Genomic DNA, 57,671 nt, shown 5'->3' on the forward strand with positions numbered 1-57,671 from the left:
TCCGATGAAACTTATTGCTGGGTAGTTGACCCCTTGGATGGTACGACAAATTTCATTCATGGAAATGCTCCTTATTGTGTCAGCATCGCTTTACGGAATAAGGAGGAATTATTGGTCGGAGTCGTTTATGAAGTGTGCCGCGATGAATGTTACTGGGCATGGAAAGGAGCAGCGGCGCGTTTGAACGGGAAGGAGATACACGTATCGGATGTTTCTGCTCTGGATGATGCCTTCATTCAACTGGGATTCCCCTATGAATCGGAACGTAGCCGTAATTTCATGGCGGAACTGGTTCATAACCTTTATGGACATGTGGGAGGGCTGCGTGTGCAAGGCTCGGCTGCAGCGGAACTATGTTACGTCGCATCCGGACGTTTTGAAGCACGCCTGGAGGCCTTTCTTGGTCCGTGGGACATAGCTGCCGGTGCACTGATTTTATTACAGGCAGGCGGCAGATTATCGACTTTTACCGGTGGAAATGACTTTTATTCAGGCCGGGAAGTTCTTGCCACAAATGGAAAAATACATGAAAAGATGCTGCAAGTTGTACAAAAATCTCTATATTTGTGCGACTGAATAACATAACTATACTAAAAATCTAACGAATTATGATTATTGACACACTTGAAAACCTGGAACAATATGCTTCAGTAAATCCGCGCTTTGCCAAGGCTATCGAATACTTGAAGTCTACAGACCTCAATGCACAAGAACCCGGTAAAGTGGAATTGGACGGCAAGGACTTGGTTGTCAACTTCTCTATTGCCAAAGGAAAAACCAAAGAACAGGCTCAACTCGAAACTCACAAGAATTTCATTGATATACAAATACCTCTCTCCTGTACGGAGGTGATGGGCTATACTCCTGCTTGTAATTTGCCTGAAGGCGAATACAATGCAGAAAAAGATATTACCAAATTTGCGATGCCTTCTGAGGCATACATCCCTGTACATCCGGGCATGTTTGCCATTTTCTTTCCGCAGGACGGGCATGCTCCCTGCATCTCCGAGGAAGAAAGCATACGGAAGGTGATTGTAAAGGTTCGCGTCTAATTCATTTTTCATGGCTCTATGGAACTGAAGCTGAGACTCGTAAAGAATGATCCTTGGTTGGATCCTTTTGAAAAGGCAATCAATGGACGGCATCAGCATGCGCTGGACAAGATGAAGGAACTGACCAACAATGGACGCAAGACACTGTCAGAATTTGCATCGGGTCATCTTTACTTTGGATTGCATCGTACGGACAAGGGCTGGGTGTTCCGTGAATGGGCACCTAACGCTACCGAGATTTACTTGGTGGGCGACTTTAATGGATGGCAAGAGAAGCCGGAATTCAGATTGAAGCGGGTGCGTAACACCGGCAATTGGGAAATCAAATTGAAACCCGATGTCTTGAAACACGGCGACTTGTATAAGTTAAAAGTTTATTGGAACGGCGGTTGTGGCGAACGCATTCCTGCGTGGACACGTCGTGTAGTCCAGGACGAACAGACTAAGATTTTCAGTGCACAGGTTTGGGAGCCTGCAAAACCTTATAAATTCCGTAAACGGGTTTTTCGTGCCAATACTTCTCCTTTACTTATCTATGAATGCCACGTGGGTATGGCACAGGAGGAAGAGAAAGTCGGGACCTATACGGAATTCCGCGAAAAAGTATTGCCCCGTGTGATTGCCGATGGATATAATTGTATTCAGATTATGGCCATACAGGAGCATCCTTACTATGGTAGCTTTGGCTATCATGTATCGAGCTTTTTCGCTCCTTCTTCCCGTTTCGGTACTCCTGAGGAATTGAAACAGCTCATCGATGAGGCACACCAGAATGGCATTGCGGTCATTATGGATATTGTACACTCACATGCGGTCAAGAATGAAGTGGAGGGACTGGGTAATTTTGCCGGTGATCCCAACCAGTATTTCTATCCGGGTGAGCGCCATGAGCATCCGGCGTGGGATTCGTTGTGCTTTGATTATGGAAAGAATGAGGTGCTTCATTTCCTGTTGTCGAACTGTCGCTATTGGCTGGAAGAGTTCAAGTTTGACGGGTTCCGGTTTGACGGAGTCACGTCCATGCTATATTACAGTCATGGTCTGGGAGAAGCCTTCTGCAACTATGATGACTACTACAACGGACACCAGGATGATAATGCGATTTGCTACCTGACTCTTGCCAATCTGCTGATTCATGAAGTCAATTCAAAGGCGATTACGATTGCCGAAGAGGTGTCCGGTATGCCGGGATTGGCACTGCCTTTCCATGACGGAGGTTACGGCTTTGACTATCGGATGGCAATGAACATCCCTGATTATTGGATTAAGATTATCAAGGAGAAGGTGGATGAGGACTGGAAGCCGTCCAGCATGTTCTGGGAGGTGACCAACCGTCGCAAGGACGAAAAGACCATCTCTTATGCCGAAAGTCATGATCAAGCACTGGTGGGCGATAAGACGATTATATTCCGCCTTATTGATTCCGACATGTATTGGCATTTCAAGAAGGGCGATGAGAACGAACGGGTTCACCGTGGCATTGCACTCCACAAGATGATACGTTTGCTGACATCCTCCACGATCAATGGTGGATACCTGAACTTCATGGGCAATGAGTTCGGGCATCCGGAGTGGATTGACTTCCCCCGTGAAGGCAACGGATGGAGTTACAAGTATGCCCGCCGCCAGTGGGGATTGGTTGACAACAAGGACTTATGCTATCATTACTTGGGCGATTTCGACCGGGCAATGCTGGAGGTTGTGAAGTCCGTTCGGAATATCCAGAAGACGGATGTGGTGGAAATATGGCACAACGATGGAGACCAGGTGCTCGCCTATATGCGCCGTGACCATATCTTTGTGTTCAATTTCAGTCCCACACGTTCCTTTACGGACTATGGCTTCCTGGTTCCGCAGGGTGCTTATGATGTCGTGCTCAATACCGATGCTCCGGAGTTTGGAGGCAACGGATTGGCTGACGACAGCGTACGCCACCTGACCAACTTTGACCCGGTTTATGCCAAGGACAAGAAGGGATGGCTGAAGCTCTACATCCCTGCACGCTCGGCTGTAGTTCTGAAAAAGGTAAAAGATTGAAAATTGTTTATGTTGAAAGCACGACACGAAGATAGCAAGTTTCTTACACACTTCTATCCCAGTGCTCCTGCATTCGTTCACAGCTTAATGAAATCATGACAGAAAGCTCCTCGACACGATATAAGACCGCACGCAGTATCCGTATTGCATGCGGTCTTTTGTTCATTCTCTTCAGTGTATGTTACTTGTGCTTCCAAAGTCCCTTGCTTGAGATGTTGCAGAAGGTGCTCTCGGAAGGACAGACGACCTATTCGCCTCAGTGGGGCACATGGATCATCACGCTCATCCTCTGCCTGCTACAATGGGGCATCAGTGCGTGGATGCGCTTGCCGGAACGCTGGCATGCACTGACCTACATACCTTCGTTCCTGCTGCTTTCTTTCGTGACCGATGTGCATAAAGACATTTACGAAGCCGTTACATTGGGGCGGTGGATATGGCTTCTGCCCCTGAGCTTGTTGCTGTTCTGGCTTCTGTCATGGGGCGTGCGCAGGCTGGAGATGCTGTTGGGGGACTATCGGAACCAGAAGGGCTGGAGCACGCTGATGCCCAATCTCCTGACCATGTATCTGCTCTCCGTCGGATGTGTGTCATTGGGCAACACCGACGAACTGTTCCACAACGAAGCCGCTGCTGACGCTGCCTTGTTGCATGGTGACTATCGCAAAGTGACGGAGATTGGTGCCGGTTCCGGACGGACGTCACGTGAACTGACGGTCATGAGGGTATACGCCTTGAGCCGGATGGATTCGTTGCCGGACCGTCTGTTTGACTATCCGTTGCATGACGGGACACGCGGACTGCTGTTGGATGCAGGGGTGGCTACGACTTGGCTGCGCGCAGACTCGTTGTATGCCTACCTGGGTGGAACTCCCCGACAGGGAGAATCCATCACCGGCTATCTGCGTCGGCTTTGTTATACGGATACCGGGAATCATCCGGTGCTCGACTACTATCTCTGTGCACTCCTGTTGCGCAAGGAACTGGAGGTGTTTGTCAAGGAGCTGGATTACTTCTGTTACGTGGAGGAGGGACTGCCCAAGGCATACGCGGAGGCACTTTACCTTTACTACCGCCAGCGTCCGTCTCTGAAGCCGCCTTATGACTTTGCGGACCTGGAGCAGGCTTATGAGCACTACCGGAAAGTCTCTCCCGAAGACCGCAGGCATTACTGGTACTATTATGACCACACGACCATCCGTTATGAAAAATGAACAATCTGCAAGGGCTGAAAACGTACAGGGTGTCCGATATCGGACACCTTTCTTTTTATATATACATTGAAAATCAGTGCTATGTATTTTTGGCACGCGCTTTGCCTTTCTGTAGCTGTACGAATGAAATAAATAAATTAAACTATACAACTATGGATCGAACAATACCAGAAGAAGTACAACGGAAGAAGCGTCGCCGCCGGATGATGATGTGGAGCGGGGGAGGCGTAGGGTTCTTTGCACTCGTCATTGTGGGTGCCATGGCTTTACAGCCGTCGGTGTCGCGCAGCAGCCTTTCTGTGTCAACGGCCGATGTGGGAACGCTCCAAATCTCCATCAATGCCGCAGGCACCGTAGCCCCGGCCTATGAGGAGATAATCAATTCGCCACTGGATACCCGTGTCGTGGAAGTTTACAAGAAGCCGGGAGACTCGGTGAAGGCGGGGCAGCCCCTGCTGAAGCTTGACTTGCAGACGGCAAGTACTGACTACAACAAGTTGCTCGATGAGGAACAGATGCGCCAGCATCAGATGAAGCAGCTGGAAATCAACAATGAGACCAAGCTGAAGGACCTTGCCATGCAGATACGCGTGTCGGAGATGAAGCTCAACCGCATGGCGGTGGAACTGCGCAACGAACAGTTCCTTGACAGCCTGGGTGCTGGCACCCCCGACAAGGTGCGTCAGGTGGAACTGAATTACAAGGTCAGCAAGCTGGAACACGAGCAGCTGTGTCAGCAATATGCCAATGAACAGAAGGTGATGGCTGCCGAAGAGCAGGTGAAGGCATTGGACTTGAGTATCTTCCGGAAAGGAGTGGCAGAGATGAAACGGACGCTGGAGGAAGCGCAGGTCTTTGCACCGCGCGATGGAGTCCTGACGTTTCTGAACGACCAGATTGGCGTCCGTGTGGCAAAAGGTGAACAGCTTGCCACGGTGGCGGACCTGAGCCGGTTCCAGGTGAAAGGAACCATTGCGGACTCCTACATTGACCGGGTGTCGCAAGGAGCAGAAGCCATTGTCAAGGTGGGAGATGCCTTGTGCAAGGGAGTGGTAAACCATGTGGTTCCTACGTCTGAGGACGGCACCATCGACTTTACCGTGCAGCTGGAAAAGACGGACAACGGGAATCTCCGTTCCGGTCTGAAGGTCGATGTACACGTGATTTATGGTGTGAAGGACAATGTGTTGCGCATTGCCAACGATACCTATTACCTGGGAGCCGGCAAGTATGAACTGTTCGTCATGACCGATGACAACCACCTGGAAAGGCGGGAAGTGGAGTTGGGGGAGAGCAACTGGGATTTCGTGGAGGTCATTTCCGGCCTGAAGCCCGGCGACCGGGTGGTGGTAAGCGATATGAATGCTTATAAAGGAAAATCCGATTTGAAGATTAAATAAGGTGCAGCTCGTTCGCATTGAAGGCAGGGACAGACGCGCATGAACCGCCACTTAGACGGACCAAAGTATAATACTTAGCCTACCTAAGTATAATACTTAGACCCCCTAAGTATTATACTTAGCTCTGTATAAGCCCGGCTTGTTGCGTGTCCTTCCCTGCACTTGAGGAGGGCAAACCCTGGGGTGGACTTCGTCCCGGCAACGGACGCAGTGACCACCGACTATTCAAACAGACGCACCAAGGTGCGTCCCTGTCTATTGAACTATCTAAAAACTAGAAATCTATGATAACCGTAAGAGACTTATCGAAGGTGTACCGCACCGAAGAAATTGAAACACAGGCATTGGAAAACGTGAACTTGCATATCGATGAAGGGGAGTTTGTCAGCATCATGGGGCCCTCGGGATGTGGCAAGTCTACCTTGCTCAACCTGATTGGGCTGCTGGATGCTCCGACCACGGGCAGTATCGAGATAGACGGACGTCGCGTGGACGGCATGAAGGACAGCCACCTGGCTGAATTTCGCAACCGTACGCTGGGGTTCGTGTTCCAAAGTTTCCACCTGATTCCCTCGCTGAACGTACTCGACAATGTGGAACTTCCGCTATTCTATCGCCACGTCCCCTCGAAGGAACGACGCCGGCTGGCTGAAGAGGTACTCGCACGCGTCGGGCTGAGCCACCGCATGAAACACCATCCGGGGCAGCTCTCCGGCGGACAGTGCCAGCGTGTCGCCATAGCCCGTGCCATCATCGGTAATCCGAAGATTATTCTTGCCGACGAGCCTACCGGTAACCTGGACTCCAACATGGGAGCCGAGGTGATGAACATCCTCCATTCACTCAATCAGGAGGACCACCGCACCATCGTCATGGTGACACACAACGAGGAACAGGCACGGCAGACGTCGCGCATCATCCGCTTCTTTGACGGACACCAAATCAATTGAGGGAGGAAGGCTTATGTGGAAAACCTATTTACGACAGATACGCTACCTGCTGAAGGAAAACAAGTTCTTCAGTCTGGTCTATATTCTCGGAACTGCCTTGAGCATCACGATGGTCATGCTCATCCTGATTACCTACTACATCAACACGGCAAACATCGGCGTGGAGGACAAGCGCGACCGCATGTTCTTCTTCACCCGCGCCTATGTCGTGAAGCCCGGAACTGACGCGACGGGTGACAAGTTCTATGATGGCTTCCAGAGCAGTTCGCCGGTGGGGCACAAGTTGATTGAGAGGTACATGTATCCCCTGAAGACACCTGAAGCCAAGTCGTTGGTGGTCAACATGCAGAGTGTGGTCTACAACAAGACGAAGCAGGTTAATGAAGAGATGTCGGCAATCTCTACCGATGCCGATTTCTGGAAGATGTTCTCCATGCGTTTTCTGGCCGGAGGCCCGTTCTCCGATGTGGATGTGAAGAGCAATGCCCGCAAGGTGGTCATCGACGAGTCCACCGCCCGTGCACTCTTCGGGAAGACGGATGTGGTGAACTATCCCATCGACATCGACTGGAAGGAGTACCGCGTCTGTGGCGTGGTGGAGGATGTGCCTTCCTACCTGAGCGATGCCTATGCCCACCTCTGGTTCCCTTATACGACGGCTACCAGCCGCTTCTTCCGGGGAGGTACTAATGATTTGAAGGACATCCAGGGACCTGCCAAGATGTATCTTTTGGGTTACGAACGCAGTGACCAGGAACTGATCCGACAAGAGATGGAGCACCAGATCCAGAAGCTCAATGCGCCGGCAAAGAAGAGCCATTTCACGCTCAACCACCAGCCCGACACGGCGCTGGAATCACTCTTCCGCATGTCCAGTGACCCTTATGACAAGATTTATACCCGCATGCAGGTGGTACTGGTCGTCATCATTGTGCTGCTGATTCTCCCGGCACTGAACCTGTCGGGACTGATTGTGGCACGGATGAAGAAGCGCGGTGAGGAGATTGGCGTCCGCAAGGCTTTCGGGGCGTCCGTGTGGAACATCATGGGGCAGCTGTTCCTGGAGAACTTTGTGCAGATGCTGATTGGGGGAATCATCGGTCTGTGTCTGTCCTGCGGACTGTTCCAGCTGGTACGCAACACGTTGCTGGTATCTTATCGGACGGCAGGGAATGACCTGTCGGTCAAAGGAGTTGATGTGCTGAACTTCTTCCACATCATCAACTTCTCCACCATCTGTTATGTCATACTCATTTGCTTTTTGTTAAACCTCATTTCCACCCTGTTGCCTGCTTGGCGCTATGCCCGCATCTCCATCGTGGAAGCACTAAATAGAAGATAATCATGTTTTCGCATATCCTCAAACTCATCATTAACCAGTGGCGTGGAAACCTTTGGATTCTGGCAGAGCTGTTTATATCCTTCATCTGTATCTGGCAGGTGGGCAATGTGTTCTCGTCATTGCTCAGTCACAAGCTGAGAGACACAGGCTTTGACCTGGAACATGTCTACCGGGTCACAACTGCCATCCGTGAGAAAGACTCCCCATCGTATGACCCCGACAGTCCGTTGACGGACAACTGGAAGGAGCTGGTCGAGCGTGTCCGTCGTTGTCCCGGAGTGGAAAGCGTCGGTCTGACATCCTACACGGCTTTCCCTTATACCGGTTCGACCAACGAACGGTCTTACTTTGGCGACACGACCCGGACGACTGCCCTGCGCGGACAGCTGACTCCGGACGTGATACGGGTGTTGCACATCACGTCCCCCTCGCCGGAGGTTGACCTGGTGAAAGAGACTTCCACGGGTCAGACCTGCTTCCTGGTGTCACCGCAAGCCATGGAGCAGCTGTACGACAAGAACACGGTCCGTTGCCGCATCTATACGAAGGACGAACGGGACAAGGCGTATCCAGGCATTCTCTGCAGTTACCTGACGAATGAATACGCGGACAATAATGATAACCGTGCCCTTTGGGAAATATGGAGCGAGGGACGGATGATCGAGAAGAATGCCAACAAGGACTTGACGATGCTTATCCGGGTGCATCCTGATGCCGACCACGACTTTCGCGAGACCTTCCTTTCAACGATGCGGGCGCAGCTGACGGCGGGAAACCTTTCCATTGTCAACCTGACCAGGATGGAGGACTACCGTACCTATACCCTCAACCTGAGCAGTATCAACCTGATGTATGGTGCCGGTTATTTCCTGGCGGCGTTCTTCTTCATCTGTGCTTTCCTCGGTATCATCGGTACATTCTGGTTCCGCACGGAATCACGTACGTCGGAAATCGGCTTGCGCATGGCGTTGGGTGCTACGCGTCGGCAGGTGCGCTGGCAGATGATTGGCGAAGGACTGATGCTGCTTGGCATCGTATGGCTCCCGGCAGTGATTGTCTCCTATGTGTTGCGTACGGCGGTCTGGGACAATGAAACGCTTTTGTCAGATACGGTGCTGTTCATCACGTTGACAGCCGTTACCACGGTGCTTCTGATGTTGCTCATCGTGGCTGGTATCTGGATTCCTGCCCGGCAAGCGTCGCGCATCAATCCGGTCGATGCCTTGCACTACGAATAGGCATGGACTCTGAGACGTTCACTTTTCATTTCTGATTTGATCATGATAAAATCGTATGCTATGAAGATTCTATTTCTTGCGGCTTTTGCTTGTCTGCCGGTGTTGGCAGCCACGGCACAGCGCCAACTGTCCCTGTCGGAAGCCATCGCCCTGGCGCGTCGGCAGAGCGTGGATGCGGCCGTGGCGCTCAATGAGCTGAAGGCGGCTTATTGGGAGTATCGGACCTACCGTGCCGACCTCCTGCCTGAAGTCAACTTTACCGCTACTTTACCTTCATTCAACAAGAGCTATAACCGCTACCAGCAGAACGACGGTTCCTATACTTTTGTCAAGAATAATAACCTGGGGATGGACGGCGAGCTCTCCATTGACCAGAACGTCTGGCTCACCGGCGGCAAGCTGTCGCTCACCACTTCGCTGTCGTACATCAAGCAGCTTAACGGCTCGAAGCAGGAACAATACATGAATGTGCCCTTGTCGCTCACGTTCACACAGCCCATCTTCGGGGTGAACAGCCTGAAGTGGCAGCGCCGCATCGCTCCGGTGCGCTATCGGGAGGCGAAGGCCGACTTCCTTTCCGCTACTGAGGAAGTGACCCGGAAGGCATTGACGTACTTCTTCGAACTTCTGCTTGCCCGGGAGCAGCTGAACATCGCCCATCAGAACCTGGAGAATTCCGAGAAACTGTACAAGATAGCCGAAGCCAAACGCAGCATCGGACAGATATCGGAGAACGACCGTCTGCAACTCCGCCTGTCGATGCTGAAGGCAAGGGCGGCACTGACGGACAGTGAGAGCGAGTTGAACGCCAAGATGTTTCAGCTCCGTGCCTTTCTGGGGCTGAGCGAGCAGGAGGAGATTGAACCTGTGCTGCCCGAGTCGGTTCCCGATGTGGAAATCCGTTATGCCGATGCCCTGGAGAAGGCTCTGCAGAACAACTCCTTTGCCCAGAACATCCACCGCCGGAAGCTGGAAGCCGACTATGCTGTGGCCGAAGCAAAAGGAAACCTGAGGAGCATTGACCTCTATGCTTCCGTCGGGCTGACGGGGCAGGATGACGGGCTGCGGCGTGTCTACCACTCGTCCGCATGGGGAAACAACCAAGTGGTCGAGGTAGGGGTGAAGATACCCATTCTTGACTGGGGCAAACGTCGGGGAAAGGTCAAGGTGGCAGAGAGCCAGCGGGAGACGGTGCGTGCACAGATACGCCAGGAGGAGATGGACTTCAACCAGGACATGTTCCTGCTCGTGGAGCATTTCAACAACCAGGCCATGCAGGTGCGTATCGCAAATGAGGCGGATTCCGTAGCCCAACAGCGTTACAATGCCAACGTACAGGCTTTCATGATTGGCCAGATCAGTACGCTCGACCTCAACGATTCGCAATCGTCAAAAGATGATGCCCGTCAGACGCGCATCTCCGAACTGTACAATTACTGGAACTACTTCTACCAGCTCCGCAGCCTGACCCTTTGGGATTATGAGCGGAATCAGGAGTTGACCGAGGACTTCGAGCAGGTGATAAAGAATTGACAGGAATCTTGCAGGCTTAAGCTGTAGTTGGCAAGCGACTTATCCCTCTTTTTTTGCCTACTGAAGCCTTGCCGGCTACAGCCCAGGCTTGCAAAGTTGAAGATTTGGCTTTATTTTTGTTAACAGGTTGCCGACCTTCTTTCCCGATGCAGGGACCAGGAAGGGACGCTGACGCACAGTCCGTGCGTCTTCACACCAATTTAAGAACTAGACTATAATGATACTGATAATAGACGATGACAGCTCCATCCGCACTTCACTCAGCTTCCTGCTCAAGCGGGCAGGCTATCAGGTGACGGCTGTTCCCGGTCCGAAAGAGGCCTTGCAGGCTGTGCGCTCGGAAGCCTTTGAACTGATATTGATGGATATGAACTTCACCTTGTCCACCACCGGTGAGGAAGGGCTGGTGCTCCTGCGTCAGGTGAAAATATTCCAGCCGCATGTCCCGGTCATCCTGATGACAGCTTGGGGAAGCATCCAGCTAGCCGTCAAGGGGATGCAGGCCGGTGCCTTCGACTTTGTCACCAAGCCGTGGGACAACCGTGCCTTGCTGAAGATTGTCAAGACGGCTCTTGAGCTGAATGCACCTCCGGCAGAAATCGGGAAGGCGCGATTCGACAAAATCATCGGACGCTCGAAAGCGTTACAGGAAGTGCTCGGACTGGTGGAGCGCATTGCGCCGACGAATGCTCCGGTACTGATTATGGGAGAAAGCGGGACCGGAAAAGAGCTGATTGCTGAAGCCATCCATACGAACAGCCCGCGGAGTGCGGCACCCTTTGTCAAGGTCAATCTGGGTGGTGTGTCGCAGAGCCTGTTTGAGAGTGAAATGTTCGGACACAAGAAAGGGGCTTTCACCGATGCCTATACGGACCGTACGGGACGTTTCGAGATGGCGGACCACGGCACCATCTTTCTGGATGAAATCGGGGAACTTGACCTCGCATGTCAGGTGAAGCTGTTGCGCGTCCTCCAGGATCAGACATTCGAGGTGCTGGGAGACAGCCGTCCGCGGAAAGTGGACGTCCGCGTGGTGAGTGCTACCAATCGCAACCTGGCACAGATGGTTGCCGGACATACCTTCCGTGAAGACCTTTTCTATCGCATCAACCTCATCACCATCCACCTTCCGGCACTGCGTGAACGTCGGGAAGACATTCCTCTCCTGGTCAATCACTTCATTCTCCGTCAGGTCGAAGCAAACGGACTACAGCCGGTCGAGGTGGAAGCCGAAGCCATGGAGTTCCTGCAACGCCTTCCTTACAGCGGGAACATCCGTGAACTGAAGAATCTGGTGGAGCGCACGCTCCTGGTGTCAGGACACCGTGTGTTGCGTGCTGCCGACTTTGAGGCGAACTATCATCCGACGCAGGCTCCCGAGATTCCGGCAGTTGCCGCATCAGGGCTGACACTGGAAGAGATGGAACGGCAGACGATAGTGCAGGCCTTGCACCAGCATGACGGCAATGTGTCGCAGGCAGCGTTGCAGCTGGGACTGAGCCGGGCGTCACTGTACCGCCGGATGGAGAAGTACGGCATTGAAGGTTAGGAGGAACAGCTATGCGTGTACGGACTTTCTTTTTGATTTTTGCCCTGCTGCTGGTGACGACGGGAGCGTTGTGGGTGATTCGTCTGTCAGGAGTCGCCTGGGTGGCAGATGCGGTCTTTGGGGGGATAAGCCTGGTAACCCTGGTCTTCCTGTGGTTGTTCTACCGCCGCATCATGAAGCCTTTCCACTCCATTGAGAATGGCATGTTACTGCTGAAGGAACAGGATTTCAGCTCAAGGTTGCGTACGGTCGGGCAATATGATGCCGATCGCATCGTCCAGGTATTCAACCGTATGATGGAACGCCTGAAGACCGAGCGTCTGCATGTGAGGGAGCAGAACCAGCTGTTCGACCTGATAGCCCATTCGTCGCCGATGGGTATCCTCATCCTGGACTTGGACCGGCGAATCTCCTCCATGAATCCTGCGGCAGAACGTTTCTTGGGCATTCCCTTTCAGTCTGCGGGCGGCAAGACACTGGACGAATGCGATTTTGACTTGAAAGATGCCTTGCTGGGACTGACGATGAACGAGGTAAGGACCGTGCGTCTGGACGATTCGAACATTTACCGGTGCAGCTGCCTGTCGTTCCTGAACAATGGTTTCCGCCATACCTTTTATCTGATAGAACTGCTGACGGAGGAGGTGAACGAAGCCGAGCGGAAGGCATACGAGAAAGTGATCCGCATGATTGCTCATGAGGTGAACAACACGGTGGCAGGGGTGACTTCCACGCTGGATACTCTGGATGCTGCCTGCGAGGGCATGCAGGACAGTGAAGAGATGCGGGAGGTGATACGTATCTGTATCGAGCGTAGCTACAACATGGCACACTTCATCACCAACTTTGCCAATGTAGTCAAGATACCCGATGCCATCCTGGTCCGTACCGATCTCAACGAAGTGGTGCGTGTGAACATGCAGTTCATGGAGAATCTTTGCAATCAGCATGCCATCACGCTGCGAACATCGCTCTCCGAGACTCCCGTATGGGTACAGATGGATGTCGTACTCTTCCAGCAAGTGCTGATAAACATCTTCAAGAATGCGGTGGAGAGCATCGGATGTGGAGGAACGATTTATATCCGTACACAAAAAACTTTGCCGTTGCTGGAAGTGACCGACAACGGCAAAGGTATCGATAAAGAAACGGCGTCGAAGCTGTTCTCACCCTTCTTCTCCACCAAACCCAACGGACAGGGCATCGGTCTGATGCTGGTGCGTGATGTCCTGCTTAAGCATCATTGCACTTTCTCCTTGCGAACGGACACAGACGGACTGACACGCTTCCGTATCCAGTTCCCCGAATGAAGTCAAGGTAGAGTGGGATTGAGGTTAGAATACATGCGGGACAAACTCGGAAAGGTTGTCAGTGATTTCGCTGGTATTCTCGCGGATACCGATTCCGGCAGGTTCGCCGCCAATAACCCATGAGCCAATGATGGGGTAGCGTCCCTGATAGGAAGTCGGGCGGATGTAGGACTGGTAGACATAGCCTTCTTCTCCGTAGTCGCCCTTCGTCTCGGCGATGCGGACCTCCTCGTTCCAGTCATGGATATCGACGATGCTTACGTTGTGACCTTCGCGGGAGTAGATAGGCTTCTTGCAGAAAATGCCGAATTGCGGACGTGAGAGGAATGCCGGAAGTACGTAAGGCGAGTTGGGAAACAGTTCATAGAGGATAGTGAGAATTGCCTTGTTTGACATGACTGCTTTCCAGATGGGCTCAATCCAACGGATGTCGGCCAGACAGCCTACTTCGCTCTCGTTTATCATCCATTCCCACGGATAAAGCTTGAAGCAGTCGGTAATGCGTTCGCCACTGGGGTCGAAGAACCGGCCTTCGTTCAGGTTCATATCGGCGATGTCCATCACCCGTGTGGAGATGCCGGCTTCCATGGCGGTGCTTGCCAGGTATTGCAGGGTCCCGGTGTCTTCACTGTTTTCCAACGAACCTACAAAGTGTACGCTGCTGTGGGGCTTGTACATATCTTTCCACGATTGGACCAGGGCTTCGTGGATGCCGTTATACTGGTCACGGTAGGAAAACAAATCCTCCTTCCATTGCCACTGAATGAGTGAGGCTTCCAGCAGGGAGGTCGGCGTGTCGGCATTGAACTCCAGGATTTTGGGCGTTCCATCCGGAGCAATCAGAAAATCAAAACGTCCGTACAGGCTGGGCTCGTCTTCATCCCAGGCATATTTGATGCGTCTGCAGACGTGTGGCGGAATCTTCAGGACCTGTTCCATCCATTGTGGACGTTCCTCGATAATATGTCGTGCAGCCTCACACATCATCTGGTAAGCCTGGCGGGTAGCCTGTTCCAGTTTCTCCACTTCGTCTGCGCGGAGGAGATAGTAGGCTTCTTCTTTCCAGTATGCCGCGTGGAAATCAAATCCAAGTTGCTCAATCTTTTCTTGGTAATTTGGGCGGGGTGTTACAGATATTCTGTCCATGGTGCATCAGGTCATTTAAGCGTAAATACTACGTGAACGTCCGGTCGAGCCAAACACCGAACCTTTGGTCTTGGCTGATGGAGTACTCATCTTCACACCTGAAGGGGCATCGACGGTAGCTCCTTGTGCATTACGCCATGTTCCGCTGCCCGGATAATAATAATGAGTGGTGGAAAGTCCGTTGGCAATGGATGGCATCAGTGCCCAACGCATCAGCATGGCATTGTAAATCCATTGGTTGCCTTGTGAGTCACGGTATTCTTCTTTGTCTTTCGGATTCTCGGGGAGTTCTGTCTTCTGTGTGCATCCGGACAACGCCATCATGCACACGGCAGCAATCAGATAAGTCTTTCTGTTCATCTTATTTTTGTACTAAACAAATCGTGGTAAAAATACAAACAAACTTCCGATAAGCTTTTCTCCCGGAACACAAAAAAGCTAAATGATGGGGAACTTTGACTGAAGTACAGGAGTCATTGCGTTCGGATAACCAATCCATAAGTCCAGTATCTGTCCGGATGTAATGCTCATCTTTCTTATATTAAAGGAAGGAGAGGAAAGGCTTTTCCAGTCGAAAAGAATTACAGAAGTCGGTGCAACCGATGGATAGGCATTCCGCCACGTCCCTCTTCCGGAACTATGTGCCAGATGTAGGGGCCCGCAGGGGAGAACATTGCAGCAAATAAGGTCTCGAAGGGAGCAGGCAATTGAAGAGTAAGCGTTGGCTGTGCTGACAAAAAAGCAATACCTCCCAGCCATTCGGTAGATGCCATCTCTTCACGAAGCGGGAAGGAGCGTACGTATCGTCCGCCTTCCACAACCACTACTTGCAGACTTTCCGCAGTTGTGGCGTTGCGCCATAACTGATGCACTGCATATTGTCTGACGGGACCGGACATTAGCGTTGGCGTTGTTGCTGACGACGCAGCTCGGCAGGAGAGAGGCGTTGCGGTGTTTTTGTAACTGACGTAGTGTCAGGAGTCTCCGGTTGCTTCTCCTTTTTGGAGTTCAAGGTATCTGTCGTTGATTGGGCGATGGAATCGGCTTTCTCTGCTGCTTTTCGCCGCATTGCTTCCAGATGTTTCAGCTCGACGGAAGTCGGATGGATGCGTGTCAGTGATACATTGCCGAGTACCACCGGGCGCAGGGCTGACTTAACCGAGTCCGACAGATAGATAAAGCCTTGTATGCTTCTGAGCTGCAAGGTATCAGCCTTGATGTTGAGAACGAGACGTCCGTTTCTCGTAACAGTACGCATGACTGCCTGTGTGGAGTCATTGCGGTAGCTCAACGTGAGACCGGCATAGAGGTTTATGGGGAGCGAATCGGGACGTAACACATCCATTTCCCATGTGAATCGGTCAAGCTGGTGATAGGTTGTATCGGCGGTAAGATTGAATGTCAGTCTGTTGGTAAGTGCTGCCGGAGTAAGTACATACATCTTCTTTCCTTGCCACAGCGATACGGTATCACCTGAAACCGTTGTCTGCTGTTTCCGTTCCTGGTACAAGGTGGCGAGGTTCTTGTTGGCATCCTCATACCGCTTGCTGAGATTCTGGTAGATGTCATCCAACTTCTCCATGTTGCGTGTGTACCACACCATGGAACTGTCGAACTGCGCTTCAGTGATGTGATGTTTCTCAAAGACATAGTCGGTGAGTAACTCACGCTTGTAACGTTCTTCTCCATTGAACTCCGTTCCCACAGCTTGCGCCAGGTGATAATCATAGAGAATGTCTTCCATACGGTCGGGTGGAATGACATCGGAGGGCATCCGTTTCTTGCATGAAGTCAGCGTGAGGCAACCGCCTACGGCCAACCACAGAAGCAGGTCAGGCAGCTTTTTCATTCTTATCGGTTGATTGGGTTGAAGAGTGTTGGTTCAGATAGTTGCTATAGAACAGCAGCAAAGCAATGATGCCACAGCTGATGGCAGCATCTGCAAAGTTGAAGATTGGACTGAAAAAGATGAAGCGGTTGCCACCAACCAAAGGCATCCAGTCGGGCCAATAGGTATCAATGATCGGGAAATAGAACATGTCGACCACACGACCGTGGAAGAGGGATGTGTAGCCTTCTCCCCAAGGAACGAACTGCGCCAGCTGGAACGGGGTACTTTCAGAGAATATCATCCCGTAGAACACGCTGTCAATGATGTTTCCGGCTGCACCGGCAAGAATGAGTGACAGGCAGACAATGAAGCCTGTCTTCATGGTGCCTCTTTTGATCATCTTATGCAGGTAATAGATGATAGCGGCGACTGCAACGATGCGGAAAGTGGTCAGGAACAGCTTGCCGAATATTTCCATACCGAATGCCATCCCATTGTTTTCAGTGAAATAGATATAGCACCAGTCAGTGACCCGGATGCTTTCGTGGAAATACATGTTTGTCTTTACGGCAATCTTGATAAGTTGGTCGATGACCAATACCAAAAAGATGATTATCAGGGAAAGTCTGCCTTGAGTCAATAGTTTCTTCATTGGATCTGTAAGTTGTTGGGCTGAAAGTCTTAGAGCTGACGAGTCCTTTAGTTCCAAGTCTTTTGTCAAGGCTCATACTAAAATACCCGTCAGCTCACTCACTTTCAATTCCCAATTACTTTTTAGCTTGTTTGGCTTCGATACTTAATGTTGCGTGAGGAACAGCACGCAAACGTTCGGCGGGAATCAGTTTGCCGGTTTCACGGCAAATACCGTAAGTCTTGTTTTCGATGCGTACCAATGCGGCTTGCAATCCTTGGATAAACTTCAGTTCCCGTTGCGCCAGACGTGTTGTCTCTTCCTTGGACAAGGTGTTGGCACCTTCCTCTAAGATTTTGTAGGTAGGGGATGTGTCGTCCACATCGTTGCCGTCTACGTTCATCATACTTGCCCGCAACTGTTCGTAATTTTTTTGTGCGGTAGCCAGTTTCTCAAGGATAATTGCTTTAAATTCTTCCAACTCTGCATCTGAGTATCTAGTCTTCTCAGCCATAGTAGTATTTATAGTTTTAAGATTAAGATTTAGTTTTTTACAACCTTGATAAACAAGGAGAAGTCGTCGAATGAAAGTTCCGTACCGTCTTCTACCTCATCTACCAGTTCCAGTCCGGTGGCTAAAACTTGGTTACAAATATAATCATTATATTCTATCACGGCATCATCGGTCTGTGAATTTTTGGACAGACAGATGCTTATCTTGTCCGTGATTTCGAAGCCACTGCTTTTACGGATGTTTTGAATACGGTTGACAAGTTCACGTGCTACACCTTCGCGACGCAGCGCTTCAGTCACCACCACATCCAAAGCAACGGTCAGTTTTCCGTCGTTAGCAACCAGCCATCCCGGGATATCTTCACTGAGGATTTCCACATCGGCTACTTCGACGACAGCCTCTCCCGTTGGCAGTGCCAGTGTATAGCTGCCGTTGGTTTCAAGTTCGGCAATTGCGTCCTGGGTCAATCCTGCCACAGCGGCAGCTACAGCTCCCATTTGTGCTCCGAATTTCGGACCCATTTTCTTGAAGTTGCATTTTACCTTTTTCACCAAAATGGCGCGGTCGTTCTCAACAAACTTCAATTCCTTGACATTCACTTCGCTCAAGATAAGTGATTGTACAGCTTCCAATCGTTCACGCTGTTTAGCATCCGTGACAGGAATCATGATGCACTGCAGGGGCTGACGTACCTTGATATTTACCTTGCGGCGCAGGGCAAGTACCATAGAGGTGACATCCTGTGCCATCTGCATACGCATTTCCAGTTCCTTATCCACGAAAGAAGCATCGAAGACGGGGAATTGTGCCAAGTGGACAGAAACAGCATTACCACGTCCGGTAACAGCAACCAGGTCTTTGTACAGCCGGTCGGCATAAAATGGAGCGATGGGGGCCATGAGGCGGGCTACTGTTTCCAAGCAGGTATAAAGAGTCTGGTAAGCAGACAGTTTGTCGGTTGACATCGAGCTGCCCCAGAAACGTTTACGGTTCAGACGTACATACCAGTTGGACAAATTGTCATTGACAAAGTCCTGAATCAGACGTCCCGCCTTTGTCGGTTCATAATCGGCATAACATGCATCAACATCCTGAATCAGGGAGTGGAGTACCGAGAGAATCCAACGGTCAATCTCCGGACGTTCGTTCATCGGGACTTCAGCCTCTGCATATTCGAAGCCGTCAACATTGGCATAGAGGGCAAAGAAAGAGTAGGTGTTATAGAGGGTTCCGAAGAATTTCCGGCGAACCTCATCCACTCCTTTTGCGTCAAACTTCAAGTTATCCCACGGAGAGGAGTTCGTAATCATGTACCAGCGCAACGGGTCGGAGCCGTATTCTTCGATGGCACCAAACGGGTCAACGGCATTGCCTAAACGTTTGGACATCTTGTTACCGTTCTTATCCAGGACAAGTCCGTTAGAGATAACAGCCTTGTAGGCTACACTGTCGAACACCATGGTTGCGATGGCATGGAGTGTGAAGAACCATCCACGGGTTTGGTCAATGCCTTCGGCGATGAAGTCTGCCGGATAAATGAGACGGCTGTCAAGTTCCTCCTTATGTTCGAACGGATAGTGAACTTGTGCATACGGCATAGCACCAGAGTCGAACCACACGTCGATAAGGTCTGTTTCACGTTTCATCGGCAGACCGCTCTCAGATACCAGGATAATGTCATCCACATAAGGACGATGCAGGTCTATCTTGTCATAATTCTCTTTGGTGTAAACACCGGGGACGAAGCCGTTATCCTTATAGGGATTGGACTTCATAAAACCTGCTGCAACAGCTTTTTCAATTTCGTTGTACAGCTCTTCAACAGAACCGATGCAGATCTCTTCCTTATTTTCCGAACGCCAGATAGGTAACGGAGTACCCCAATAGCGCGAACGGCTCAGATTCCAGTCATTCAAGTTCTCCAACCATTTGCCGAAGCGTCCGGTTCCGGTTGACTCAGGTTTCCAGTTAATGGTCTTGTTCAGTTCTATCATGCGCTCTTTACAAGCCGTAGAACGGATGAACCAACTATCCAGCGGATAATAGAGTACCGGTTTGTCTGTACGCCAGCAATGCGGATAATTGTGTACATGCTTTTCAATCTTGAATGCTTGGTTGGCAGCCTTCATCTGCATACAGATGGAGATATCAAGTGTTTCGTCCTTGTCGGTCAGATTCGGGTCGTAGGCATTCTTCACGAAGCGGCCCTCATATTCCTTATATAAAGCTACGTTGACATACTCTTTGACAAAGTTCTCGTCCAGCTCGTCCAACAGATAGAATTTACCTTGCAAATCAACCATCGGGCGACGTTCCCCTTTCTTGTCAACCATTTGCAAGGGAGGAATACCGGCAGCCTTGGCTACCATGGCATCATCCGCACCAAAAGTAGGTGCGATGTGTACAATACCCGTACCGTCTTCAGTCGTTACATAATCACCGGGGATTACGCGGAAGGCACCTTCACCCGGATTAACCCAAGGGAAGAGCTGCTCATATTCCATGCCCACCAATTCGGGACCTTTGTACTCAGCAATCACCTTGAAGGGAATGAGTTTATCTCCTTGTTTGTATTCTTCCAAAGGAAGACCTTCCGCTTTTTTGTTGAAGTGGTTGTAGAGAAGTGCTTTGGCCAGAACGACCGTGATTTTCTCTCCGGTATATCCGTTATAGGTCTGAACAGCTACATAATCAATCTTCGGTCCAACACAAAGAGCCGTATTTGAAGGCAATGTCCACGGCGTAGTGGTCCATGCCAGGAAATAAGGAGTACCCCACTGTGTCATTTCCGGTTTGGGATTTTTTATTCTGAATTGTGCCACAACCGTCGTGTCCTTCACGTCGCGGTAGCATCCCGGTTGATTCAGTTCGTGTGAGCTCAATCCTGTTCCGGCTGCCGGAGAATACGGCTGAATGGTATAACCTTTATAAAGGAGATTCTTATTATACAACTGTTTCAGAAGCCACCAGAGCGTTTCGATGTATCTGTTGTCATACGTGATGTAGGGATTATCCAGATCCACCCAATAGCCCATTTTATGGGTCAGGTCTGTCCATTCCTTGGTGTATTTCATCACGTCCTGGCGGCATTCCTTATTGTAATCAGCTACGGAGATGGTCTTGCCGATAGCCTCTTTGGTGATTCCAAGTTTCTTTTCCACGCCAAGTTCCACAGGAAGTCCATGTGTATCCCATCCGGCTTTGCGTTTCACCAGATAGCCTTTCATGGTCTTATAACGGCAAAACGTATCTTTGATGGAGCGTGCCATCACATGGTGTATACCCGGCATACCATTGGCCGAAGGAGGACCTTCATAGAAAATGAAAGAAGGACAGCCTTCACGTTCTGTCATACTTTTGGAGAAAACATCGTTTTCATCCCATTCCTTCAATACATCTTTGTTTACTTGTGATAGGTCGAGCTGACCATGTTCAGCAAATCTCTTACCCATAGCTGTTATCTATTTTTTACAATGTCACTTTTAATAACGCGCAAAAATACAAGAAAAAAGCATAGGAGGAAATATTTATTTCGTAAAAAGGTACAAAATGCTTGCCTTTGTCAGGTCACATCCATAGATGACTTTCAAAATTTCAATCGTGTGGCTCACGGCTGAAAGATGAATTGTTCAAAAAACCGATGCAAAAGCCGAGGGACGGCGTACTCCTCCAATTCGTTTATTTTTATACGTTCAAAGCCAGCAAACGAATGAGTATCTTCCGGAAGTATCACTTCATAAAAAGTCGCGTAGATTACACGATGGGAAAGTACATGTTTTATTTCCCGCTGCAAGCAACGGAACGTCGGAGTCTCTCTCGGGACAATCCACGCCTGTAATTTGTCGGAGCCATATAATTCTTCCTCCGTCCAAGGGGTGTCACTTTCAACGAGTGGAAGCTCATACAGATTCTTCCAAATATCATCATCCGTTCGCTTATGAATAAAGGTAAACGCGCCCGCGCGAACATATATATAATTAAAGTATCGGGGAAGGACCTTGGTTCGGTGCGATTTTACGGGTAATTTGTCTACGCATCCTTCCTTCCGTGCCACACAGGATACTTCCAATGGACAAGTACTACAATCTGGCGACTGAGGCAGGCATTGCAATGCTCCAAAATCCATGATTGCCTGATTGTACAGTCCTGGATGCTGTGTATCAAGCAACTGGTTCGCCCATTTGGAAAACAGCTTTTTCCCGGTAGCCGTATCAATAGGGGTATCTATGCCCAGCCAACGTGACAGTACCCGGTAGACGTTCCCGTCAACCGCTGCATAAGGCAGCCCGTAGGCAAATGAACAGATGGCAGCTGCGGTATACTCACCAATGCCTTTCAAGGCTCGTACTTCTTCATAGGTTTTCGGAAATCCATCTTCTCGGGACGCAATCATACGAGCCGCTTCATGAAGGTTTCGGGCACGTGAATAATACCCCAGCCCTTGCCACAACCTCATGACCTCATCTTCCGGAGCTTCAGCCAGGGATTTTACCGTAGGAAAACGCTCCATGAATTTCAGAAAATAGGCATAGCCTTGAGCTACACGTGTTTGCTGGAGTATGATTTCCGAAATCCATATCTGATAAGGATCGGTCGTTTCTCGCCAAGGCAGGTCTCGTTTATGTTCGTTATACCATCGTTCTATGGTCGTTGCAAACTCATTCATTACACATTCTTATATTTTGATTTTCGGAACGCAAAAATAGATAAGAATGACATAGATGAGAAATGTTTTTTTGAAAAATAGTTCGGAATATATTTCTTAGAGAGCTAGAAAAGCTATATATTTGCAGACCAAAAAATTAAGATAAACGTGTAACAATAATTACTTATCAAGATGACTAAAGCAGATATCGTAAACGAAATTGCCAAAAAGACTGGTGTTGACAAAGCAACCGTATTGGCCACAGTAGAAGCATTCATGGAATCTGTAAAAGATTCTTTGTCTAAGGAAGAAAATGTCTATCTTCGTGGTTTCGGTAGCTTTATTGTGAAGAAAAGAGCGCAAAAGACTGCTCGTAACATCTCCAAGAACACCACGATTATTATCCCTGAACACAATATTCCGGCATTTAAGCCTGCCAAGACTTTCACCATTCAAGTGAAGAAATAAACAGATAACAATATAGTATTAACCCTTTAAATTTTTGAAGCTATGCCAAGCGGAAAGAAGAAAAAAAGACATAAAATGTCTACTCACAAGCGTAAAAAAAGACTAAGAAAGAACAGACATAAAAGTAAATAAATCTTAGTCTGTTACGACTGAAATAAAGAACAAACTTGCAAAGCTTTGTCTTTCGGGTTTGTTCTTTGTTTAACCGAGGTTTATTATAAACTTAACTGTAGATAATGACAAGCGAATTAGTAGTTGATGTACAGCCGAAAGAGATTTCTATCGCATTGCTGGAAGACAAGAACTTGGTAGAGTTTCAGCGTGAAGGACGGAATCTTTCGTTTTCGGTGGGTAACATGTACCTGGCACGAGTGAAGAAACTTATGCCTGGACTGAATGCTTGTTTCGTAGATGTTGGCTTCGAACGTGATGCCTTTTTACATTATCTCGATTTAGGACCTCAATTTCACTCTTATCAGAAGTATATCAAGCAGGTATTAAGCGACCGTAAAAAGCTGTTCCCTATTTCCCGGGCGTCAGTTCTTCCGGATATTGAAAAAGATGGGAGTATCTCCAACGTGCTCCAGGTGGGGCAAGAGGTGATTGTACAAATTGTCAAAGAACCCATCTCAACCAAAGGACCCAGACTGACGTGTGAGCTGTCGTTTGCCGGGCGTTATCTTGTATTGATACCTTTTAACGACAAGGTATCTGTTTCACAAAAAATTAAATCGGGTGAGGAACGTGCTCGTTTGAAGCAGCTCTTGCAAAGCATCAAGCCCAAGAACTTTGGAGTGATTGTGCGGACAGTAGCTGAAGGCAAGCGAGTGGCCGAACTCGATGCGGAACTTAAAATCCTGCTTAAGCATTGGGAAGAAAGCATTACCCGTGTTCAAAAATCCAGTAAGTTACCGCAACTTGTCTATGAAGAAACCAGCCGTACGGTAGCATTGTTGCGTGACTTGTTCAGTCCTTCATTCACAAACATTTATGTCAATGATGAAAGTGTATTCCATGAAGTGAAGGATTATGTCTCTCTGATAGCTCCGGAGCAAGCTGACATTGTGAAGCTTTATAAAGGGCAACTTCCCATTTTTGATAATTTTGCCATCACCAAGCAAATCAAGTCATCATTTGGAAAGACTATATCTTATAAGAATGGTGCATACCTGATTATTGAACACACCGAAGCTTTACATGTGGTCGATGTGAATAGCGGTAATCGTTCTAAAGCAAATAATGGCCAGGAAGCCAATGCGTTGGATGTAAACCTGGGGGCTGCTGACGAACTTGCCCGACAATTGCGACTGCGTGATATGGGTGGTATTATTGTTGTCGACTTTATTGATATGAGTTTAGCTGAGAATCGTCAGAAACTTTATGAACGCATGTGTCATAACATGCAGAAAGATAGGGCTAAACATAATATCCTACCACTTAGTAAATTCGGATTGATGCAGATTACCCGTCAGCGGGTGCGTCCGGCAATGGATGTCAATACAGCTGAGACGTGTCCGACCTGTTTTGGTAAAGGTACCATCAAGCCTTCCATTCTGTTCACCGATACTCTGGAGAGTAAAATTGATTATTTGGTCAATAAATTGGGCATTAAGAAGTTCAAGCTTCATATTCATCCTTATGTGGCTGCTTATGTCAATCAGGGTCTTGTCTCCTTGAAACGTCAATGGCAGTTGAAGTATGGATTCGGAGTGAAGATTATTCCCAGCCAGAAGCTGGCTCTGCTTCAATACGAGTTCTACGACATGAAAGGAGAAGAAATTGATATGAAAGAAGAAGTGGAAATGAAGTAAGGCTCTTTTACGAAACGAATTGATAAAGCCAACCTTACAGCTTATGCTGTGGTTGGCTTTTTTAGCAAACATCTTTAAATGATTTCCACCCTTATTGTTGTAGAATCTGTCTTCTGAATTCAGCACATACAATAGCGGTAGCCATGGCGACATTGAGTGATTCGGAAGTTGACCGTTCCATTGGATAATTCGGGATATAGAGGCGGCGGTTAATGAGTTTTTCTACATCTGGAGATATCCCATTTCCTTCATTACCCATGACAATCAATCCATTAGAAGATAACTTCTGTGTGTAAAGATTATCACCTTTCAGGAATGTGCCATAAACGGGTGTGTGTGCATTCAGAGCCTCAATGCAGTCGGTCAATGAGGTATAATGGAGCTTTACTCGTGCCAATGCACCCATTGTGGCTTGTACTGCTTTGGGATTGTATACGTCAACGGTAGAAAGTGAGCAGTAGATGTGTTCTATGCCAAACCAATCGGCAAGGCGAATGATTGTACCCAAGTTGCCAGGGTCCTGTATGTCATCGAGTGCCAGACATAATGATTGTTGAGGATAATGATAATCAAGAGGATCAGATGGTTGTTCGAATACGGCCAACACTTCTTGGGGCGATTTAAGCAGACTGGCTTTTGCAAGTTCGGTAGCATCTGTTTTAATGCATTCGTCAGCCTGAACAGATGGGTGTGTAGCAAACCATTCAGGGGAAGCTGCAATTAGTTTACATGTAAAGTGTCCCAATAAATCTCCAACCAACTTGGGACCTTCAGCTAAGAAGACATTACCGGCTTTGCGGTATTTCTTTAGTTCTAGCGAACGTATGTATTTTATTTTGGCTTTACTAAGCATAGGATTGAGTTTAAATGTATCAACAAAATTACGAACTAATTTTTAATTGGGTGCTTCTCCTTCATATCATTTAAGAAGAAGCGTATGCCTCTATTGAGCCAAATTCCGTAATTTTGTACCCATTATCACCTTCGGATTTTGATCATGAGCAGTAAATGGCAGCATATATGTATTCTATTTTCGATTTCGGGAGTCTTTACGGCTTGCTCTGTGTCGAAATTTATTCCCGAGGGACGTTATTTGCTTGATGACGTAAAGGTAGTATCTGACAATAAGGATGTAAAGCCATCAGACGTAAGCGGGTATATTCGCCAGAACCCTAACAGCAGGTGGTTCAGTTTAATGAAAGTGCCGCTTTACGTATATGCTTTTTCTGGAACGGACACGACTAAATGGATAAATCGGTTTATTCAGAAAATTGGGGATGAACCTGTGATTTATGATGCATATTATGCTGAACGTTCCCGAACTGATATGGAACGCGCTCTGAGAAACATGGGGTATATGCAGGCGTATGTTGAACTCAATGAAGAGATCCGGAAAAAGAAACTTAAGCTTACCTACCAGCTGCATGCAGGAGCTCCCTACCGTATAGGCTCATGGAAATATGATATTAGAGATGAAGGCGTCCGTGAAGAATTGGCGGATTATGAGTCACATCTCATGCAAGACAGCATGATGTTTAATGTCAACATCTTGGATGCGGAGCGTCAACAGATGACCAATCATTTGCAGAATAGGGGCTTTTACCGTTTCAATAAAGAGTACATTACCTGTACGGCTGATACAGTGCGAGGCACACATATCGTTGATTTGACTTATCACGTAGCTCCTTATGATGCCCGGTCCGGACGCATGCACGAACGTTTTCGAATAGGAAAGGTCACTGTATTAACAGATTACGACCTTGCTGAAGCCGCCCGTGAACGTGACTTGTCTCATTTTGATTCTCTCCACTATAAGGATCTGAATATTTATACTCGCAGGCACTCTTTCCTGCGTCCGGAAGTTCTGTCCCAAAATATTACTATTGAGCCGGGGCGATTTTACAGCGAGGCCCGTTTACAGGAGACTCAATCGATGTTAGGACGTCTGCATGCCATCAAATATTCCGACATACGTTTTGTAGAGAACCATAATGACTCTACACTGTTGGACTGTTATGTGTTGTTGTCGCGTAATAAACCCAACTCTTTTAGTGCAGAGCTGGAAGGAACGAATTCTGCCGGAGACTTGGGAGCTGCGGCTTCATTATCTTACCAGAATCGCAATCTCTTCAATGGTTCTGAGCTTTTCACGTTCAAGGTGCGTGGTGCTTATGAGGCAGTGACCGGTTTGCAAGGTTATTCTAATGGGAACTATGTAGAATATGGAGTCGAAGCCAGTATAAATTTTCCACGTTTTTTGTTTCCCTTTATTTCGCCGGATGTACGCCGACGTATACAGGCTACTTCAGAGATTGCCTTACAATACAACTCACAAGAGCGACCGGAATTTGGGCGACGGGCAGCTTCCATGACATGGGGGTATCGTTGGTCGTATAATCATAAGTGGCGGCATTCCATCGATGTTGTTGACCTTAACTATGTCTATATGCCCTGGATCTCGACGACTTTTCGGGAAGAGTATCTCGATAATATAAATAATCAGAATTCAATATTGAAATACAACTATGAGAACCTTCTGATTATGAAGATGGGCTATGGATTTACCTATCGGTCTGAGGGGGGAGAGTCCCGAGCAACATTAGGAAATGCTTATTCGGTTCGTTTCAATGTCGAATCGGCCGGTAATCTGCTTTATGGTTTTTCACATTTACTCAAAGCTCAACGTAACGATAGTCATCAATATACTGTGATGAATATTGCTTATGCCCAGTATCTGAAGACAGATGTGGACTTTACAAAAAGTTTTTTGATTGACCATCGGAACTCCATCGTTTTTCATGTTGGTCTAGGGGTTGCTTATCCATATGGTAATTCTCGAATTTTGCCTTTCGAAAAGCGTTATTTCTCAGGTGGTGCGAATAGTGTACGTGGGTGGCTGGTCAGAAGGCTGGGACCTGGAAAGTTTGCAGGTAATGATCGCAACATTGATTTTATTAATAAGTCTGGAGATATCAAGCTTGATGTGAATCTGGAATATCGCACGAAGTTATTCTGGAAACTCAACGGAGCCTTCTTCATTGATGCCGGAAATATATGGACCATTCATGATTATGAAGAACAGCCTGGAGGAGCTTTCCGCTTCAATAGCTTTTATAAAGAGATTGCTGTTGCCTATGGATTAGGGCTTCGTTTCGACTTTGACTATTTCATATTACGTTTTGATGGAGGAATGAAAGCTATCAATCCTGCCTACGAGAGTGGAAAGGACCGTTATCCGTTAATCCGCCCTGATTTCGGGCGTGATTTTGCTTTTCATTTTGCTGTAGGATATCCATTTTGAAGCAGCTTGTTTCCTGTTATGAATAAAGACCTAAACATAAGTATTAGAATATGATACATTTTGTAAGTTTGGCTAGTGGAAGTAGTGGCAATTGCTATTACTTATCAGACGGACATACGACTATACTCATTGATGCCGGTATTGGATCGCGAACTATTAAGAAACGCCTTAAAGAACTGGATCTGGACTTCCAGAATATTCAGGCTGTTCTTGTGACTCATGACCATGTAGATCATATCAAGGCCGTAGGTAGTTTGGGTGAGAAGAGCGGAATTCCGATATACTCTACACGCAAGGTACATTCAGGTATCAGCCGTAGTTATTGTATGACAGAACGTTTGAAAACCAGTGCGCATTTTATTGAAAAAGAAGAACCGTTTATGATTGGTTCTCTACGTATTACGGCTTTTGATGTACCTCATGACTCTATAGATAATGCTGGGTATTTCATTGAGACAACAGAAGGCAATTTCTGTCTGGCTACCGATGTTGGGCATTTGACCGAAAGCGTTATTGCTTATTTATGTAATGCGGATTATCTCGTTCTTGAAGCAAACTATGATGAGACAATGCTCCGTATGGGACCTTATCCGACTTATTTGAAAGAGCGAATTCTCAGTTCTACCGGACATTTGAGCAACCGTGAAGCGGCAGAATTCCTTGTAACCCATTATTCACCTCGTTGGCGTTATGTTTGGCTCTGCCATTTGAGCAAAGACAATAATCACCCGGATTTAGCCTATAAAACAGTTGAGATGCGTTTGGGGGAGTTAGGCATTCGAGTAGGAGAGGATATACAGGTTATCCCTCTCAGGCGTAGTCTTCCTACAGGTATATTTCATCTTGGAACAGCAGGTAACTCTGTATCATCTGTGGCTACTGACATGGATTTGTTCCCTGTAGAGGAAAAGAGATAGAGAAGTTGATGAACTTTATGATCCTGTATACGATATGCCAGGATTTCCAGATTCCTTAATGTTTGAATAGGCGAAACTAAAAATCGCTGTAGGACTATATACTCTATACATGGTTCCTACAGCGATTTTCATAATCTAATCAAAATTGATACTATAGACAAGGATTATTCCCACTCAATTGTGCTAGGTGGTTTTGAGGAAATGTCATAGGTGACACGGTTAACTCCTTTTACCTTATTTATAATGTCATTGGATACTTTAGCCAGGAATTCATAGGGCAGGTGAGCCCAATCTGCTGTCATAGCATCTGTACTGGTTACGGCGCGTAAGGCTACGGCGCGTTCATAAGTGCGTTCGTCGCCCATCACACCAACACTTTGCACTGGCAATAGAATTACTCCTGCTTGCCAAACTTGATCATACAGTCCCCAATCACGCAAGCCTTGGATAAAGATATCATCGGCATCTTGTAGAATACGGACTTTTTCCGGAGTGATATCTCCCAAAATGCGTACTGCCAATCCTGGCCCCGGGAACGGGTGGCGAGTTATGAGATGTTCAGGCATTCCCAACTGACGGCCCACACGACGCACTTCGTCTTTAAAGAGCAAACGCAACGGTTCACAAAGTCTGAGATTCATCTTTTCGGGAAGACCTCCGACGTTATGATGGCTTTTGATAACAGTTCCAGTGATAGAAAGCGACTCGATGCAATCCGGATAAATAGTGCCTTGAGCCAGCCATTTTACATCCTTAATCTTATGGGCTTCTTCATCAAATACATCAATGAAGCCTTTGCCAATAATTTTTCGCTTCCTTTCCGGCTCTGTGACTCCGGCCAATTCTTTGAAGAATTTATGGCTGGCATCTACACCAATGACGTTGAGTCCTAGACATTCATAATCATGCAACACATTTTGGAACTCGTTCTTACGGAGCATGCCATGGTCCACAAAAATACAAGTAAGGTTTTTCCCGATCGCTTTATTCAGTAAGACGGCAGCCACTGACGAGTCTACACCGCCACTCAATCCTAACACGACTTTGTCATCACCCAGTTGTTCTTTCAGCTGTGCTACAGTACTTTCAATAAATGAGGCAGCGCTCCAGTCTTGTTTGCTTTTGCAAATATCTACGACGAAGTTGCGCAACATCTGAGTCCCGTCTTCGGTATGGTACACTTCCGGATGGAATTGTACTCCCCACAAGAGCTCGTTTTGAGCCTGATAGGCTGCAATCGCTACTTTGTCAGTCGAGGCAATGCATTTAAAATTGTCAGGAATTGCGGTGATAGTATCTCCATGGCTCATCCATACTTGTGAATTTTCACGCACATTCTTGAAAAGAGGGTTGTCTTTTTCAAAATGTGCCAAGTGTGCACGTCCATACTCGCGAGTTCCTGCCGGCTCTACACGTCCACCGTTGGTGTAAGCCATGTATTGTGCTCCGTAACATATTCCGAGGATAGGATATTTACCACGGATTTGGGTCAGGTCAATCTTGAAAGCACTCTCATCATAGACAGAAAAAGGACTTCCTGAAAGGATGACACCGATAACCGAAGGATCATCATGGGGAAATTTGTTATACGGCAGAATCTCACAATACGTGTTCATTTCGCGCACCCGGCGTCCGATAAGCTGGGTCGTCTGAGAACCGAAATCAAGAATAATGATCTTTTCTTGCATATTGTTTTAGTCTCTGGGTTTTATGAATAGATTGCAAAAGTAACAAAAAAATTGGATAGTACAGGAATAATGACAAAGAATTGAGTTGCTTCCTTTTCCTTGTGGGTAAAATGTTGCATTTAGGAGAAGTCGGTAGAAGCTGTCTTGGTCTGATGGAAATACAATTTAAAGGCTGATGATTGATTTGGGTTAAATCATCCTTCAACATTTAAAAAAGTTCTCTTAAAATATGAATTTAGAAAACAATTTCTTACTTTTGCAGCGCACTTCGATAAGGACGAGGTAGTGAATTAAACGAGAGTTTATTTCTAAACATTATAGAACCCTTAAAAGTTTAAACAAAATGATTAAAGTAGGTATTAATGGATTCGGACGTATCGGACGTTTCGTATTCCGCGCAGCTCAAACAAGAAACGATATTCAGATTGTAGGTATCAATGACCTCTGCCCGGTTGATTACTTGGCATATATGCTGAAATATGATACAATGCACGGTAAGTTTGATGGTACTATTGAAGCTGACGTTGAAAACAGCAAGCTGATTGTTAACGGAAAAGAAATCCGCGTAACAGCAGAAAGAAATCCGGCTGATTTGAAATGGAACGAAGTTGGTGCTGAATACGTAGTAGAATCTACTGGCTTGTTCTTGACCAAAGAGAAAGCTCAAGCTCACATCGAAGCTGGCGCAAAATATGTTGTAATGTCTGCTCCTTCGAAAGATGATACCCCGATGTTTGTTTGTGGTGTAAACGAAAAAACTTATGTAAAGGGTACTCAATTCGTTTCTAACGCTTCTTGTACAACCAACTGCTTGGCTCCGATTGCCAAGGTATTGAATGATAAATTCGGTATTGTGAATGGTTTGATGACTACTGTTCACTCTACTACTGCTACTCAGAAGACTGTTGACGGCCCGTCTTTGAAAGACTGGAGAGGTGGTCGTGCTGCTTCTGGCAATATCATCCCGTCATCAACCGGTGCTGCAAAGGCTGTAGGTAAGGTTATTCCTGAACTTAACGGTAAATTGACTGGTATCTCTATGCGCGTTCCGACTTTGGATGTTTCAGTTGTTGACTTGACTGTAAACTTGGCTAAGCCTGCATCTAAAGAGGCTATCTGCGCTGCCATGAAAGAAGCTTCTGAAGGTGAATTGAAGGGCGTTTTGGGTTACACTGAAGATGCAGTTGTTTCTTCTGACTTCTTGGGTTGCCCGTTGACTTCAATTTTCGATGCAAACGCTGGTGTTTATTTGACTGACACCTTCGTAAAAGTTGTTTCTTGGTATGACAATGAAATCGGTTACTCTAATAAGGTTCTTGATTTGATTGCTCACATGGCATCTGTAAACTGCTAATTTATTATTCGCAATTTGTTTTTAAATCAGGAGGGGTCGTGTCATAGAGTTGACATGGCCTCTCTTTTTTATATGGAGCGTATGGCAGATATTGATTTGCTAACTATAATAGGACCGACTGCTTCCGGAAAGACGGCGTTGGCTGCAGCTTTGGCATATCGGAAGGGGGCTGAAATTATCAGTGGCGATAGCCGGCAGGTGTATCGTGGAATGGATTTGGGTACTGGGAAAGATCTTGAGGACTATATTTTCGATAGCTTTCAAGTACCGTATCACCTTATTGATATAGTAGCCCCCGGATATAAATATAATGTGTTTGAATATCAGCGTGATTTTCTGTCAGTCTATGAAGGCATTCGCAATCGGGGAAAGCTGCCAATTTTATGTGGTGGTACCGGGATGTATATTGAGTCGGTTCTAAAGGGATATCGCCTTCTTCCTGTCCCAGAAAATCCGGAGCTTCGTGAGCGGTTGGCAAAATATTCTCTTACAGAACTGACAGACATTCTTTCTTCCTATAAAAAGCTCCATAATTCGACGGATGTAGATACGGTAAAGCGCGCGATTCGTGCTATTGAGATTGAAGAGTACTACAGAAATATGCCTGTTAAAGAAAGGGAATTTCCTGAACTGAAGAGTTTGATCATAGGGGTAGATATTGACCGGGAGTCACGTCGGGAGAAAATATCACGTCGTTTGCGTCAACGCTTGGAGGATGGCATGGTAGATGAGGTACGTCATTTGCTGGATCAAGGTGTTTCTCCAGAGGATCTTATGTATTATGGGTTAGAATATAAGTATCTTACCCAATATGTGATTGGAGAGTTGACCTACGAAGAGATGGTGCATGGATTAGAAATTGCAATTCATCAGTTTGCTAAGCGACAAATGACTTGGTTTAGGGGGATGGAACGTCGGGGATTTACAATCCATTGGATTAATGCGGCATTGACGATGGAAGAGAAGCTGGATAAGATAGAAGAGTTGTTACGTTAGTTGAGAATTGAAAGGTCTCCAAAATTAAATCTTTCAATCCTCAACTGATAGTTTATCCGATTTTGCTTATCTTTTTAAGCTTGTCTTCATTGATGATTTTAATTTTTCTCCCGTCTATGATAATTAATTTCTCTGTAGAGAAGTTGGATAGTGTACGGATGGCATTGGATGTAGTCATATTTGACAAGTTGGCCAGGTCTTCTCGGGAGAGGTAGATGCTCAATGTGCATCCATCTTCTTCTACACCGTAGCAGTCCTTTAGAAAGAGAAGAGACTCAGCCAGTCGTCCCCGTATGTGTTTTTGTGTCAAGTTGACGGTGCGTTCGTCTGCGATACCTAAGTCTGTAGCTAACTGATGGATAAAGAACATGGCCAGGCGGTTGTTTTCCATGACCATGTGATTGATGACATCCATCGGGATATGGCAGATGAGTGACGGCTCAAAAGCAGCAGCGGCTGTTACAAAATTTCCTCCAGAAAAGTAGGCACGATAAGCAAAGTATTCTACAGGTTTGATGACTCTGATTATTTGGCTGCGTCCACCAACACCATCTTTGTAGATTTTGACTTTGCCGTTAAGCAGACACAGCATGTGAGTAGGAGTTTCTCCTTCACAATAGATCGTCTCATTCTTTTTGTATTTTTGGATGGTGAAGTTCTGCCTCAAAGTGACGCGTTCTTCATCAGTGAGAAGCGTCCATATATCAGCAATACTTTCAATGATTTCTGCTTCTGTGATATCTTTTTTAGCCATATCTGTGTTACAAAACTATGTTATAGGGCACAAAAATAGCAAAAACTTTAGCTTCTCAATCTTTCTAAACGACAAGAAAAAGTGTTCCATTCTCTATTTATAGATAAATTAACGTAAATTCTGACTTATAGGAGTGTCACCTTCAGTCTTTTCTATATTTTTGCTACTACATGAGGCTTTTATAAGCTTTAAGTGACACAAATGTCTCTTTAAATTGGTCGAAAAGTGCGACGCTTGCTACATATTTGTTGGCTCCTGTGGTTCGTAATTGTTTCGTTAAGAGGGCAAACGACCTTACAACCTCAACTGGGTGAGCCTTTGACGGGCGACTCCATCATTCATAATGTGGTGGCGTCTGCCGATTGGTATGCACGCATTGTGGGAGACTATCGGGCAGACCTCTATGTAAAAGGGCATTTCAAGGCATATCGTCGTAATATACTTTTACGGGTTGTCCCTTCCATGTTCCGGTTTGATAAGGGGGTAAAAGATTATATCATAGAATCAAAGAATGAAGTACATTATTCTGCTCCCGATATCTATGATGTTAAAGTACAGGCACTGACCGGAACATTTCGCCGTAATAATGGAGAAGTGGGTAACGCCATGAAGTATTTTAATATGAATATCTATTCCAATGATTTGTTGCCTGACAAACTGATTTCCCCTTTTACTTCAAATGGACACCGTTACTACTACTATATTCTTGATTCGATTTTTACGGAGCGCACTCCTGTGGAATATAAAGTACTCCTTGTTCCTCGTTATAAAAGCAATCAGTTGGTAAATGGCTATGTTACGGTGCGTGACCGTAGCTGGACTGTATCCGAAGGCTATATGGCTGGACAAGTCGATCAGGTCAAGTTTAAGGTTCGCGTCAAAATGGGAGCGGAAGGTAGTGAGATGTATCTTCCTCAGCGGATAGATGTCAAAATGCTTTTCAACTTTATCGGCAATAAAATAGGTGCCGACTATACGGCTTTATATACCTATAAGGACATAAAGCTTTCCGGTTCGTTACCTGAAACATTACCTCGTAAACGTGACTACAATTTGTCAGACCTATATCGTTTGAGTGTAAATACGGATACGACTAACACGCATATTGCTAATATGGATACCTTGCGTCCGATTCCTTTGACTGGCATTGAGAAGCGTTTATATGACGTATTTGCTGAGCGCGAAGAATATCGGCGTAATACTCCTCCCGAGCCAAAGTCGAAAAGTCGGGTGTTTTGGGGGGAAGTAGGAGACATGTTGATTAGCGATTATACCTTCCGTTTCAATGATTTGACGAGTGTGAAGTTCTATCCGTTACTGAATCCTTTGCAACTTCGCTATAGCCATTCGAACGGAGTGTCTTATGTACAGCGGTTCAAATACAATCAGTATTATGCGAATGGGCGAAGCCTGTATGTGTCGCCGCGTATTGGCTACTATTTTCGGCATAAGGAATTTTTTTGGCGGTGTGATGCAGACTTTACCTACTATCCGGAGAAACTGGGGCGTATAACCCTACACATGGGTAATGGAAACCGGATCTACAGCAACGAAGTAGTGGACCGGCTGGATTTACCTTCGGACAGCGTGCTGGATTTTAACAAACTGAAACTTGATTACTTTAAGGATTTGTATGTACAGCTCAGTAATGACATTGAAATAACCAATGGGTTACTGCTAAGTGTCGGCTTGTCTTATCACCGTCGTACTTTGGTTGACAAAGTCAATTTGTACAATCCCGACTTACAACAATATTTGTCAGGTAAACTTCGTGACACGTATTCAAGTTTTGCCCCTCGTATTCGTGTGGAGTGGACTCCTGGACAGTATTACTATATGGATGGACATAGAAAGGTCAATTTATATTCTCATTACCCGACGTTTTCAGTCGATTGGGAACGAGGTATACAGGGCGTATTCGGTAGTAGTGGAAAGTATGAGCGTATAGAGTTGGATATGCAGCAGAAATTCCGTTTCGGAGGCATTCGATATCTTTCTTACCGAGTCGGATGTGGGGCATTTACGGATCAGGAAGATATGTATTTTGTAGACTTCTTTAATCTGCGTAGAAACAATCTCCCGGACGATTGGAATGATGATTTGGGGGGAACTTTTCAGCTGCTTGATTCTCGTTGGTATAACTGGTCTAATAAGTATGTACGCGGACACGTGTCCTACGAGACTCCTTTTCTCGTATTTCGTCATTTGAGGAAATATGTAAATCTTATTGAATCGGAGAGACTTTATGGTGGAGTCTTACTTATGCCACGCTTGTTGCCTTATATTGAGGTGGGTTATGGCATTGGAACCCATATTTTTGATTGTGCGGCATTCGTTAGTTTTGTCAATGGAAAATACGAATCATTCGGCTGTAAATTTGCTTTTGAATTATTTCGCTGATTGATTACTCCAGTTAGCATATGTATACTCTTATTGGGTGTTAATTTGTATATTTCTATCCAAATGGTCGTTTTTTCGAAAATAAATCCAGTCCTTTTCTTTTTTTTATATGAAAATTGTTACTTTTGAACACTCCTACATGACGGGAGAAAAATAATATTGATTTACGAAAATGAATTCGAGAACCTTAAAATATAAGCTATGAGTTATTTGAGATTTGACAAGACTCTGATGACCAATTTGGAGGAATCTTTGCCCAGAGAGATATTGCGGACCAATCGTTCGGGTGCGTATCATTGCTCGACGATTGTGGATTGTAATACGCGCAAGTATCACGGTCTGCTGGTAATACCGGTTCCTGAATTGGATGATGAAAACCATGTCCTGCTATCATCTCTTGATGAAACGGTGGTACAGCATGGTGCAGAGTTCAATCTTGGGCTTCATAAATACCAAGGAAACAATTTCAGTCCTAAAGGACATAAGTACATTCGGGAGTTTGACTGCGAAAAAGTGCCGACAACGTTTTACCGCGTTGGTGGCGTTGTGTTGAAGAAAGAGAAGGTGTTCGTTCATCATGAGAATCGCATTCTGATTCGCTATACATTGGTTGATGCCCATTCAGACACAATATTACGGCTTCGGCCATTTTTGGCTTTCCGCAGTGTACGGCAGTTTACTCACGAAAATGCACAAGCCAGTCGCGATTATCAGCAGGTAGAGAATGGCATTAAAACATGCATGTATCCGGGATATCCGGAATTACACATGCAGTTTAGCAAACCTGTGGACTATCACTTTGATCCCAACTGGTATAAGAATATAGAATATCCCAAAGAGCAGGAGAGAGGTTATGCAGCAAATGAAGACCTCTACGTTCCCGGTTATTTTGAGATGCCTATAAAGAAAGGAGAGAGCATTATATTCTCCGGTGGAATTGCTCCGGCTGATATAGCAACTCTTGGAACCGTTTTCCAAACAGAGGTAGACAAACGTATTCCGCGCGACAGTTTTCTCCATTGCTTATATAACTCTGCCCACCAGTTCCATAACCGTCAGGGTGACAAACGTTATATTTTGGCTGGATATCCCTGGTTCAAATGTCGTGCTCGCGACATGTTTGTTTCTTTGCCGGGCTTGACATTGGCAATTGAAGAAAATTCAGTGTTTGATGAAATCATGAACACGGCCCGTGAAGCTATTTACGAGTATATTGAGGATCGTCCGTCGACCTGCAAAATCAGTGAGATGGAACAGCCAGACGTGTTGTTATGGGCTATTTGGGCGTTGCAGCAATATGCTAAAATGCTTTCGCGTGAACAATGCCGGGACAAGTACGGTAAATTGATAGAAGACATTATAGAATATATCCGGAATGGCAAACATGTCAATCTGTTCCTGCATGATAACGGGCTTCTATATACGAATGGTATCGAACGACCGGTGACTTGGATGAATTCCACTGTCAACGGACGTCCTGTAATTCCACGTACAGGTTATATAGTAGAAATAAATGCTTTGTGGTATAACGCCTTAAAATTCACGGCAGACCTGGTGCGTGAAGGTGGTAATCCGACCTATGCCGATACGCTGGATGCATTGGCAGCTACGGCTGGAAACTCGTTTGTTGAAGTGTTCCTGAATGAACACGGGTATTTGTTTGACTATGTTGACGGGACGATGATGGACTGGAGTGTACGCCCGAACATGATTTTCCCGGTAGCCTTCGATTACTCTCCTTTGTCACTTCCACAGAAAAAAGGAATTTTGGATATTGTCACTCGCGAATTGCTTACTCCTAAAGGACTACGTTCTCTGAGTCCTAAGAGTGGAGGTTATAATCCTAACTATGTGGGACCACAGACACAACGTGATTATGCTTACCATCAAGGTACAGCTTGGCCCTGGTTGGAAGGTTTCTATCTGGAAGCTTACATGAAGATACATAAGATGAGCGCCATCTCCTTTATAGAACGACAACTCATAGCCTATGAGGATGAGATGAACCTTCATTGTATTGGTACAATACCCGAATTATTTGACGGGAATCCTCCTTTTAAAGGTCGAGGCGCTGTGTCTTTTGCCATGAATGTGGCTGAACTGTTGCGTATCCTCAAGCTGTTGACTAAATATAACCAAATGTATAACGAATCATTAAAGGAGGAATAGAACTATGAAAGTATTAATGTTTGGTTGGGAATTTCCTCCTCACATCCTTGGAGGACTGGGTACAGCAAGTTATGGTCTGACAAAGGGACTGGCCCAACAATCTGACATGGAAATCACCTTCTGCATCCCTAAACCGTGGGGTGATGAAGATCAAAGCTTTTTACGTATCATAGGTATGAACAGTGTCCCTATTGTATGGCGTGATGTACAATGGGACTATGTAAAAGGCCGTGTAGGTTCCTATATGGATCCGCAGTTGTATTATGATTTGCGAGACCATATTTATGCCGACTTCAATTATATGAACACCAACGACTTGGGCTGTTTGGAATTCTCCGGACGCTACCCGGATAATTTGCACGAGGAGATTAATAACTATTCCATCGTGGCAGGTGTTGTGGCACGTCAACAGCAGTTTGATATCATTCACTCGCACGATTGGCTGACTTATCCGGCAGGTATTCATGCCAAGCAGGTATCGGGGAAGCCTCTTGTTATCCATGTACATGCAACTGATTTCGACCGAAGCCGTGGTAATGTGAATCCGACTGTATATGCCATTGAGAAGAATGGTATGGATCATGCAGACCACATTATGTGTGTGAGCGAACTGACGCGACAGACTGTTATCAATAAATACTTCCAGGATCCGCGTAAAGTATCTACCGTACATAATGCAGTTTCTCCTTTGTCGGATGAAATCCAGGCTATTGTTCCGCAGAAGTTCCCACATGAGAAGCTGGTGACTTTCCTGGGCCGTATCACGATGCAGAAGGGACCGGAATATTTTGTGGAGGCAGCGAACATGGTTCTTCAGCGCACACATAATATTCGTTTTGTTATGGCGGGTAGCGGAGACATGATGAATGCCATGATACAGCTGGTAGCTGAACGTGGCATTGCGGATCGTTTCCATTTCCCGGGTTTCCAGAAGGGGAAACAGGTTTATGAATGTCTGAAGGCAAGCGATGTGTATATAATGCCTTCCGTATCGGAGCCATTTGGTATCTCACCGTTGGAAGCCATGCAATGTGGTGTGCCCTCAATCATCTCCAAGCAGTCGGGGTGTGCTGAGATTCTTGATAAGTGTATTAAAGTGGACTATTGGGATATTCATGCCATGGCAGATGCCATTTATTCACTTTGTACCAACCAGTCACTCTATGAATATCTTAAGGACGAAGGGAAGAAAGAAGTCGATGCCATTACTTGGGAGAAAGTGGGAGTGAAGATTCGTGGAATCTACGAACAAGTGATAAGAAATAGCTGACAACACATATCAAAAACACACGAAGATTATGAAAACAATTTGCCTTTATTTCGAAATACATCAGATTATCCATTTAAAACGGTACCGTTTTTTTAATATTGGTACCGACCATTATTACTACGATGATTATGAAAATGAACGTTCCATTACAGAAGTAGCTGAACGTTCCTACATCCCGGCCTTGAAGACGCTCATTGAGATGGCGCGTGAGCACGGCGACTATTTCAAAGTTGCAATTTCAATTTCCGGTGTAGCTTTGGAACAATTGGAAATTCATGCGCCCATGGTCATCGAACTTTTGCACCAGCTCAACGGGACCGGATGCTGTGAGTTCCTGGCGGAGCCTTATTCGCATGGTTTGTCTTCACTGGCTAATGAAGAGTGTTTCCGGGCTGATTTGGAACGTATGCGCAAGAAAGTGCGTCAGCTTTTCGGACAGACGCCTAAAGTATGCCGCAATTCCAGCTTGATTTATTCGGATGAGATTGGTGCTATTGTTGCCGATATGGGATTCAAGGGCATGTTGACAGAAGGAGCTCGTCATATTTTGGGTTGGAAGAGTCCTCACTATCTCTATCACTGCAATATGAATCCGAATCTGAAACTTCTGTTGCGTGATTATAAACTTTCAGATGATATCAGCCTGCGTTTCTCTAATTCCGAGTGGAATGAGTATCCGTTGTTTGCAGATACTTATATGAACTGGATTGAAGCACTGCCCGAAGAAGAACAAGTCATCAATATCTTTATGGAACTGTGCGCTTTGGGCATCTACCAGCCGTTGTCATCAAATATACTTGATTTTATCAAGGCGCTTCCGGCAGTGGCTAAAGAGCGGGGCATTACCTTCTCGACACCGACAGAACTTTGCACCAAGTTGCACTCTGTAGCTCCTCTTGATGTCGCTTATCCGATGTCTTGGGTGGATGAAGAGCGTGATATCAGTTGCTGGCTGGGTAATGTCATGCAACGTGAAGCTTTCAACAAATTGTACAGTGTAGCAGAACGGGTACATTTGTGCGATGACCGTCGCATTAAGCAGGACTGGGATTATCTGCAAGCAAGTAACAACTTCCGCTTTATGACAACCAAGCATACGGGCTTGACGATGAACCGTGGTATTTATGATTCTCCCTATGATGCATTTACTAACTACATGAATATTCTGGGTGACTTTATCCGTCGCGTCAATGCTCTCTATCCGGCTGATATGGATAACGAGGAACTCAATGCTCTGTTGACAACCATCCGTAACCAAGATGAAGAAATCTCAGCATTGAAGAAGGAGGTAGAGAATTTGCAGATGAAGCTGCCTAAGGCTGAACAGCCGGTCCCGTCAACTGAAGAGACGGCTGAAAAACCGGCAGCTAAAAAGCCGCGCAAAGCTTCCACTCGGAAGACTACTACGAAAAAGGACTAGATAGAGGTTAGCCGTCTTTTCTGATGACAACCTGTAAGGACAGATACTTAACTATGAACTTCGGGGGCGGGCCATGGTGTCCGCCTCTGTTATTTATACGTTGTCCCTCATGAAGTCGGCTCCAATCTTTTATTCTTCTTTCAAAAAGTTCTACTTTTGTAACATCAATTCATCAAAATACAAATCATTATGACAAAGAAAATCCTTTTGTTAGGCTCTGGAGAGCTGGGTAAAGAGTTTGTGATTGCAGCTCAACGGCTCGGCCAGTACGTCATTGCCTGTGATTCCTATGCCGGTGCACCCGCCATGCAAGTGGCCGATGAGTGTGAAGTCTTTGATATGCTCGATGGTGACAGCCTCATGGAAGTAGTCAACAGACATAAACCGGATATCATTGTTCCTGAAATTGAAGCGATACGTACAGAACGTCTTTATGATTGTGAAAAGGAAGGCATACAGGTGGTTCCCAGTGCCCGCGCTGTCAACTTTACCATGAACCGTAAGGCAATCCGTGACCTTGCAGCTCAGGAATTAGGACTACGTACTGCCCGTTATTTTTACGCGAAGAGTCTCGAAGAATTGCGTGAGGCTGCCGCCAAGATCGGATTCCCGTGTGTTGTAAAACCATTGATGTCTTCATCTGGTAAAGGACAATCCATAGTGAAGAGTGCGGATGAACTAGAACATGCATGGGAATATGGTTGTAATGGAAGCCGTGGTGACATCAAGGAGCTTATTATTGAAGAATTTATCCGTTTTGATAGCGAAATCACTTTGCTTACTGTGACCCAACGCGAGGGACGTACGCTTTTCTGTGCCCCCATTGGACACGTCCAGAAGGGAGGGGACTATCGGGAGAGTTTTCAACCGGCACCCATCTCATCTGAGCATCTGAAAGAAGCTGAAGAGATGGCTGATAAAGTGACCTGTGCCTTAGGAGGCGCCGGTTTGTGGGGCGTGGAATTTTTCCTGAGTCATGACAAGGGCGTCTATTTCTCTGAATTATCGCCGCGACCACACGACACAGGAATGGTTACGCTCGCCGGTACACAAAATCTGAATGAATTTGAATTGCATTGTCGTGCCGTACTGGGATTGCCTATTCCGGCGATAACTCAAGAACGTATGGGAGCAAGTGCTGTTATCCTGTCGCCGATAGCTTCAAAAGAGAAACCGCGTTATGAAGGAGAGGCTGATGCTTTGTCAGAACCCTGTACGGACTTACGTATCTTCGGTAAGCCGTACACCAAGCTTAATCGCCGTATGGGAGTGGCACTTTGTTATGCTCCCCTTGGAAGCAATCTGACTGATTTGCGGGAGAAATGTAAGGCGACAGCCGCAAAGGTGAAAGTATTCTGATAAATTATACGGCTTATCAGGCAGCATCTGCATGACAGACGTATGAATTTTGAAACTGTATGAGTGACATAAGTAGATATATGGATACTTGTGTCACTCGTTTTGCTGAAGACGTAGTGGGCGTCGATTTCAAGCGAAAAACAAGATATTGGCAGAAAGCTTGGATTTGGCTGATTCTGCTTGACAGGGTTATCCGAATAGTCTATTTCTGCTAGCAGGTAATAGGAAAACTCCGGACAAAGTGCAAATAAAGTATTAATTTATATTAGTTATTGCCTTCTTTTTGGATGTATTATTTCAGAAAACTTAATAATTTATAGCCATAAAAAGTCGAAATCGTAGGGACGAATTTGATGATTCCCCGGCACGGAATTAAAAAATGCGACGACGAATGGATGAGTTTTTGCCTGTATAATGCCAAAAATGATATCAGGAAGAGGCAAAAAAGGGAGAACGAAGATGGCCTGGGTGGGTTTTCTCTTCTGGAAGCTGCGTGGACTATGAATCCTGAAAACTGATAAAATGATATCCTCAAGCGGGCAGGTGTGTCGCCAATGTACCTCTGTCAACTCAAAGCTGACTACAGGAGCTGGAAAGGGAAATTATAACTTTCAATATGTAGATAGGCACTCAAGTAAAGAGCCCTGCTTTACTCACCAATTCGTTCCTAGGCACGTGGACGGAATGTTAGTAACATCCCATTTGACATTTTGCTATTTCTTCATCAGGTACAGGAATATATCTTGAGTTCTTTATCCTCCGTTTCATTTCTTGTCATGTTATTGTAAAACATGGATACTCGGGTTCATGAGAGAAATAGGGAGGGGAAGAAGAGAAAACACGATACAAGTGTCGAATCGTGGAGGGAATATCCTTTTATATGTTAAAAGCGAAAGAAAAACTAGCTTTAATACGTGGAAAAACTTAGGATATATTAATAGATAAAAGTCACTAAAATAATAAGGTATATAGCAAAGTGTTAGTTGAATATACTTTATTCATGTCCTAAAGGTAAGTATATATAGCAAGTGGAAAAATGAAAGTTAAGGGCATATACTTCATGTTTATTTTTTCTAAAAATGGTTTGCTTAAGGTAGCTTTATGGGAGAAATTTTTTCTATCTTTGAACTCGATAACGAAAAATTGATTCATTAATAATAAAAGATTGCTTATGTCACAACTAGTAGGACATATTTCGCAAGTTATCGGTCCGGTAATCGATGTCCTTTTTGAAGGAAAAGACGTGGATGCCGAATTGCGTCTCCCACGCATCCATGATGCTTTGGAGATTAAGCGTCCCGATGGTCGTATCTTGGTGGTTGAAGTACAACAACACATCGGAGAAGACACGGTGCGTACTGTCGCAATGGACCGTACCGACGGCTTGCGAAGAGGTATGGAGGTTGTCCCCACAGGACTGCCTATTACAATGCCGGTGGGTGAGCAGGTGAAAGGACGTATGATGAACGTCACCGGTGACCCTATCGACGGTATGAAAGAGCTGGATCGTCATGGTGCTTATCCTATTCACCGCGAGCCTCCTAAGTTTGAAGAGCTGTCAACGAGCCGTGAAGTGCTCTACACAGGTATCAAAGTCATCGACCTTCTTGAACCTTATGCAAAAGGTGGTAAGATTGGTCTGTTCGGAGGTGCCGGCGTGGGTAAGACGGTACTTATTATGGAGCTCATCAACAACATTGCCAAAGGACATAACGGTTTCTCAGTGTTTGCCGGTGTCGGTGAACGTACCCGTGAAGGTAACGACTTGTTGCGGGAAATGATTGAGTCAGGCGTTATCCGCTATGGTAAGGAGTTCGAAGAAGGAATGGAACGTGGCGAGTGGGATCTTTCGAAGGTAGATTATTCGGAGGTGAACAAGTCACAGGCAACATTGGTGTATGGCCAGATGAATGAGCCCCCCGGTGCACGTTCCTCTGTGGCTCTGTCCGGACTGACCATCGCCGAATCTTTCCGTGATCAAGGTGGAAAGGATGGCAAGTCCAGTGATATCCTCCTCTTTATTGATAATATCTTCCGTTTCACTCAGGCAGGTTCTGAGGTGTCGGCTTTATTGGGTCGTATGCCTTCTGCCGTGGGTTATCAACCGACTTTGGCTACAGAAATGGGACAGATGCAGGAGCGTATCACTTCTACAAAGAATGGTTCTATCACATCTGTGCAAGCTGTGTATGTACCTGCCGATGACTTGACAGACCCTGCTCCTGCCACAACATTTACCCACCTGGATGCAACCACTGTGTTAAGCCGTAAGATTACAGAATTGGGAATTTATCCGGCTGTAGACCCGTTGGAATCAACTTCCCGTATTCTTGACCCGCTTGTAGTCGGAAATGAGCATTACGAAACTGCACAACGTGTAAAGCAAATTTTGCAGCGTAACAAGGAACTTCAGGATATCATCTCTATTTTGGGTATGGATGAATTGTCTGAAGAAGACCGCATCACGGTTAACCGCGCTCGTCGTGTACAACGTTTCCTGTCGCAACCGTTTACTGTGGCTGAGAAATTTACGGGCGTTCCAGGTGTAATGGTGCCTATTGCCGATACAATCAAGGGATTCAAGATGATTCTTGATGGTGAAGTTGACCACTTGCCTGAACAGGCATTCTTGAATGTCGGTACAATTGAGGATGCTATTGAGAAAGGAAACCGTCTGTTGGCTGCTGCCAAGCAAAGTAATGACTGATTATGGAAACGAAAAACTTGCATTTAGTGATTGTTTCGCCTGAAAAGACATTGTTCAAAGGTGAAGTTACTGATGTGACATTGCCGGGATCACAAGGAATATTTATGGTATTGCCCAAGCATGCTCCTCTGATTTCGTCGCTTGAGAAAGGTACGCTCACTTATACTACAGCGGAAGGCGAACAGTCACTGGAAATTACAGGAGGTTTCGTGGAAGTAAGGAAAAATGAGGTGTCAGTTTGTGTAGAACAATAATCGGCGAGTGCTATGTTGTCAAAAGTAAAAAGAATATTTATCATTTCTTTGACTTTGCTGATGCTGGCATTCGGATGGGGTGGAGCCATGATATTCCATCATTTCTTTGAGGAATCCTATTCGCCCTATTATCCGCTGATTCCCTTGTTCTTTTATGTGTTCGGACTTATTTTTATCTATTTGTTCGAATATATGCACAAGCACATGCCTGACAAATCTTTGATGGTATATGTCATTAATAAGGGAGCCAAACTACTTATTGGACTGGTGTTCATGGTGCTTTATGGAATGTTTATTGGCATTCACACGAAAGCTTACTTATGGACATTCCTTATCTATTATGTCATATATCTGATATTTGAAAGTTGTTTTTTCCTCCGTTTTGAGATGGAAATGAAAAAAGTGAATAAGAAACAATGAAACTATTACGCCATTTTGGACTATTTCTGTTAGCCTGTCTCTTGGGTATCATGCCATTGCATGCAGCAGGAGAGGAGGTAGCCGGAGAAAAAAGTACGGTAGACGTACAGGAAATCGTCTTTGGTCACATTCGTGATGCCTATGAGTGGCATTTGTTTACTTTGGGCGAAAAGCATGTGTCCATTCCACTTCCTGTGATTGTCTACAGTCAGACCACAGGATGGCATGCCTTTTCATCTTCAAGGTTAGGACACGGGGCTGAATATGAAGGTTTCCATATAGCTTCTGAAGGTAGCTACGCCGGTAAGGTAGTTGAAACTACTCCCGACGGACAGGAAGTCCGTCCATTGGATATATCAATTACCAAGACTGCTTTGTCTTTGATGATTAACAGCTTGTTGCTGGTTCTTATCATGGTCGGCGTTGCGCGTTGGTACAAGAACCGCAAACCCAGTTCCGAAGCCCCCAAAGGTTTCGTAGGCTTCATGGAAATGTTTGTGATGATGATTCATGACGATGTGATTGTGAGTTGTGTAGGAAAGGATTACAAGCGTTTTGCTCCTTATCTGCTCACAGCCTTCTTCTTTATCTTCATCAACAACCTTATGGGACTGGTGCCGATTTTTCCGGGCGGCGGCAATGTAACAGGCAATATTGCCATTACCTTGTTCCTGGCCTTGATGACCTTCCTGGCTGTAAATATCTTCGGAACAAAGGAATATTGGAAAGAGATATTCTGGCCTGATGTTCCCACGTGGCTGAAAGTGCCTGTTCCCTTCATGCCTGTTATCGAGTTGTTCGGTGTCTTTACAAAACCTTTTGCATTGACAGTCCGTCTGTTTGCTAACATCATGGCCGGTCATGCCATCATCCTGTCATTGGTGTCCATCATCTTTATCACTGCATCTTTGGGTGCCGTGTTAAGTACTTCGATGACCATTCTATCTGTGCTGTTCTCCATCTTTATGTCTTGCCTGGAGATATTGGTTGCCTTCATTCAAGCTTATGTCTTTACGATGTTGTCAGCCGTATTTATCGGTCTTTCAAGAGTACGTCATGAAGAACATGCCTGATTAAATCATTTAAAGCATTAGAGAAATAAAACTTAGTAATAAACTTAAAAACTGAAAATTATGTTGTCTTTAATTATGTTGCAAGCTGCAGCTGCAGGTCTTTCACAATTGGGTGCCGCAATCGGCGCAGGTTTAGCTGCTATTGGTGCTGGTATTGGTATTGGTAAAATCGGTGGTTCTGCCATGGAAGCCATCGGTCGCCAACCGGAAGCAGCCGGCGACATCCGTATGAATATGATTATTATTGGTGCCTTGATTGAAGGTGTAGCATTGTTTGCCGTTATCATCTGTCTGTTGGCTCTCTACGCATAACTCTAAACGAGGCTTAGTTTATGGAACTACTTACACCGGATTTCGGTACGTTCTTTTGGATGCTGGTGTCCTTCATCATCGTCTTTGTCATATTGGCTAAATTCGGCTTTCCCGCATTGGTCAATATGGTAAATGAGCGTAAGCAATACATTGACGATTCGTTGAAGTCGGCACGTGAAGCCAATGAGAAACTATCGCATATCAAAGAAGAAAGTGAATCCATTTTGGTTGAAGCCCGCAAAGAGCAAGCACGTATCCTGAAGGAAGCCATGGACACTCGTACGCAAATCGTCAACGAAGCGCGTGACAAGGCCAAGGCTGAAGGAGGGCGTTTGTTGGAAGAAGCGCGTAAACAAATCCAGAAAGAAAAAGATGATGCCATCCGCGATATCCGTAAACAGGTGGCAGAGTTGTCGGTAGAAGTTGCTCAAAAGGTTCTTCGTAAACAACTCTCGAGCGAGGTGGAACAAAATGGAATGATCGAACGCATGCTCGATGAAGTTTCCGATTCTAAAAAGTAATGAGCCATGAACATAGGAGTAATCTCAAACCGCTATGCAAAAGCATTGTATCAGTATGCCGCTGAAGGTCAATGTGAGAAACAAGTCTATCGTGAAATGATGACTTTGGCTGACAGCTATCTGCAAGTACCCGCTTTGCGTAAGGCGCTGGATAATCCTTTGCTTTCGGTGGCTGAAAAGACTGATTTGCTTTGCAATGCTTGTGGAGGCAAAGTCAGTCCGCAGACCAAGCGTTTTTTCATGTTGGTCCTTACAGAGCACCGTGAGAAGTTCATGCAGTTCATGGCTGTTGCTTACATAGACCTTTATCGCAAGAAACACAACATCCTTATCGGACGGTTGATTACGGCGATACCGGTCAGTAAAGAAATCGAAGACCGCATGAGAGCCATGATTGTAAAAGGTACTCAAGCAACTGTCGAATTTGAGACACAGGTGGAGCCTTCCATCGAAGGTGGATTCATCCTTGATGTAGACTTCAACAGACTGGATGCCAGTGTGGCTACACAGTTCAAACGTGTTCATCGGCAGTTTATGGAGAAGAATAGAAGAATTGTATAATTAAACAAGTAAACATGTCTGAAAATATAAAACCCAGCGAAGTCTCCAGTGTCTTGCTTGAGCAGTTGAAAGGCATTGATACCAGCCTTCGGTTTGAGGAGGTGGGTACGGTGCTTCAGGTAAGCGATGGCGTAGTCCGTATCTATGGACTTCGTAACGCCGAGGCTGAAGAACTACTTGAGTTTGAAAATGGAGTAAAAGCCATCGTGATGAACTTGGAGGAGGACAATGTGGGCGCCGTGTTGCTCGGACCGACTGATAAGATTAAGGAAGGTATGGTTGTGAAGCGTACCGGACGTATTTCTTCCATTCTGGTGAGCGAGAACATGTTGGGCCGCGTTGTGAATCCTTTGGGCGAACCCCTTGATGGCGAGGGTGAGATTGGTGGCGAGATGATTGAGATGCCACTTGAGCGTAAATCGCCTGGTGTCATTTTCCGTCAGCCTGTAACTGAACCCTTGCAGACTGGCTTAAAAGCAGTAGACTCCATGATTCCTATTGGTCGTGGGCAGCGTGAGCTGATCATCGGCGACCGCCAGACGGGAAAAACATCTATTGCAATTGACACGATCATCAACCAACGTGCCAACTATGAAGCCGGGAAACCTGTTTATTGCATCTATGTGGCAGTAGGTCAAAAAGGCTCCACCGTGGCCAATATTGTAAACGTTTTGCGCGAAAAAGGCGCCATGCCTTATACAGTGGTGGTTTCGGCTACAGCTGCTGACCCTGCTGCATTGCAGTATTTTGCACCCTTTGCCGGTGCCGCCATCGGTGAATATTTCCGTGATACAGGCCGACACGCATTGGTTGTCTACGATGACTTGTCCAAACAAGCGGTTGCCTATCGTGAAGTTTCATTGATTCTGCGTCGTCCCTCCGGACGTGAAGCTTATCCGGGAGATATCTTCTACCTGCACTCCCGTCTGTTGGAGCGTGCTGCGAAAGTAATCCAACAGCAGGAAGTGGCAGAACAGATGAACGACCTTCCGGCAAGTTTGAAGGGACGTGTCAAGGGAGGCGGTTCACTAACCGCATTGCCTATTATCGAAACACAGGCAGGAGACGTCTCGGCATATATCCCGACTAACGTCATCTCTATTACCGATGGTCAGATATTCTTGGAGACTGACTTGTTCAACCAAGGTTTCCGTCCTGCGATCAATGCCGGTATATCTGTATCTCGTGTGGGTGGTAGTGCTCAGATCAAAGCAATGAAGAAAGTAGCCGGAACCTTGAAAATAGACCAGGCTCAGTATCGTGAATTGGAAGCATTCTCCAAATTCAGTAGTGATGTCGATCCGGTAACAGCAATGGCACTCGATCGTGGACGTAAGAATAATCAATTGCTTATTCAGCCTCAGTATTCACCGATGCCAGTGTCTGAACAGATTGCCATCCTTTACTGCGGAACGAAGGGGCTGATGAAGGATATTGAGGTGAGTCAGGTTCATGAATTCCAGGATGCCTTTCTGGAGAATTTGCGGGCAGCCCACCAGAAAGATGTGCTGGATGTGCTTGCAACAGGTGTAATAAATGATGATGTAACCAAGATTATCACAGACGTTGCAGCAGCCATTTGTCTGAAATTAAAACGATAAGTTATGGCTTCACTGAAAGAGATAAAAGGAAGAATAGGATCAGTGCAGAGTACGTTGAAGATAACATCTGCAATGAAGCTTGTCGCGTCGACCAAACTGCGACGGGCACAGACTGCTATTGAGAATATGCTTCCTTACGACCGACAGCTGAGCACCATCCTGCATAACTTCCTGGCAAGTGGCGTGACGGTGGAATCTCCTTTCACCGAAGAACGTCCTGTCGAACGTGTGGCAGTGGTGGTGGTAGCGTCGAATTCCAGTCTCTGTGGCGGATTTAACAGCAATATTATCCGCAAAGCTGACAGTGTGCTGGCTGATTACGTGCATAAGCTGGGGAAAGACCGGCTGCTGGTATTTCCTGTCGGACGTAAGGTTGCTCAGGCACTGGGTAAACGTTTTGATTTGAGCGAAGATTTCAAGATGATTGGTGATAAGCCGGCTTATAAACAAGCTTCGGAATTGGCCGAACACCTGATGAATCTTTTTCTTCAAAAAGAAATAGACAGGGTTGAGCTTATCTATACGCATTATAAATCAACTTCTACACAAATCGTGACCCATGAAACGTTTCTTCCATTAGCTCTCAATTCCGGTAGTGAAGGGGAGGAGAGTGCTTCGGCTCAAGATTATATTGTTGAGCCTTCTCCGGAAGAACTGGTTGCACGATTGCTGCCTAAGACTTTGAGAATGAAGATTTATACAATCTTGTTGGATTCAAATGCTTCAGAGCATGCAGCGCGTACAGTGGCAATGCAACAGGCTACCGATAATGCAAACGAGTTGTTACAAGAGCTTAATCTGATGTACAATAAGGGACGTCAGCAAGCTATTACCAGCGAATTGCTTGACATTATTGGTGGTTCAATGAACTAATGTATAAAAGCAGGAATATCGAATTGAAGGTGATTTCATGGTTGAAATCAGGCTGCAATTCATATTCCTGCTTTTATTGTGTATCTCTTTTTCCGTCAAAAGATGTGTTAGAGTAGGGGGGGCAAGGTTCTAGACTTTAAAATCCTGAAACATACGGGTGCTCAAATACTTCTCTGCACGATCGGGAAATACGACAACGATATTGCCGCGGTCAATCCTCTCAGCAGTACGCATGGCAGCCAGCATGGCTGCGCCGCTACTCATTCCTGCAAATATTCCTTCACTGATAATAATGCGGCGTGCTGTGGCTATCGCTTCTTCACTTTCAATCATTTCCTGAATATCAATCTTTGAAGGGTCATAAATGGCAGGAACAATTGCTTCTTCCATGTTCTTCAGCCCTTGGATATAGTGTCCCTTTACCGGATGGGCGCACACAGTCTGGATATCTGGTTTCATCATTTTCAGGAAGCGGGAGAGTCCCATGATGGTACCTGAAGTTCCCAATGCGCATACCAGATAATCGATTTGTCCGTTCATCTGTTGCCAGATCTCTAAGGCAGTGCTTTCATAATGTGCCTGATAGTTGCATGCATTGGAGAATTGGTCAGGCATAAAATATTTATCCGGTTGTTCCTGTACCAATCGTCGTGCCATGCGGATGGCTCCATCGGTGCCTTCTTCAGCCGGTGTAAGGCGGACTGTGGCACCATAAGCACGAATAATCTGTCTCCGTTCGACAGAAACAGCACTACTCATGACTATTTCTACGGGATATCCTTTTATGACACCTATGATAGCCAAGCCGATACCGGTGTTGCCCGAAGTCGGTTCAATAATTGTTTTCCCTGGAGTGAGCAGTCCATTGCGTTCTGCATCTTCAATCATTTTCAGAGCAATCCGGTCCTTGATACTCCCTGTAGGATTAAATCCTTCCAACTTAGCAAATATCGAGACATTTGGATTGGGTGAAAGCCTATTGATGCGTACCATCGGAGTTTGTCCGATAGTTTCCAGAATGTTGTTGTAATACATCTCGTCAGTTCGTTGTAAAATTTGTATTTAGCATACATTTATAGTCTCATAAATGCATGATTCTTTTTCTCTCTTTTGAATGTTTACAGTCAATTGTCCACCACGATAGTTCCCAATTGCTTTCCCGTTTCTTTAGATACATAATGGTAACGGAAGGAAACATTGTGCTCTACAAAATAGCGCATATCAGGAGTATTGGCTATTTGTTCCGCCATTCGGCGACAACCTTCCGGACTATCATCCACACCACTTCTCAACACACTGTCAGGGGCCCCGTGTAAAGAATAGTAATAGTGGATTGCATTTTCATGTACCCAATAGGCTACACTGTCCAACTGCGTATATGCATCAATGGTTTTGGGACAGCCTCGGTTGACCTCATCTACAGAACGTGCGCAACGCTCTTGCGGGCTTTCCTTGCATGCTGCAAACATAAATGTCAGGCAGCCTAGCATGAAGAATGGTAATATTTTCATAATTATTTTCTATGATATGTATAAGGAATGGCTAAGATACAGTGTTTTTTGATATGTACATCCACAAAAATGAGTAATTTTGCAACTGTAAAATCATTTGGTTGCAATGACTGATGCAGGATTATTTCCTTTGTCTTGAGGTCATCTGCTTTATTTTTGTTTACACTATGGTATTTGATAAGGAAGCACGCATAGAACGTGCAAAAAGCTTATTTCTGTCAGGATTCAATTGTTCGCAATCGGTAGTTGGTGCATTTGCAGATATCTATGGTTTTACCCAGGAACAAGCCATGCGTATGTCTGCCTCCTTTGGTGGAGGAATAGGGCGTATGCGACTGACGTGTGGAGCAGCATGTGGAATGTTTATGCTTGCCGGACTGGAGACTGGAGCTACGGACCCTCATGACCGGGAAGGTAAAGGAGCAAACTATGCCTTGGTCCAACAATTGGCTGCGGAGTTTAAGTCACGCACCGGTTCCATCTGCTGTGCTGAGATGCTTCGCTTGCGTAAGGATACTCCTATCGTATCAACTCCAGAAGAACGCACTCCGGAATATTATGCCAAGCGTCCTTGTGTGCGGATGGTAGAATTGGCAGCTCGTTTATGGGCAGAATGTTACGAAAACATGAAAAAACAGGATAGATAATAGGGTATAGGTTGTTTTTGTTATTCTAATATTAGGTTATTAGTATTGAAATATCTAATTTTGAGGCGATTTTAGAGAAAAGGCAATTAATGAGAAGCCTAAGGAGCTTCTTTATGTATAACTAAAAGGTATAATTATGTTGAAAGAAAAAGCTGGAAACGTGGCTGGTATCATTTGGAATGCCCTTAATGGGACAGAAGGTCTTACACAAAAGCAAATCAAGAAAGCTGCAACTTCAAAATTGTTGGATAAAGATTTTTTTCTTGGCTTAGGCTGGTTACTAAGAGAGGATAAAGTGGTAGTGACAGAGAAAGACGGAGAACTCTTTGTTCAACTGACTGATAACGATTGATTCTGTAGAGCTTATTCTCTGCATGGTTATTAAAAGGAGTGTGCATGTGCACTTCCTTTCAAACTTTCTATCCAGATGTTTTAAACGGGAAGGAGACGACAGCTTTCTTCCCGTTTGATGTATCAGGATGTTTCATAATAGGATAGAAGCAATAAAAAAGGAGCTATCTACCATGATAACTCCTCAAATTCCTTTTGTCGGGGTAGCGGGATTCGAACCCACGACCCCCTGCTCCCAAAGCAGGTGCGCTAACCGGACTGCGCTACACCCCGAACTGTCGAAACACTTTATTGTCAAAAAGCGTCTGCAAAGGTAGGTGTTTTTTTGTAATATACAAACTTTGGTATGCTTTTTCTTAAGAACGTTCTGTAAATGTCTTAAAATGATTCTTGCAATACTGGACGAGATACCGTCTGTAAAGTGACTCAATACTTTCCCCAAAGAAACTTTATGGTTGCAGGAAAACACTTTCATGGTTGCAGGAAAACGTATCTGGCTTTCATCACATGTTTTATGGGATTTGCTGAATATCTTCATTTCAAATTATAATGAGTATTATGTTTAATATAAAGGCGGAAATAGATTTTTTCCCAGTATAAGCGCATCTCCTATTGCTCTCTCTAAAAACAAAACCGTATTTGGGTATTATCCCCAAATACGGTTAAATCAAGCTAGAACAATTCAATTGCCAATTGTTCTTCTCATTTTTCTTCTTGATAGTTGATATTCAATTCATCCAGAATTTTTAATGCCTTATCTAATACAGTCGTGTCATCCAATTGGACAATGCCTCCATTAGGTCCTGGTTCAATATGAAGTCCTACACTCTTACCATCTTTGAAGTTTTGTCCTCCAAAGAAATTGCGGACTGTATCGACAGACAAATTCAGTTCATCGGCAATTCTATGCATGCTTCCATCGGGTAATGAATCTTTGATTCTACGAAGTTCATTAAATGTAATTGTCCTTTCCATGATATTACAAGTTTAAAGAATAAATACTTGAGTGAATGAATTACGGAATAAAAATAGCAAAAGATTTATTGACATGCAAAGAAATGTGACAATATTATGTCTACCGGATGAAAAATCAGAAACCGGAAAGTTTCCACAATACGCCTATCAGTTGAACAAATCCTGTTAAAATCAGTATATTACCCAAGAAAAATATATCAGATATTGCATATCCACTACGGGTGTAACGCTCCGTAATCCACGTAGCCTTTTGTGAGGATAATTTATAATCGAGCAGGATAAACAGAAAATAAACAATTACGGCCAATATGCCACCATAAAGAATATCAAAAATAATTATAACCTTCAACAAAGGGAGCATGAAATAGAGCAGTATGCCTTCTAATAAGGTAATAAGCAACAAAGAACGACTGCGAAAAAGGCACAACGAAAATACCAATATTGCAGCACTCATGCCTACAGCCTTTGAATATTCAGAACTTTCAACTCCAATGATATATTCTTTTGCAAGGTCTGATGTATAATAGACAAGTAACAACAGCAATCCTATCGTGCTTAAGATAGAAATTCCCCTTTTTAATGAATTGTTTCGGAGTAGTATTATGAACCATGACAGCAATAAAGGGATATACAAGTAGATGCAGGAAAGGAGTTCAATCAGCTCCTTTCCTATCCATCCACTTATATGTCCTAAAATAATCACTGCGTTATAAAGATTCAAATGATTTCCATAACTTCACGTGGTATCCATCCTATGCTGCCATCTTCCAGCTGAATTTCACACCACTCCTTCATTGTCGAGTCCTTGATGAGCACTTTATGTCCTTCATGGAGGATAAACAAATCGGTACCACCTGTATCCGGGGTGCTTTTTGCCGTCACGCTAGGACTCATAATGATAGCGGACTGTCTGTTGACCAACAGATCCTTTTGTTGGAACGCACACACATTTGCAGCAATTATTATTACTATGCAGACCGCAGTTCCTATAAATCCAACCTTCCGCCATACTAAATTCTTCCCAAATATATATATGCCCAAGCATATAAGTGCCAGAATGAACGTAATAACACCCACTCTAGCCCAGCCGTCTGTTCCCAAGCAGTTGCGCAGGGAAGTAAACCAGCTCGTCAAAAAGAATGTATTAACAGTATCAACTTTGTCTATCGTATTATTCCGCGCCATCTCCAAGTTAAAACGTATGTCGCTGTCTCCCGGATTGAGCAAGTGGGCACGTTCATAGTTTAGCACAGCATGTGCTATGTCCTTATGTTTATAATAGCTGTTGCCCAAGTTATAATAGATATCTGCCGATTCGCCTTGTTGTGCTAAAAGCTGCTCATAAAGCCCGATTGCCGAAATATAGTCTTGTTTTGCATAAGCGCTGTCAGCCAGTGCTTTTGTCACATTCTGATCAAATGCAGATTTCTCAGCTGGAGCAGATGCCTCTATTTGAGTCGAGTCTGTCTGTGCCTTTTCAGATGACTGTTCTTGTGCCTGTAAAGAAATCACAGGCAGACAAAGAAGAATAGCCATATAAATAATATTTCTCATATATAGGTTCTATCGATTTAATGTTTGAAACTGTCTTCTATTTTACTAATGATAGTTACTGCAGAGGAATATACTTTATCCATCGCTTCACTCTCATCTCCCGGAGCGTAACGAGCAAATTCACAGTCGTTCAGTGTATCCATAAATTCCTTAATCAGTTCATCTGATACCGCTGCCCGTTTTAGTTCTGAATCGATATTATCTTTCGACAACTCTGATACTGGGATATTAAGCTTATCGCTAATGTAGCCCCATAGCGCTTTCAGTACCTCATCATAAAACTCGTTTTTCTTGCCTTGGTTCATTAGAGAACCAGCCAGTTTCATCCGTTTCACAGCCATCTTATTGGCCTTCTTCGTACGGATCTTTGCTGTGTTTGCATTTTCCAATGCTTGTTTCCGCCCCATAATAATGAGAGCAATAAACAATGCCAATGGAATAATGTACCAAAGGTAATAAGCCATAGAGCCAAAGAAAAAGTCACCTCGCTGTTTGAATGTCGTGTCACCCAGCTTAATATAAAGAATGTCTTTTCCCAAGCGCTTGATGTCTTCTTTATTTGTAAAATCCGCAAGTACCTGACTGGCATCTCCCTTACCCTTCTCAACATTGAGTTCATAGGCTTCTGTCGTCAAGGTCTTGTAACTGTTGGTTTTCAAATCAAAATAAGAGAATTCAACAGCCGGTATAGTATATTTTCCCGGATGACGAGGTATAGCAAGGTACTCAAACACCTTATTTCCACTCAAGCCTGATTGGGTCAATGAAAATTTGTTATCTATCTTCGGATCATAAATCTCAAAGTCTGAAGGGAATTTGACTTCCGGAGTATCGATGAGTTTCATATTTCCTGTACCAGACAGGACTATCTTTACTGTCACAGCATCTCCAGTCTTTACATTCTTGGAATTGATGGATGATGTGAGTGAAAAATTGCCGACCGCTCCACCAAATGATGCCGGTTTATTGTCAGGCAAAGGAAGCACTTCAATGCTGACTTTCGGAGTGACAACTGGTTTGCGAACAGAAACATACGCTGAACTACCATTAAAGAAGGCATCAAAGGGATCGATGTTTCGATTAGGTTGTTCGATAACACCTGTGTAAGTTATAGATGGAACCTCTAACTTTCCTGTCTGTTGCGGAAAGAGAACATATTGACTCCATACAATGGTTTTGTAATTACGCCCCCGATAGTGCTCAAGCGAGAATGTTTTGTTTCGTGGCAATGGAACCTCTTGGGTATGAAAACCCTTCAAGTCCGGCATTTTCCCTCCTTGAAGCTCTGTCAGATTAAGAGTCGTATAAATCTTATAAGTCAATAAAACGGCTTCCTGTTCATGTACCTTTGATTTGCTAACCGTAGCCGTCATAAACAGGTCGTTGTTGGATATATTTTGAGAAACTGACGTCCCCCGTTGAGAATTGGAGTTCCCTCTTCCATTCCCTCCAATTCCATTACTTTGATCCGGAGGTAATACTTTAACTGTGACAGAATTGGATTTATACTCCTTCCCGTCTACTTTGATTGATGCACCAGGGATGTTAAAAGTCCCTTCCTTTGTAGCAGCCAATACATAAGTGTAGGTAATAGAGCTTGAAGAAGACATATTACCATTAATGATTTGTGCGCTAGTTTGTTGTGAGCGGCTAGGTCCCATCAGTACATCGAAGTTAGTGATAGAAGGTGCTCTGAATTCCTTCACGTTCATCGTATTTACAGTAAACGTGAGTCGGAACTGTTCACCATTCACCACTACATCCGGCGCATGGGTCGTGAACTCTACATTATCAGCCCACGTCGTACCGATGCTCACCATCCATAGCATTACAAGGAAGACTATTTTTTTCATTTCGCTATTACTTAATTATATAATTACCAATCTTTATCATATTTCTTACCTCGCATTTGAAGGTTCTTCTTTACCTTTTCCTGCACATTCTTTTCATCCTGCATGACTGCATTCAACAGTTGTTCAGCATTCTCTTTTGACATTTGATCTTTGTTTTCT

The 57,671-nt window shown here is 45.6% G+C and carries 48 protein-coding genes, 1 tRNA gene and 1 pseudogene (2 of these 50 cut by a window edge); 32 read left to right on the forward strand and 18 right to left on the reverse strand.

The genetic code is table 11. The features are described from left to right. The 11 genes from M3087_RS08135 to M3087_RS08185 all read left to right on the forward strand — a co-directional run. On the forward strand, positions 1 to 576 hold the 3' portion of the coding sequence (locus M3087_RS08135) for an inositol monophosphatase family protein (RefSeq protein ID WP_249094928.1). It extends 228 nt beyond the left edge of the window; only the last 576 of its 804 coding nucleotides appear in the window; its start codon lies beyond the left edge, outside the window; its stop codon occupies positions 574 to 576. A 32-nt stretch (positions 577 to 608) separates the two neighbouring features. Continuing rightward, positions 609 to 1,052, forward strand: a complete 444-nt coding sequence (locus M3087_RS08140) for a YhcH/YjgK/YiaL family protein (RefSeq protein WP_106485003.1) — start codon at positions 609 to 611, stop codon at positions 1,050 to 1,052. Between the two features lie 18 nt (positions 1,053 to 1,070). Further along, positions 1,071 to 3,089 carry an alpha amylase C-terminal domain-containing protein gene (locus tag M3087_RS08145; RefSeq protein ID WP_022383964.1) on the forward strand — a complete coding sequence of 673 codons (2,019 nt, stop codon included), beginning with the start codon at positions 1,071 to 1,073 and terminating at the stop codon, positions 3,087 to 3,089. Between the two features lie 212 nt (positions 3,090 to 3,301). Continuing rightward, positions 3,302 to 4,303, forward strand: coding sequence for a DUF6057 family protein (locus M3087_RS08150; protein ID WP_249094962.1), 1,002 nt, complete (start codon positions 3,302 to 3,304; stop codon positions 4,301 to 4,303). Between the two features lie 152 nt (positions 4,304 to 4,455). Beyond that, the gene (locus M3087_RS08155) at positions 4,456 to 5,703 is read left to right on the forward strand and encodes an efflux RND transporter periplasmic adaptor subunit (protein WP_249094930.1); all 1,248 of its coding nucleotides are present in this window, start codon (positions 4,456 to 4,458) and stop codon (positions 5,701 to 5,703) included. A gap of 284 nt (positions 5,704 to 5,987) precedes the next feature. Further along, a complete protein-coding gene (locus M3087_RS08160) occupies positions 5,988 to 6,653 on the forward strand; it encodes an ABC transporter ATP-binding protein (RefSeq protein WP_022385322.1) in 666 nt (221 codons plus the stop codon). Between the two features lie 13 nt (positions 6,654 to 6,666). Further along, positions 6,667 to 7,995: an ABC transporter permease gene (locus tag M3087_RS08165; protein WP_249094932.1), complete on the forward strand. Its 1,329-nt coding sequence runs from the start codon at positions 6,667 to 6,669 to the stop codon at positions 7,993 to 7,995. A gap of 2 nt (positions 7,996 to 7,997) precedes the next feature. After that, positions 7,998 to 9,233: an ABC transporter permease gene (locus tag M3087_RS08170; protein ID WP_249094934.1), complete on the forward strand. Its 1,236-nt coding sequence runs from the start codon at positions 7,998 to 8,000 to the stop codon at positions 9,231 to 9,233. A gap of 60 nt (positions 9,234 to 9,293) precedes the next feature. Next, on the forward strand, positions 9,294 to 10,766 hold the full coding sequence (locus tag M3087_RS08175) for a TolC family protein (RefSeq protein WP_022385319.1): 1,473 nt from the start codon (positions 9,294 to 9,296) through the stop codon (positions 10,764 to 10,766). Positions 10,767 to 10,983: 217 nt separating this feature from the next. Further along, positions 10,984 to 12,315, forward strand: a complete 1,332-nt coding sequence (locus M3087_RS08180) for a sigma-54-dependent transcriptional regulator (protein ID WP_249094936.1) — start codon at positions 10,984 to 10,986, stop codon at positions 12,313 to 12,315. An 11-nt stretch (positions 12,316 to 12,326) separates the two neighbouring features. Further along, positions 12,327 to 13,625, forward strand: a complete 1,299-nt coding sequence (locus M3087_RS08185) for a sensor histidine kinase (protein WP_249094939.1) — start codon at positions 12,327 to 12,329, stop codon at positions 13,623 to 13,625. Positions 13,626 to 13,649: 24 nt separating this feature from the next. Here M3087_RS08185 and M3087_RS08190 read toward each other — a convergent pair whose 3' ends face one another. The 7 genes from M3087_RS08190 to mutY form a co-directional block, all read right to left on the reverse strand. Continuing rightward, on the reverse strand, positions 13,650 to 14,771 hold the full coding sequence (locus M3087_RS08190) for a glutathionylspermidine synthase family protein (RefSeq protein ID WP_106484995.1): 1,122 nt from the start codon (positions 14,769 to 14,771) through the stop codon (positions 13,650 to 13,652). A gap of 15 nt (positions 14,772 to 14,786) precedes the next feature. Continuing rightward, positions 14,787 to 15,131, reverse strand: coding sequence for a hypothetical protein (locus M3087_RS08195; RefSeq protein WP_022385315.1), 345 nt, complete (start codon positions 15,129 to 15,131; stop codon positions 14,787 to 14,789). A 538-nt stretch (positions 15,132 to 15,669) separates the two neighbouring features. Then, a complete protein-coding gene (locus M3087_RS08200) occupies positions 15,670 to 16,620 on the reverse strand; it encodes a DUF4296 domain-containing protein (RefSeq protein WP_022385313.1) in 951 nt (316 codons plus the stop codon). Beyond that, positions 16,604 to 17,254 carry a lipoprotein signal peptidase gene (locus M3087_RS08205; protein WP_022385312.1) on the reverse strand — a complete coding sequence of 217 codons (651 nt, stop codon included), beginning with the start codon at positions 17,252 to 17,254 and terminating at the stop codon, positions 16,604 to 16,606. Before M3087_RS08205 ends, M3087_RS08200 begins: the two co-directional genes overlap by 17 nt. Positions 17,255 to 17,369: 115 nt before the next feature. Continuing rightward, a complete protein-coding gene (locus tag M3087_RS08210) occupies positions 17,370 to 17,747 on the reverse strand; it encodes a TraR/DksA family transcriptional regulator (protein ID WP_022385311.1) in 378 nt (125 codons plus the stop codon). Positions 17,748 to 17,776: 29 nt separating this feature from the next. After that, a complete protein-coding gene (gene ileS, locus M3087_RS08215; protein WP_249094941.1) occupies positions 17,777 to 21,199 on the reverse strand; it encodes an isoleucine--tRNA ligase in 3,423 nt (1,140 codons plus the stop codon). 155 nt (positions 21,200 to 21,354) lie between these two features. Continuing rightward, complete coding sequence (gene mutY, locus M3087_RS08220) at positions 21,355 to 22,413, reverse strand: A/G-specific adenine glycosylase (RefSeq protein ID WP_249094943.1); 1,059 nt, start codon at positions 22,411 to 22,413, stop codon at positions 21,355 to 21,357. Positions 22,414 to 22,584: 171 nt separating this feature from the next. On the opposite strand from mutY, the gene M3087_RS08225 reads away from it, so the two are divergent. Together M3087_RS08225 and M3087_RS08230 are read left to right on the forward strand one after the other, a co-directional pair. After that, positions 22,585 to 22,860, forward strand: coding sequence for an HU family DNA-binding protein (locus M3087_RS08225; RefSeq protein ID WP_022385308.1), 276 nt, complete (start codon positions 22,585 to 22,587; stop codon positions 22,858 to 22,860). Positions 22,861 to 23,096: 236 nt separating this feature from the next. Further along, entirely contained in the window at positions 23,097 to 24,671 is a 1,575-nt protein-coding gene (locus tag M3087_RS08230; RefSeq protein ID WP_022385307.1) for a ribonuclease E/G, read from the forward strand. 91 nt (positions 24,672 to 24,762) lie between these two features. Here the strand turns inward: M3087_RS08230 and M3087_RS08235 are convergent, their stop codons facing one another. Continuing rightward, positions 24,763 to 25,524, reverse strand: a complete 762-nt coding sequence (locus M3087_RS08235; RefSeq protein ID WP_249094945.1) for an RNA methyltransferase — start codon at positions 25,522 to 25,524, stop codon at positions 24,763 to 24,765. A 144-nt stretch (positions 25,525 to 25,668) separates the two neighbouring features. Here M3087_RS08235 and M3087_RS08240 point away from each other — a divergent pair, with 144 nt between their 5' ends. Together M3087_RS08240 and M3087_RS08245 are read left to right on the forward strand one after the other, a co-directional pair. Further along, the gene (locus M3087_RS08240) at positions 25,669 to 27,972 is read left to right on the forward strand and encodes a BamA/TamA family outer membrane protein (RefSeq protein ID WP_249094946.1); all 2,304 of its coding nucleotides are present in this window, start codon (positions 25,669 to 25,671) and stop codon (positions 27,970 to 27,972) included. A 50-nt stretch (positions 27,973 to 28,022) separates the two neighbouring features. After that, positions 28,023 to 28,811: pseudogene (locus M3087_RS08245) on the forward strand (MBL fold metallo-hydrolase); the annotation flags it as partial. 242 nt (positions 28,812 to 29,053) lie between these two features. Here the strand turns inward: M3087_RS08245 and guaA are convergent. Then, complete coding sequence (gene guaA / locus M3087_RS08250; RefSeq protein ID WP_022385303.1) at positions 29,054 to 30,577, reverse strand: glutamine-hydrolyzing GMP synthase; 1,524 nt, start codon at positions 30,575 to 30,577, stop codon at positions 29,054 to 29,056. A 343-nt stretch (positions 30,578 to 30,920) separates the two neighbouring features. Here guaA and gap point away from each other — a divergent pair, with 343 nt between their 5' ends. Both gap and miaA read left to right on the forward strand, forming a co-directional pair. Continuing rightward, a complete protein-coding gene (gene gap / locus M3087_RS08255; RefSeq protein ID WP_022385302.1) occupies positions 30,921 to 31,931 on the forward strand; it encodes a type I glyceraldehyde-3-phosphate dehydrogenase in 1,011 nt (336 codons plus the stop codon). A gap of 81 nt (positions 31,932 to 32,012) precedes the next feature. After that, a complete protein-coding gene (gene miaA / locus M3087_RS08260) occupies positions 32,013 to 32,927 on the forward strand; it encodes a tRNA (adenosine(37)-N6)-dimethylallyltransferase MiaA (RefSeq protein WP_249094948.1) in 915 nt (304 codons plus the stop codon). 52 nt (positions 32,928 to 32,979) lie between these two features. Here the strand turns inward: miaA and M3087_RS08265 are convergent, their stop codons facing one another. Continuing rightward, complete coding sequence (locus M3087_RS08265) at positions 32,980 to 33,681, reverse strand: Crp/Fnr family transcriptional regulator (protein ID WP_022385300.1); 702 nt, start codon at positions 33,679 to 33,681, stop codon at positions 32,980 to 32,982. A 225-nt stretch (positions 33,682 to 33,906) separates the two neighbouring features. On the opposite strand from M3087_RS08265, the gene M3087_RS08270 reads away from it, so the two are divergent. The 13 genes from M3087_RS08270 (at position 33,907) to M3087_RS08330 (ending at position 50,621) form a co-directional block, all read left to right on the forward strand. Beyond that, positions 33,907 to 36,081, forward strand: a complete 2,175-nt coding sequence (locus M3087_RS08270; RefSeq protein WP_249094950.1) for a DUF5686 family protein — start codon at positions 33,907 to 33,909, stop codon at positions 36,079 to 36,081. Positions 36,082 to 36,282: 201 nt separating this feature from the next. Next, a complete protein-coding gene (locus M3087_RS08275) occupies positions 36,283 to 38,250 on the forward strand; it encodes a glycogen debranching enzyme N-terminal domain-containing protein (RefSeq protein ID WP_022385298.1) in 1,968 nt (655 codons plus the stop codon). Between the two features lie 4 nt (positions 38,251 to 38,254). Continuing rightward, entirely contained in the window at positions 38,255 to 39,520 is a 1,266-nt protein-coding gene (locus M3087_RS08280) for a glycosyltransferase family 4 protein (protein WP_022385297.1), read from the forward strand. 28 nt (positions 39,521 to 39,548) lie between these two features. After that, positions 39,549 to 40,940, forward strand: a complete 1,392-nt coding sequence (locus M3087_RS08285; protein WP_022385296.1) for a glycoside hydrolase family 57 protein — start codon at positions 39,549 to 39,551, stop codon at positions 40,938 to 40,940. Between the two features lie 189 nt (positions 40,941 to 41,129). Further along, complete coding sequence (gene purT, locus M3087_RS08290) at positions 41,130 to 42,299, forward strand: formate-dependent phosphoribosylglycinamide formyltransferase (RefSeq protein WP_249094952.1); 1,170 nt, start codon at positions 41,130 to 41,132, stop codon at positions 42,297 to 42,299. A gap of 1,171 nt (positions 42,300 to 43,470) precedes the next feature. After that, on the forward strand, positions 43,471 to 45,006 hold the full coding sequence (gene atpD, locus M3087_RS08295; RefSeq protein WP_249094954.1) for a F0F1 ATP synthase subunit beta: 1,536 nt from the start codon (positions 43,471 to 43,473) through the stop codon (positions 45,004 to 45,006). A 2-nt stretch (positions 45,007 to 45,008) separates the two neighbouring features. Continuing rightward, positions 45,009 to 45,260, forward strand: coding sequence for an ATP synthase F1 subunit epsilon (gene atpC / locus M3087_RS08300; protein WP_022385293.1), 252 nt, complete (start codon positions 45,009 to 45,011; stop codon positions 45,258 to 45,260). Between the two features lie 416 nt (positions 45,261 to 45,676). Continuing rightward, positions 45,677 to 46,753 carry a F0F1 ATP synthase subunit A gene (gene atpB / locus M3087_RS08305; RefSeq protein WP_022385291.1) on the forward strand — a complete coding sequence of 359 codons (1,077 nt, stop codon included), beginning with the start codon at positions 45,677 to 45,679 and terminating at the stop codon, positions 46,751 to 46,753. A 60-nt stretch (positions 46,754 to 46,813) separates the two neighbouring features. Further along, positions 46,814 to 47,065 carry an ATP synthase F0 subunit C gene (atpE, locus tag M3087_RS08310; RefSeq protein WP_022385290.1) on the forward strand — a complete coding sequence of 84 codons (252 nt, stop codon included), beginning with the start codon at positions 46,814 to 46,816 and terminating at the stop codon, positions 47,063 to 47,065. 20 nt (positions 47,066 to 47,085) lie between these two features. Continuing rightward, the gene (atpF, locus tag M3087_RS08315; protein ID WP_022385289.1) at positions 47,086 to 47,586 is read left to right on the forward strand and encodes a F0F1 ATP synthase subunit B; all 501 of its coding nucleotides are present in this window, start codon (positions 47,086 to 47,088) and stop codon (positions 47,584 to 47,586) included. A 6-nt stretch (positions 47,587 to 47,592) separates the two neighbouring features. Continuing rightward, positions 47,593 to 48,147 (forward strand): F0F1 ATP synthase subunit delta, encoded by a 555-nt coding sequence (locus tag M3087_RS08320; RefSeq protein WP_022385288.1) that lies wholly within the window; start codon positions 47,593 to 47,595, stop codon positions 48,145 to 48,147. A 14-nt stretch (positions 48,148 to 48,161) separates the two neighbouring features. Next, entirely contained in the window at positions 48,162 to 49,748 is a 1,587-nt protein-coding gene (gene atpA, locus M3087_RS08325; protein WP_022385287.1) for a F0F1 ATP synthase subunit alpha, read from the forward strand. Between the two features lie 3 nt (positions 49,749 to 49,751). Further along, positions 49,752 to 50,621 carry a F0F1 ATP synthase subunit gamma gene (locus tag M3087_RS08330; RefSeq protein WP_022385286.1) on the forward strand — a complete coding sequence of 290 codons (870 nt, stop codon included), beginning with the start codon at positions 49,752 to 49,754 and terminating at the stop codon, positions 50,619 to 50,621. Between the two features lie 129 nt (positions 50,622 to 50,750). Here M3087_RS08330 and M3087_RS08335 read toward each other — a convergent pair whose 3' ends face one another. Then, positions 50,751 to 51,656, reverse strand: coding sequence for a PLP-dependent cysteine synthase family protein (locus M3087_RS08335; RefSeq protein ID WP_022385285.1), 906 nt, complete (start codon positions 51,654 to 51,656; stop codon positions 50,751 to 50,753). 89 nt (positions 51,657 to 51,745) lie between these two features. Further along, positions 51,746 to 52,132: a hypothetical protein gene (locus M3087_RS08340; protein WP_022385284.1), complete on the reverse strand. Its 387-nt coding sequence runs from the start codon at positions 52,130 to 52,132 to the stop codon at positions 51,746 to 51,748. A gap of 167 nt (positions 52,133 to 52,299) precedes the next feature. Here M3087_RS08340 and M3087_RS08345 point away from each other — a divergent pair, with 167 nt between their 5' ends. Further along, positions 52,300 to 52,779, forward strand: coding sequence for a C-GCAxxG-C-C family protein (locus tag M3087_RS08345; protein ID WP_249094965.1), 480 nt, complete (start codon positions 52,300 to 52,302; stop codon positions 52,777 to 52,779). A 136-nt stretch (positions 52,780 to 52,915) separates the two neighbouring features. Next, positions 52,916 to 53,131: a winged helix-turn-helix domain-containing protein gene (locus M3087_RS08350; RefSeq protein WP_022385282.1), complete on the forward strand. Its 216-nt coding sequence runs from the start codon at positions 52,916 to 52,918 to the stop codon at positions 53,129 to 53,131. 197 nt (positions 53,132 to 53,328) lie between these two features. Here the strand turns inward: M3087_RS08350 and M3087_RS08355 are convergent. The 6 genes from M3087_RS08355 to M3087_RS08380 all read right to left on the reverse strand — a co-directional run. After that, positions 53,329 to 53,403: transfer RNA gene (locus M3087_RS08355), tRNA-Pro, on the reverse strand. 429 nt (positions 53,404 to 53,832) lie between these two features. Then, a complete protein-coding gene (locus M3087_RS08360) occupies positions 53,833 to 54,105 on the reverse strand; it encodes a hypothetical protein (RefSeq protein ID WP_022383543.1) in 273 nt (90 codons plus the stop codon). A 115-nt stretch (positions 54,106 to 54,220) separates the two neighbouring features. Next, positions 54,221 to 54,808, reverse strand: a complete 588-nt coding sequence (locus M3087_RS08365) for a hypothetical protein (RefSeq protein ID WP_022383544.1) — start codon at positions 54,806 to 54,808, stop codon at positions 54,221 to 54,223. A 14-nt stretch (positions 54,809 to 54,822) separates the two neighbouring features. Beyond that, positions 54,823 to 55,659, reverse strand: a complete 837-nt coding sequence (locus tag M3087_RS08370) for a tetratricopeptide repeat protein (protein WP_022383545.1) — start codon at positions 55,657 to 55,659, stop codon at positions 54,823 to 54,825. A gap of 17 nt (positions 55,660 to 55,676) precedes the next feature. Continuing rightward, positions 55,677 to 57,512, reverse strand: a complete 1,836-nt coding sequence (locus tag M3087_RS08375; protein ID WP_022383546.1) for a BatD family protein — start codon at positions 57,510 to 57,512, stop codon at positions 55,677 to 55,679. Between the two features lie 23 nt (positions 57,513 to 57,535). Beyond that, positions 57,536 to 57,671, reverse strand: the final stretch of a protein-coding gene (locus M3087_RS08380; protein ID WP_410796953.1) for a tetratricopeptide repeat protein. 581 nt of this gene lie beyond the right edge of the window; 136 of the gene's 717 nt are visible here — the last part of the coding sequence; its start codon lies off the right edge, out of view; its stop codon occupies positions 57,536 to 57,538.

The organism is Mediterranea sp. ET5, assembly GCF_023337025.1.
GTDB lineage: Bacteria > Bacteroidota > Bacteroidia > Bacteroidales > Bacteroidaceae > Phocaeicola_A.

Coding starts and splice junctions, on each gene's coding strand:
- M3087_RS08140 (WP_106485003.1), top strand. CDS start 609: ATGATTATTGACACACTTGAAAACCTGGAACAATATGCTTCAGTAAAT.
- M3087_RS08145 (WP_022383964.1), top strand. CDS start 1,071: ATGGAACTGAAGCTGAGACTCGTAAAGAATGATCCTTGGTTGGATCCT.
- M3087_RS08150 (WP_249094962.1), top strand. CDS start 3,302: ATGTTGCAGAAGGTGCTCTCGGAAGGACAGACGACCTATTCGCCTCAG.
- M3087_RS08155 (WP_249094930.1), top strand. CDS start 4,456: ATGGATCGAACAATACCAGAAGAAGTACAACGGAAGAAGCGTCGCCGC.
- M3087_RS08160 (WP_022385322.1), top strand. CDS start 5,988: ATGATAACCGTAAGAGACTTATCGAAGGTGTACCGCACCGAAGAAATT.
- M3087_RS08165 (WP_249094932.1), top strand. CDS start 6,667: ATGTGGAAAACCTATTTACGACAGATACGCTACCTGCTGAAGGAAAAC.
- M3087_RS08170 (WP_249094934.1), top strand. CDS start 7,998: ATGTTTTCGCATATCCTCAAACTCATCATTAACCAGTGGCGTGGAAAC.
- M3087_RS08175 (WP_022385319.1), top strand. CDS start 9,294: ATGAAGATTCTATTTCTTGCGGCTTTTGCTTGTCTGCCGGTGTTGGCA.
- M3087_RS08180 (WP_249094936.1), top strand. CDS start 10,984: ATGATACTGATAATAGACGATGACAGCTCCATCCGCACTTCACTCAGC.
- M3087_RS08185 (WP_249094939.1), top strand. CDS start 12,327: ATGCGTGTACGGACTTTCTTTTTGATTTTTGCCCTGCTGCTGGTGACG.
- M3087_RS08190 (WP_106484995.1), bottom strand. CDS start 14,771: ATGGACAGAATATCTGTAACACCCCGCCCAAATTACCAAGAAAAGATT.
- M3087_RS08195 (WP_022385315.1), bottom strand. CDS start 15,131: ATGAACAGAAAGACTTATCTGATTGCTGCCGTGTGCATGATGGCGTTG.
- M3087_RS08200 (WP_022385313.1), bottom strand. CDS start 16,620: ATGAAAAAGCTGCCTGACCTGCTTCTGTGGTTGGCCGTAGGCGGTTGC.
- M3087_RS08205 (WP_022385312.1), bottom strand. CDS start 17,254: ATGAAGAAACTATTGACTCAAGGCAGACTTTCCCTGATAATCATCTTT.
- M3087_RS08210 (WP_022385311.1), bottom strand. CDS start 17,747: ATGGCTGAGAAGACTAGATACTCAGATGCAGAGTTGGAAGAATTTAAA.
- ileS (WP_249094941.1), bottom strand. CDS start 21,199: ATGGGTAAGAGATTTGCTGAACATGGTCAGCTCGACCTATCACAAGTA.
- mutY (WP_249094943.1), bottom strand. CDS start 22,413: ATGAATGAGTTTGCAACGACCATAGAACGATGGTATAACGAACATAAA.
- M3087_RS08225 (WP_022385308.1), top strand. CDS start 22,585: ATGACTAAAGCAGATATCGTAAACGAAATTGCCAAAAAGACTGGTGTT.
- M3087_RS08230 (WP_022385307.1), top strand. CDS start 23,097: ATGACAAGCGAATTAGTAGTTGATGTACAGCCGAAAGAGATTTCTATC.
- M3087_RS08235 (WP_249094945.1), bottom strand. CDS start 25,524: ATGCTTAGTAAAGCCAAAATAAAATACATACGTTCGCTAGAACTAAAG.
- M3087_RS08240 (WP_249094946.1), top strand. CDS start 25,669: ATGAGCAGTAAATGGCAGCATATATGTATTCTATTTTCGATTTCGGGA.
- guaA (WP_022385303.1), bottom strand. CDS start 30,577: ATGCAAGAAAAGATCATTATTCTTGATTTCGGTTCTCAGACGACCCAG.
- gap (WP_022385302.1), top strand. CDS start 30,921: ATGATTAAAGTAGGTATTAATGGATTCGGACGTATCGGACGTTTCGTA.
- miaA (WP_249094948.1), top strand. CDS start 32,013: ATGGCAGATATTGATTTGCTAACTATAATAGGACCGACTGCTTCCGGA.
- M3087_RS08265 (WP_022385300.1), bottom strand. CDS start 33,681: ATGGCTAAAAAAGATATCACAGAAGCAGAAATCATTGAAAGTATTGCT.
- M3087_RS08275 (WP_022385298.1), top strand. CDS start 36,283: ATGAGTTATTTGAGATTTGACAAGACTCTGATGACCAATTTGGAGGAA.
- M3087_RS08280 (WP_022385297.1), top strand. CDS start 38,255: ATGAAAGTATTAATGTTTGGTTGGGAATTTCCTCCTCACATCCTTGGA.
- M3087_RS08285 (WP_022385296.1), top strand. CDS start 39,549: ATGAAAACAATTTGCCTTTATTTCGAAATACATCAGATTATCCATTTA.
- purT (WP_249094952.1), top strand. CDS start 41,130: ATGACAAAGAAAATCCTTTTGTTAGGCTCTGGAGAGCTGGGTAAAGAG.
- atpD (WP_249094954.1), top strand. CDS start 43,471: ATGTCACAACTAGTAGGACATATTTCGCAAGTTATCGGTCCGGTAATC.
- atpC (WP_022385293.1), top strand. CDS start 45,009: ATGGAAACGAAAAACTTGCATTTAGTGATTGTTTCGCCTGAAAAGACA.
- atpB (WP_022385291.1), top strand. CDS start 45,677: ATGAAACTATTACGCCATTTTGGACTATTTCTGTTAGCCTGTCTCTTG.
- atpE (WP_022385290.1), top strand. CDS start 46,814: ATGTTGTCTTTAATTATGTTGCAAGCTGCAGCTGCAGGTCTTTCACAA.
- atpF (WP_022385289.1), top strand. CDS start 47,086: ATGGAACTACTTACACCGGATTTCGGTACGTTCTTTTGGATGCTGGTG.
- M3087_RS08320 (WP_022385288.1), top strand. CDS start 47,593: ATGAACATAGGAGTAATCTCAAACCGCTATGCAAAAGCATTGTATCAG.
- atpA (WP_022385287.1), top strand. CDS start 48,162: ATGTCTGAAAATATAAAACCCAGCGAAGTCTCCAGTGTCTTGCTTGAG.
- M3087_RS08330 (WP_022385286.1), top strand. CDS start 49,752: ATGGCTTCACTGAAAGAGATAAAAGGAAGAATAGGATCAGTGCAGAGT.
- M3087_RS08335 (WP_022385285.1), bottom strand. CDS start 51,656: ATGTATTACAACAACATTCTGGAAACTATCGGACAAACTCCGATGGTA.
- M3087_RS08340 (WP_022385284.1), bottom strand. CDS start 52,132: ATGAAAATATTACCATTCTTCATGCTAGGCTGCCTGACATTTATGTTT.
- M3087_RS08345 (WP_249094965.1), top strand. CDS start 52,300: ATGGTATTTGATAAGGAAGCACGCATAGAACGTGCAAAAAGCTTATTT.
- M3087_RS08350 (WP_022385282.1), top strand. CDS start 52,916: ATGTTGAAAGAAAAAGCTGGAAACGTGGCTGGTATCATTTGGAATGCC.
- M3087_RS08360 (WP_022383543.1), bottom strand. CDS start 54,105: ATGGAAAGGACAATTACATTTAATGAACTTCGTAGAATCAAAGATTCA.
- M3087_RS08370 (WP_022383545.1), bottom strand. CDS start 55,659: ATGAGAAATATTATTTATATGGCTATTCTTCTTTGTCTGCCTGTGATT.
- M3087_RS08375 (WP_022383546.1), bottom strand. CDS start 57,512: ATGAAAAAAATAGTCTTCCTTGTAATGCTATGGATGGTGAGCATCGGT.